Raw genomic sequence first — 57325 nt, 5'->3', positions numbered from 1 at the left:
AGCCGATCATCCGCCCGCCGAGCCACCGCACGAGGGGCAGATGGAAGGCGTAAAGCGCGAGGAAGGCGACGCCGGTGGCCTCGACGCCAATCAGCGGCAGGCCGATATAGATGCCCGCCAAGAAGACCGTCATAGCGAGCGTGTCCGTTACTAGGAAGGTCTTGCCCGCACCTGTCGCCAGAAACACGAAGCCCAGCGGCCAGCTCATCACCTTCAGAATATCGCCCAGAAGCTGCCAGCGCAGGATCGCGATGGCGGGCTCGAACTCGGCGGAATAGAGCAGCCGGATCACCCAGGGCGCCAGCCCCAGCATCGCCAGCAGCACCGGCGCGCACAGCAGGAGCGCGACCTCGGTCTGCTCGTTTACCAGCCGCGCCGCCTGTTCGCGGTCCCGGATGGCGGCGGTCAGGCGAGGATAATAGTCGGTGGCCATGGCGCTGAGCACAAAGCCCAGATAGGTCATGCCGATGGTCCAGGCTGCCTGAAAATAGCCCAGCGCGTCGAGCCCCAGCTCGCGCTGCACCAGGGCGCGCGCCGCCAGATGCGCCAGCAGACTGACGACGCCGGTCGTCATGAAGGGCAGGCCCAGCACGAGCATGGCGCGCCACTGGCCCGCCATTTCCGCCAGGGGCACGCGCGGACCCACCGGCGGGCCGAGACGCGCCACATAGACAAGGCCAAGCAGGTAGCTGGCCAGGGGAGCCGCCAGGATCATAGCGATCAACGCCTGCGCGCCCCAAAGCCAGAGTAGGAGCACGCCGAGCACGGCGCCAGTGATGGCGGCACCGATATTGATCCGGGCGAGGTCACCCACCCGCCGCAAGCCGACGAGCAGCGCCGCCTGCGAGCCGGCGGCCACCGTCAACGCCACGCCGAGCGTCAGCCACGCCACATCGTCGGCTTGGCTTTCATCGGCAAGGATGGACCGCGCGATCCAGCCGCTGGCCAGCCAGAACAACGCGGCGCCGAGGCAGGCCAGCCCCAGCGTCGCCCAGAATACCGCCCGGCGGATCTGCCCGACGGCAACCTCGCCCCCCTCGACCTGCGCCGTGGCGATCTGCCGGGTCGCCACAGTGCCCAAGCCCAGCGCCGCCACGGTGGCGGAGGCCTGGACCAGGTTCATGTAGAGCCCCGCCAGACCGACCCCGGCAGGGCCGAGCAGCAGCGCCACGGCCTTCATTTTAACCAAGCCGACCGCGATGGTGATGACCTGAGCGCCACCGACGATCAAGGACGATCGTAGAATGGTGCGATAGGAAGATCCCTGCGTCATAACATGCGGATCACAGCGGCGGGATTGCCGCCCACGATCGACCGGGCAGGGACGTCGCGGGTGACAACAGCGCCGGCAGCGATCACCGCGCCGTCGCCGACCGTGACGCCCTTGAGAATTGTCGCTCGTGCGCCGATGAAGACGTCGTCGCCGATGACGACATCGGCCCGGCGCACGGCGCCGGGATTATGGCGGTCTTCAACGCTCAGGCCGTGAAAATCACTGTCGAGGATGCACACTTCCGGGCCGATCAACGCTCGATCCCCAATGGTGATCCGGCACGCCTCCGCAATTATCGTCAAGTTGTTGTTGGTCAGTACATTCCTACCGAAGCGGATGACCGCATCCGGTCCACGCGGGTTGAGAAAGCTGTAGCCGGAGAGGAAGTACGGTGATTCGGAATAGCCGATGGTCACCGGTCCGTCGAAAATGACCATCCCCGCCCCCCGCATGAGCACTGGCTGGCGTCGGGACACCGCGCCCTTCGTGGCCGTACGGCATGACGCCGCTCTGTAGAGAGCGATCCGGAGGCTCTGCTGCGGCAGGAAGACTCTGCTCAATACCCTTCTAGCGAACAGGTTCAGATGCGATAGCAACGGCCACCTCCCGAGCTGAAGACATAGCGAGGTGCGGTCCCATCGGCAGGCTGATGACCTCGTCGGCGAGTTGCCGTGCGAGCGGCAGCGCCTCGGGCTGCAACGCCAGTCCGGCATAGGCGGCCTGCATGTGCGGCGGGATCGGATAGTGAATCAGGGTGCCCATGCCCGCCGCGGTCAGCCGCTGCTGCAGGCCGTCGCGGTCGGTCGAGCGCACGACATAAAGGTGCCAAGCCGGATCGATCCCCTCGGGCGTGACGGGGAGAATGAGGCCGCTGTCCCCGAGCCCCTCGCCATAGGCGGCGGCGATGGCGCGGCGGCGGTCGGTCCACGCATCGAGATGGCGCAGCTTTACCCGCAGGACAGCGGCCTGTATCGGGTCGAGCCGCGAATTCACGCCCTGTGTCTCGTTCACATATTTCACCCGGCTGCCATAGTTGCGCAGAACACGTATCCGGTCCGCCAGGTCTGCGCGGTCCGTCGTCACCGCCCCGGCGTCGCCGAGCGCACCGAGGTTCTTGCCGGGGTAGAAACTCCAGCAGACCACATCGCCATGCGCCCCGATCCGCCGGCCCCGGTAGCGGGCACCATGGGCCTGCGCGGCATCTTCGACGACCGCCAGCCCGCGCGCCCGCGCCACCGCGAGTATCGGGTCAAGGTCGACAGGCTGCCCATAGAGATGCACCGGCAGGATCGCCTTCGTGGCGGGGGTGATCGCCGCATCGATCCGGGCCGGATCGATATTGTGGGTGGCGGGATCAGGCTCCACCGGCACGGGGCGCGCGCCGACGGCCGTCACGGCGAGCCAGGTGGCGATATAGGTGTTCGAGGGGACGATGACCTCGTCGCCGGCGCCGACATCCAGCGCCCGAAGCGCCAGGATCAGCGCATCGAGACCATTCGCGAGCCCCACGGCGTGCGCGGCGCCGCAATAGTGCGCCCACTCAGCCTCGAACGCCTCGACTTCCGGGCCGAGAATGTACCATCCGCTGGCCAGCACGCGCTGGACCGCCGCGTCGATGTCGGACTTTAGCTCGCGATAGGCGGCACCGAGGTCGAGGAAGGGAATCATCATTCGGCTCCGGTCGATACGAGGTGAGGGCCATCGGTCGCGTTCGTGCCGGATGTGTCCGGCGGACCGGCATGTTTCTCGGCGGCGGCACGGATGGCACCCGCCAGATCGATGGTCGCGCCGAGCCGCTTCGACCCCTCGACCGAGAGATGCCCCATATCCCGATAGAGGAACACGCCATCCATGGTCACATGGCAGAGTTCCGCCGTGCAGAGATAGCGGTCGAGCCAGATCACAGGCGCGATGCCCTCGAGAGCCTGCACCAGCTCGATGGACAAGGCGCTGTTTTCCCGGTGCTCCCGGACCGGAAAATCGCAAGCGTTGTCGTTCGCCCCGCTGAACCCCATCCGGACATGGCACAAGCCGAGATCCATTCCCGTTGCCGGCGGCGGCGAGACAATGACCAGCCGCTTTCCTGCTGCCGCCAACTGGCGTTGAACAGTCCCGACACGTTCGACAAGCGCGGATTTACGCTCCTCCTCGGAGACGATCACCGCGCCGTTCGCGGCGAAAAGAGTGGGGACTGCGCTCTGATTGAACGTCGCGCTCATTACCACCGTCTTTACGGAATCCTGAGACAGAATCCACTTCAAGGCCGCATCGTTGAAGGTGAGATAGGTCTGCCAGCTTGTATACGACCCATTGATGGCAGGGCCGGGAAACGGGGCGCATTGGGACAGCGTCAACTGGACGAAGGGCATGAAGGAAGCGCTGCTCGCCAGAGCAGGTGCCAGATGCATGGCGTAGCTATCGCCCCACAAGGCCAGCACGGGCGCCTCGGAGGTGCGGCACTTCGCCGACAGGGTGAAGCCTTTCGCGTCGCAGTCGCCGTGCAGGCCGTAATTCGGCGCCAACATTGCCTCGCTGTCGGCGACAGCGTCAAAAGCTATGCCCGCCGGCGCGATTCGGCCGCCGAAGCCAGCGCCGCCGACCAGTGTCCCCCCGATGGCCACGGCCAGAACAAGGCTCGCCAGCGACGCCGCCCCCACCTGCCAGCGCCGGGGAAGCCAGCGCGCGGCGCCACGGAAGGGTTTTTCGACGAAACGCCAGGTGAGCCAGGCCAGCACGAAGGTTGCGATCAGCAGCCCCCAGAGCAACGGGCCTTCGGGGCTGGCGACATTGCGGATGCGCGCGAAGGCCAGGAGGGGCTGATGCCATAGATAGAGGCTGTAGCTGATAAGGCCGATGCCGACGAGGGGCTTCAGGGCCAGGAGCCGGCCCGCGCTGTTATCGGCCCGCGCGAAGGCAAGAACAAGCGCCGCCCCAAGCACCGGCAGAAGGGTCGCGAGGCCGGGGTTCGGCGTCTGCTCGTCGAAAGACGCGACCGCAGCGGCGATCATGGCCAGGCCAAGCAGGCCGAGCAGGTCCGCAGGCCAGCCCCGGACACGGGCCAACGCCGCGCCGCCGACAGCGGCGACGAGTGCCCCGATCAGCAATTCCCAGATTCGCGACGGCAGCAGATAGAAATTGGCGGCCGGATGATGCTGCGCGCCATAGGTGGCCATGGCCAGGCTGGCCAGCACGACCAAGAGCAGGCCAGGCAGGACAGCCGCCTTCCGCCAGCGCCAGAGCACTGCGAGCGCGACGGGGAAGAACAGGTAATACTGCTCTTCCACCGCAAGGCTCCATGTGTGCAGAAGCGGTTTCAGCTCGTTGGCGGCGGCGAAGTAGCCAGCCTCGCGCCAGAACAGGATGTTGGAGCTGAAAAGCGCCGTTGCGGCCACGCTCTTGCCGAAGGCGATAAGTTCCTGCGGCAGCATCCAGGCCCAGGCGAAGGGCAGGCAGCATGCCATCACCAGAAAAAGCGCGGGCAGGATGCGCCTGGCACGGCGCTCATAGAAACGCATCAGGGAAAAACGGCCGGTCTCGAGATCATCGAGCAGGACCGAGGTGATGAGATAGCCGCTGATGACGAAGAAGACGTCGACGCCGACGAAGCCGCCCGACACGCCGGGAGGGCCGGCGTGAAACAACACGACCGGCACCACGGCGACCGCACGCAGCCCGTCAACTTCGGGACGATACTTCATGGCCTGCCCTCTTTCTTCGCAACGGAAGAAAACGGACGAATGTCATTCGGCCCGGGGGAGTCGGCAGCCGTTGAAACCGGCGCTGCGGGACGGGTTTCCGGCGACATGCCCCTCACCCCGCAAGAGCCAGCTCGGCCAGGAACGCATCGTAGGTCCGCAGATAATCCTCGGCCTCATAGGTGCGCGAGGCAAATACCAGCAGAACGGCATCGGCACTGTAGCGGTACTGGGTGCCCCAGATCATCTGCGGCATGAAGACACCGAGATCAGGACGATCGAGCGTCACCTCGCAGCGTGCCCGGCCATCGTCGAGCAGGACGCGGCAGGATCCGTGCAGGCAGATCAGGAATTGCTGGCATTGGCGGTGCGCGTGCTCTCCCCTCAGCTCCATCGAGGGAACATCGAAGACCGCGAAATAGCGCGCTGGAGTGAAGGGGACCTCGGTGGGGACCTCGCCCACCGTCAGGCCTCCACGCGAATCCGCGATCCGGCGCATCAGGTACAGCGCGCTGTCGCCGACGCCGAGCGAAACCCGCGCGGGCCGCGGCAAGTGGCCGAAGCTCGCTGTGTCGACATGGCGGGGGTCGGGCCGCCGCCCGGCCTCGGCGACGTTGAGATAGCCCACGACCTGCGCCGGATTGCCTTCGACAATGGCATTCGGCGGCACGGAGCGCAGGACCACCGCGCCCGGCCGCACCCAGGCACCCTGCCCGATCGTCACACCCTCACCGATGACGCAAGCCGCATCCAGCCGGGCGCCGGAGCGCACGACGATTCCCTCTCCGGCGAGAACCACCCGCGGGCCGAGCGTCACGCCCGGGCCGATCTCGGCGCTCTCCGGAACGACGCAGTCGGCTGGAATCCCGTTCATTGCCCGTCCGCCTCTCGCAGCACCGCCAGATGACCCGGGCGATCCGCCAGGAACCGTGCCTTCGGATAGACAAAGAACAGGTCCTGAGCGGTGCCCCCCACCTCGGTCATGCCGAAGCGGCGATAGAAGGATGTCGCATGCCTGTTCGCCGCGCGCACCTCCAGATCGGCCTGGTCGAGCCCCAGCACGTCGAAGCCGATGCCGAACGACAGGACTGCGCTCTCGAGCGCGGCCCGGCGCGGCTTGTTGCGGTCGAGAATCCAACTGCCCCAGGTGAATCCTTCCGGCCGGATGTTATAGAGCCGGACAGTACCGCAGGGCGTGCCGTCGCGGCGCTCGGCGATATAGTAGAACTCGCGTCCCTCGGCCTCGCGGCTCGTGTAGGCCTCGATCCAGCGACGCTGGTCCTCGGCCGTGCCCTGCACCGGCGAGAGGTGCTCGTTATAGGCCGCATCGGTGCGCAGCGCGTGAAGATAAGCCGCATCCCCGGGCTGGATCAGCCGCAGGACGAGGTTCGGTCCTTCCGCGCGGGCAAGGGTAAGGGCAGCGCTCACAGTCTCAGATCGCTCTCATCGTGGCCAAAGACACTCTTCAGGTCGCAGAACACGTGCGTTTCGCCGCACAGCGCCCGCAATGCGGCGGCGCCCATGTCGCGGAAGGCGGTGTGGGCCACCGCGAGGATAACGCCGTCATACGTCCGCCCCTCCGGCGCGGTGATGAGGTCGAGCCCGTATTCGTGCCGCGCCTCCTGCGCATCGACCCAGGGGTCGTGCACGTCCACGCCGACACCGTACTCCCTCAGTTCGGCGACCACGTCGACGACGCGGGTGTTGCGCAGGTCCGGGCAGTTTTCCTTGAAGGTCAGTCCCAGCACCAGCACGCGGGCGCCGTCGATCTGGATGCGCTTCTTCAGCATCGCCTTGACCATCTGGCCGGCGACATAGGCGCCCATGCCGTCATTGATGCGGCGGCCCGCCAGGATCACCTGGGGATGATAGCCGAGCGTTTCGGCCTTGTGGGTTAGGTAGTAGGGATCGACGCCGATGCAGTGGCCGCCAACGAGGCCCGGTCGAAACGGCAGGAAGTTCCATTTCGTCGCCGCCGCCCTGAGCACGGCATCGGTGTCGATGCCCATCCGATTGAAGATGATGGCGAGTTCGTTGACGAGGGCGATGTTGAGGTCGCGCTGCGTGTTCTCGATCACCTTCGCTGCCTCGGCGACGCGAATGCTTCCCACCTTGTGAGTGCCGGCGGTCACGATGGATGCGTAGAGGGCGTCGACCCTGTCGGCCACCTCGGGTGTCGATCCGGAGGTCACCTTGCGGATCGTGGTCAGGCGGTGCGCCTTGTCGCCCGGGTTTAAGCGCTCGGGGCTGTAGCCGCAGAAGAAGTCGACATTGAATTGCAGGCCCGAAACCCGTTCGAGCACCGGGACGCAGTCTTCCTCCGTCGCGCCGGGATAGACCGTGCTCTCGTAGATGACGATGTCGCCACGCTTGAGCACGCTTCCCACCGTTTCGGAGGCACGCAGCAGCGGCGTCAGATCCGGCCGCTTATGGGCGTCGATGGGGGTCGGGACCGTGACGATGTAGATCCGTGCCGCGCGCAGGTCCTCCCGATCGGAGGAGCAGCGCAGCAGATGCGCCTCGGCAAGCTCCCCCGCCGTCACCTCCAGCGTGCGGTCATGGCCGGCGGCCAGTTCGGCGATGCGCCCCTGGTTGATGTCGAAGCCGACGACCGGCCGGACCTTGCCGAACTCCACCGCCAGCGGCAGGCCGACATAGCCGAGACCGATGACGGCGAGGATGTCTTGCGCGCCGTGCGTTGCCTGAATGGTCATTTGCCGTAATACTCTCTGAACCACTCCACGAAACGCGCAATGCCGTCGCGGAAGTCTGTCTGCGGACGGTAGCCTGTCAGGCTCTGCAGAAGCTCGGCATTCGCCCAGGTCGCCGGCACGTCGCCCATCTGCATCGGCATGTAGTTGCGGATCGCCTTGCGGCCGAGGCACTCCTCGATCGCGTCGACGAAATCCAGCAAACGCACCTTGTCGGAATTGCCGATATTCACGATCCGGAACGGCGCGACAGGGGAAAGGCTGTCGCCGGGCTCGATCGCCTCCCTTGTGGCGGGACGCACCGGCGGCGTGTCGATCAGCAGCCGGATGCCGCGCACCAGATCGTCGACATAGGTGAAGTCGCGATACATGTCGCCGTGATTGTAGATGTCGATCGGCCGCCCTTCGAGAATGGCATCGACGAATTTGTAGAGCGCGAGGTCGGGCCGCCCCCAGGGCCCGTAGACGGTGAAGAACCGGAACATGGTGGTGGGCAGGTCCCACAGATGGGCATAGGCGTGCCCCATGCTCTCATTGGCCTTCTTCGTCGCGGCGTAGATGGTGAGCTGGGTGTCGGCCTTCTCGGTCTCGATGAAGGGCATGTCCTCATTGGCGCCATAGACGGAGGAGGTCGAGGCCATCAACAGGTGCCCGACCTTCAACCGCCGCGCCGCCTCCATCACGTTGAAGGTGCCGATCACATTGGAATCGAGATAGGCGCGCGGGTTTTCGAGGCTGTAGCGCACTCCCGCCTGGGCGGCGAGGTGGACGATCACCTCGGGCTGGAAGTCGTCGGCAACGGCGTCGAACCGCACCTGGTCCTCCAGCATCCCCTCCACGGCCGAGAAATGCGGGTTCTGCAGCAGCATGGCGTGGCGACGCTGCTTGAGCCGGACGTCGTAATAATCCGTCATGCCGTCATAGCCCTGGACACGGAAACCTTCCGCCAGGAGCAGCCGTGCCAGGTGAAAGCCGATGAAGCCGGCTGTGCCGGTGATGAGTACCCGGCGGAGATTAGCAGTCACAATCTGTCCCGTTCCCGTCTCAAACCGTATCGCTGTCGAGGTAGCTGAGATACCACTGCCTGGCCTCGCCTGCACGGGACGCCACAGCCGTTCTGGACCGGCTGCCGAACCAGATCCGGATCGGCCGAAGACGTTTGGGAAGCGGCAGGAAGCCTGCCTTCCTCAACATGCGGTAGTTCGGCGACCAGGGAAAGGACCAGGCGAGGACGAGATCGACCCCGCGCCCCCGCAGCCGCCCCAGTTCCGAATTCAGCAGCCCGGACAGGGAGGGCCCGCCAAGGGCTTCCATGAGATAGCCGATCCGGCCACCATGCCTGGTGGCCTCGCGCGTCGCCACCAGCGCCGGGCGCACCGAATCGGTGTCGGCGACCAAACGGTACTCGCCCGCCTGCGGCGCCTGGATCAGCCTGTGCGAGAGAAACGCACGGTCGCGCACGCTCGCGCAGCCGATTCCGGCCGCCTCGCGTTCCCACAGCACATCCGCCCAGTCGCCTATTTCCGTCACCGCCGGCAGATGTTGATCGCGCGAGAAGGCAATAGGAAAATCGAGGCCGAGCCCGGCCTTGCGAAGCAGATAGCCCGCCCTCAGCGGCTTGATGAGAAAGGGCACCTGGCCGAGGTTCCCCCAGCCGAGCTTGCCGAACCACGCCGGAGCCGCATTGTCGTTCGGAAACCCCCAGACAAGATCGGCCCCGGTCTCCCCCGCATGCGCGTCATAGGCGCGGGCGAGCTGCGTAAAGACGCCTTTGCCCCGCATGGCGCTGGAGACGAACGAGTCCACCGCCTGCAGGCCCGTCCCCGTGGCCGCACCGAACTTCATGCGCGACAATATATAGGCCGAGACGCCGGTGATGACGCCGTCCTGGCGGGCCACCGCGAAGGGACGCGGGTTCGACGCGAACGCCCATGCGATCGCCCCTTCGCCCGCCTTGCCACGGTCCATGCCGGAAACCTCGTAGGCCTCCAGCAGCTCCGGTCCGATGCCCTCGATCGATATGGACACGTCGCTCATGCCGCCCCGGCCATGGTCAGAGAGGTCATTCCGTGGGCCTCCCGCAAGGAACGGAAATGCGCGATGATCTGCTGCAGTCCCGCAAGGTTCGCCTCGACATGCCGGCCGAAATTGTGCGGGTGCCACCACAGATGGTAGCCCGCCCCGGCCCTGGCCGCGGCCGTCATGCCGAGCTTGATCGTGGCGATGTGCAGCGGGTGCAGCCGCGCCAGACGGCCCGCGCAGGGGCGCAGGAAGCGACTGGCCGGCACGTTTGCCGGGCTGCCGCCGGCCGGGGCGAAGCTGTGGGCGCCAAGAACGCCGCTATAGGCATCGACGAGCCGCAGGGCGCGGCGCGGATAGGTCTGCTCCTCGCCCTTGGCGGCGTGATAGGCCCAGCCCGGCGGATTTCCGCGATAGGTCGAAATGCCCAGCCTTGCGCATACATCGAGATGCGCCGCCGCGAACTGGTTGCGTGGGAAGACGATCGAGCCGAGCGTGATGCCGCGGCGTGAGGCCAGGCGGAGCGCGCCCTTCAGATCCGCCTCGAAGGCCTCCGGGGTCGCGCCATCCTCGAGGCAATAAAAATGCGAAAGCGTATGCGTGCCGATCTCCTGGCCCGGCGTCTGCGCGATCTGATCGATCAGCGAAGGCGCGAAATAATACGGGTCGGTCCTCTCGTCGCGGCCGATTTCGTCGAAATAGCCATAATTGGAAAACCGGGCATTGGTGTAGGCGGGCAACACCTCGGGCACGCAGTCGAGCAGCTCTTCCTTGTTCTCGCAGAAGAGGAAGCCGACAATGGCCCAGGTCGCCCGGACATCGTTCGCGGCGAACTGGTCGAGAATCTGCGGGATGGCGGTGCGGGCCCCCAGAATATTCGCGCCATAGCTCCTCCGGTCCGCATGATCCCGCACGCCCCAGAGAAGTTCGAAATCGAGCGAAATGACAAATTGGCCGCTCATAAAAGGCCACCTTTCACGGGAGCTCGTGCGCGTTGTAGCGGTTCGCAACGGCAGGGGCCATCCGTAGGCTCATTCACCGCCGCGCCACCCCGTGCCCGCCCGGCGCCGGCTCCTCGCCAATCTCGTCACGCAATGCGTCGATTTCTGCCTTGAGCGCCTCATACTCGTCGATCTTCCTCCTGAGAACCCGCCGCGCGATCTTCGCCTTCGCGGCAATCCCCATCCGCGTCAGGATGTAGGCATAGCGTCGCTTGTCCTTGGCGGCGGTGAAATTGCCGAGCTTCACCAGGCCTTTCTCGATCAGCGCGCTCAGCACGTAATGGACGCCGCCGACGCTGATCCCGACCGCTTCGGCGAGTTCCCGCTGCGACATTTCCGCGTTTTCCTGAAGCAGGCGAAGCACGCGGAGCCTTGCATCTTCCTGCAGCCTGTCGCGCCTCCCCGCCATCCCCAACGCCTCAAGCTACCGCACGAAGGCCGCCTTCTCGGCGCCGTGGCGTGGGGAGAATGGAATCGAATCCGGTACATCGTTCAATTTCGAGCGATATCACACGAAACCGGCCGCGAGAAGGGCGTAGCCACCCCGGGAGTCACTCGCAACCGCGACACTCCGCCTACGGCTTGAATTCGTCCGGCACTCAACGCTAGATGCGCATCTGTGGCGGGGTACGCGGCTTGATGAGCATTGACGAGGCAAGGGCGCACGGATTTCTGGCGCTGGTGAAGCCGAACTGCGGCCGCATAGCCGAACGGAATCTGCATCGCCAGGATTCTGCAGCCTTCCTGCCGATGGAGATCGTCACGCGACGGTCGAAGGACGGGTTGCCGCTTTCATCGCGACCATCGAACCGATCTACCGCTGCGAAGGCCGCGCCTCCTTGCATTGGGGTCCGGCCATCCTCACCGTCGCCGCCGACAAGCAAGGCGCGTTTGCCTTACCTCCGGAACGCCGTTCATGAAATCCTCGTCCTATCGGCCCGACATAGACGGCCTGCGCGCGCTTGCGGTCATCCCGGTCATCCTGTTCCACGCGGGCGCGGACTGGCTTCCCGGCGGCTTCGTCGGGGTCGACATCTTTTTCGTCATCAGCGGCTATCTCATCACGTCAATCATTTTCCGGGAGATGCAGGCGGGCGAGTTTTCCGTGCTGCGCTTCTATGAACGCCGGGTGCGGCGCATCATGCCGGCCCTCCTCGTGATGCTGCTCGTCACCGTCGGCGCGTTCCAAGTCATCTCCCTGCCGGATCAGGCGAGAGGCGCGGCGGAATCCGGGCTGGCGGCGCTCTTGTCCCTCTCCAATGTCTATTTTTGGCTCAAGACAGGGTATTTCGCACCGGCTGCCGAGTTCATGCCCCTGCTGCATACGTGGTCGCTGGCGGTCGAAGAGCAGTTCTATTTATTGTTTCCGGTCTTTCTGATCGTCGTCCACCGGCTGCACCTTCCGATCAAATATATCCTTGCCCTCGGCACCATCGTGGCCTTCTGCATCGGCCTCTGGCTTTCGTACAACAAATTTTCGGTCGCCTATTTCCTTCTCCCCGGACGCGCCTGGGAACTCACACTGGGCGGCACGATTGCGGTGGCCGGGCTGCCTGTCATCCATAACAGGCATGTGCGCGAGGTTTTGCCCGCCATCGGCGTCGGGCTGATCCTGTTTTCGCTCTTCTATATCCGCAGCGATTCAGTCTTTCCGGGATGGGTGGCGCTGATGCCCTGCGGCGGCGCCGCGCTGATTATCCTGGCCGGCGGCCATTCCTGGGTCGCCCAGCGGGTCCTTGGCTCAGGCACGCTCGTGTTCATCGGACTCCTGTCGTATTCGGCCTATCTCTGGCACTGGCCGTTGCTTGCGGCGGTGCGGATTCACTTGGGTATCAACCTGAGCGCGGCTGCAGCGACAATCGTTGTCATCCTCACCTTCGCCGTCGCCTTCCTGTCCTGGCGCTATGTGGAGATGCCCTTCCGCAACCGGCGCGTAACGCCGAACCGGCGGGCTCTTGGACTTGTCGGGGCGGGCTCGGCGGCCTTCGTTGCGCTCGCGCTCGTTTCCATCGCGGCCGATGGCTTCCCTTCCCGGCTGAACGAGCGCGGCCGGGAGGCGCTCGCCGGCAAGGGGGACATTGATCCGCTCGACTCCATCTGTCCGGAGGGGGGCTTCCATGCCGAATGCCGGTTCGGGAATCCTGACGCGCCTGTCAGCTACGCCGTCATCGGCGACAGCCATGCGTCTGCAATCCGCGCGGCGGTCGAAACGTCCGACATCATGGGCGACACCGCCGGCACGCTGCTTTGGGATCCTGGGTGCCCATTGCTGGATGGTGCCGAGAGGTTGGGCTCTGAACCAGAGTGGACCGCTACCTGCAACGGCTTCAAGGCTCGGGTCTGGGAGTTCCTGCGCGACAACAAGAACCTCACCACTGTCGTCCTCGCGGGGCGCTGGGCCGGCCTTTGGACCGGCGTGAGCAATGAGGTGGGAGGCGCACTCAGAGCCCGATTGACCGATGGGGAAACCGTTTCCGCCTCTCCCGAAGAAACGAAGCGGGTTTTCGCCCGCAGCCTGACACGCACGCTCGAACGGCTGTCGAAACTTGGCCTCAAGACGATCATCATTGGCCAGGTGCCGGAGCAGGGATTCGACGTGCCTCGCGCAGCCGCCTTGGCCCGGCTCTTCGCGCTCAATGACCCTGGCGGCGTTGCCCGGCAGGAGGTCGAGGAACGGGCGGGCGAAGTCGATACGGTCCTTGCCGAGCTCTCCGCGGGACGAAACGGGGTGAAGTTGCTTTCCATCTGGCCGGTCTTCTGCGGCCCCAAATCGTGCGGAATCGAGCGGGACGGAAAGCCGCTCTATGTCGACGACGACCACCTCTCGCACTGGGGTGCCATAACAGTCGCGGCGCCGGCGCTGGCTGCGGCCATGACGCCACCTCGCTCCTTGGCGCTCCCGTGAAGAACCTGGCCCATAGCGTGTCCCTCTCCAATGGAGATAATGATACGCCATCACACTGTGGGACTAAACACCTAGGCCGTGTTGACAAAAGGGATTCCCAAATCGCTGTCTGACTGATTCAAGGCTTCCGTTCAGAGGGGGCAGATTTGGCTCGGGGCGATCTGACGGATGATTGAGTGGGCTGTGGTTGGGGCATTGTTGCCGGCCGAGCGTGGCCGGTGGTCCCGGCCGGCCCTGGACAATCGCCGTTTTCTGAACGGAATGCTCTACGTGCTTCGGGTCGGCTGCCCCTGGCGCGACATGCACGAACGCTATGGCAATTGTAACTCGGTCTATGTCCGGTTCCGTCGCTGCGCCGAGCAAGGGGTGTGGGACGCCTTGCTGGAAACGTTGGTCGAGCTTGGGCTCACCGACGACTGGCAGCATATGATCGACAGCACCACGGTGCGTGCGCGGCCACTCTCTGGCAGCGGGCGCAAAAGGGGGTCTCATAAGGAAGGTTCTGGTCGAAGCCGCGGCGGCCTTAAGAGCAAAATCCACGCCCGCGCAGATGGTCAGGGACGCCCTTTCGGCTTCGTGCTCACCGGCGGTGCCCGCAAGCGGTCGATGGTCGATCATGTGCGCGCAACCTGGCAGGTGAGCATCCGTCGCGCTTGCCGTGCTCTGCCAGTCGAGCGTTCGACCTATCACTACCGCTCCCGACGGACCCGGCAGGCCGGCCTCATCAAACGGATCAAGGAGATCGCCGAGACGCGCATGCGTTACGGCTATCGACGGATTCGACTTCTCCCGTCCGGGCAAGCCGACGGACAATGCGTTCATCGAGTCGTTCAACGGCAAGTTCCGGACCGAATGCCTCAATGCCCACTGGTTCATGAGCCTGGCCGATGCCCGGGAAAAAGTGGAGGCTTGGCGTAGAGACTACAACGAGCTACGACCTCAGAGTGCGATCGGGAATAAGCCCCCGATATCGCTCGTCGATCGGCCACCGGCATGCAGCCCTACGGTGACCCGGTTCCCCCCTGGAGGCGGCCAGCAGGCCGGTCCAACATCGGGGGTAGGCTCACCAGCCGCCAGAACGAACTCACCGCTGGATACAAGTTGGGGGCAACGTCAGCCGCCGGGCGCCGTACGAGACCGCCGGACGATCTGCGGCACGGCATCGGGACATTTCCGCCGCCTCGGCGGCCACCTCCCGCCGCCGGGTCGGCCAGGCGTCATGAAGGCGCAGCACAGCGCGAAATACGCCATCATCGCCGCCGTGCGCAGCGGATAATCGACGAAAGAATGGAGCAGAAGCGTGAGAACGGCGACCGACGCGCACTGCTGCAGCAGCCTCTTCTGCGGACCGCTGCCCGACGCAGGGGCCAGCCAGATGCGGTAGAGCCGCTCGCCGAACCAGACAAGGAAAAGCGCAATCAGGACAAGGCCCGGCAGGCCCGTTTCCAGAAAGAACTCGAGCCAGTCGTCATGGGCGCGGTTGACGTATTGCGCCGTCAGACCGTCGGTGGGCTCATAGACCGGGAAGACCGCGGTGAAGGTTGCGAGGCCCGTCCCGAAAGGCAAAGCCTCGATCGCCGCGCGCCACGTCACCTCGTTGAACATGGAGCGCAGCCGATCCGCCAGGCCCTGTTCGAAGCGGACCAGGAAGCGCTCGGCGCCGAGTTGGCCCACCAGCAGCAGCAGCCCGGCCAGCCCCAGCACGAGAAGCCCCCCCACCCGCCGCGAGCGCACCTCGCGGCCCCTGAGGCAGGCCGAAATGGTCGGCGCCATGGCGACAATACCGGCGAGAGCGACCAGCAGCAGCAGGATGCCCGCCCGCGAGCGAGCCAGCGCGAGACCGGCCATGACGAAAACAGCCATGGCACACGCGCCGGCCAGCCACAGGGCCCGGCTGGACATGGGGGCCCTGCCGAGAAAGATGTTTCCCGCCCGCCCCACATGCCAGGCGACGCCGATCAGGAAGGTCACGTAGAGCTGGGCGGCAAAGTGGTTGCGGTTGGCGAAGAAGCCGACCGCCTCGGTTCGGTTGCTGATCTCGAAGAAGCGCAGCGCGCTCGCCGGCCCCTGCGTCACCTGGGCAATGCCCAGAGCCAGGGAAATAAGGCCGAACAGCACGGCCCAGCCGGCAAGCTGCACGCGCCGTTCCACCTCCAGCAGCGCCACCAGCAGAAACAGCGCGAGCGGTGGAAGTACGGCCGGTAGCGCTGCGAGGCTTGCGGCGGGGTCGATGGAGGAACTTCCCGTCCATGCCGTTCCATCGAGAGGGAGGCCGCCACCCGCCACGATGCGGGCCGAGAGCCCCTCCCAGCCCGGCGCTCCGAACAAGGGCAGGAACTGCGCCACCGCGATGAGCAGCCCGACGATCGCCAGGCCCAGCGCGCACGCTGTGCCGAAGGTCAGCCGGGCACCAGCCGGGCGCGCCTGAAGGCGATCGGTCCAGAGCCAGGCCGCGAACGCAAGGAATGGAATGGCAGAGAACTGCAGAAGCACATCCGCGAAATAACCCGCGCGGGTGGCACCACCGAGAACGATGTTTGCCGCAAGCAGGAAAACCGACGCGAAAAACGTCGGCCCATCGTTGCCCTGTGGCTTCACGAACAGAGCCGTCCGCTCCGTCAAGGACTGACGGGGAAGAACGGAATCCTGTTGCTGCTGCTGTCGGAGACCGCAATCGCCGCCGCGATGCCCCCGCCGACGGCGACCGCCCCCACAATGACCGCACCTGTCTCGTCGAGAACGAAGCCGCAGCCGGGAGCGCGAAGCGTCTCGGTCGTCGAACCCGGCACGGTCACCATGCGCTCATTTCCGAAATCGACCACAGCGCTGCCAGACCCCTGAACCGCCACCTTGTCGCCGTTCTTGAGGGAGGCTCCGACGACGCCGGGCGTAAAACCCTGCCCCTTATCGACGAAAACCGTGCCGACGACCTCCGTTAGCGTACCGGCCGTCTGGCACTCATCCGCCACTGCTGATCCAAGGGCCACAATTGAGGCGAACCCAACAATGGCCACGACCCGTAATAAACGCTTCATAGCCCCCTCGAAAATTCGCCCACCAAACGCAATCACGAACGGTGTACGCTCGAGCATCTCCACCTTGTAACACAGGGAAATCAGCGTGCCCACAGGGCAATTTCAGCGCGCAGTGACAGGAAGGCGACAAATCCGGACAGACAAAACCCAAGTTCGGCAATCGAGCCAACGCATTATGGCATATACGCACTTGCCCGCCGCCATTGCCCGCGCAATCTGCCATCCTTGCACAGAATGCTTAACCTCTCTAATGTAAACAGAAGTCTGGATACCTCGCTTGTGTGTATGAGTTGCCGGCTGTCGTCAGCGTCTCGGAGCGAAATAACCACCACGTTCGACGATGATTGATCTGCATAATCATATTCTGCCTGGAATTGATGACGGCGCAGCAGATGTTTCCATCGCAATCGAGATGGCACGGATGCATGTCGATCAGGGAGTGGAGATCGTCGCCTGCACGCCCCACATCCTGCCGGGCCTATATCATAATGACGGGCCGCTGATCCGACGCGCAGTAGACGAGTTGCAGTCCATTCTCGATGAGGCGAGCATACCGCTCATCCTCATCCCCGGCGCGGACAACCATATCGCGCCCGACTTCGTCGCCGACCTGCGTAGCGGAAAACTGCTGACGCTCGGCGACACGCGCTATGTTTTAGTCGAGCCGCCGCACAACGTCGCACCCGCGCGGCTTGATGAACTGGTCTTCACCATTCTTTTGGCAGATTATGTGCCTATCGTGACACACCCTGAGCGATTGAAATGGATAGAAGAAAAGTACGACATCATTGAACGCATGGCGGCGCGCGGTGTCTGGATGCAGGTAACCTCGGGTTCCCTCACAGGGCGATTCGGACGACGGCCCAAATACTGGGCGGATAGAATGGTCGGCGAGGGCAAAGTAAACATCATTGCTAGCGATGCGCATGATACACAGCATCGCCCGCCGGACCTCGCCGCCGGCCGAAAGGCCGCGGAAGCTCTTGTGGGTGCGGCGGAAGCCGCGCGAATGACGTCGGGATGTCCGCGTGACATCGTGTTGGACAGGGCGCCGTCCGATTGTGCGTCCATAAGGGTGGAAGGTTTCGATGAAGCTGGGGGGGAAGACCGGGGCATGGACCGCCCGCCTCGCGTCGATGGCAGTGACCATCTTCTTGGCCGGTTGCGTCGCTTCTTCGGGGGATAATCCGTCACCGTCCGCTCAGGCCATCGCACCGGCGGCAAGTCGGGCAAATTCAGGCGATCTGGCTCCGGCCGCCACCGCTGCTTCCAGCACGGCGCGCCCCCTCGCCGCAACGGCGGCTGCAGGCCCGGCGCCGGTGGAGGCGCAGGCCGAAGTTCCCGCCAGTGAAGTGGCGGCGGTGACCGCAGCCGGCACGCCGGGATCGGCGGGTTATCGCGTCGGTCCGCTCGACATGCTCAACATCACCGTCTTCAAGGTCGCGGAATTGTCGCAGACGGTGCAGGTATCGGAGAGCGGAAAGTTCAGCTTTCCGCTGATCGGGGAGGTCCAGGCCGCGGGCCTTACGGTGAGCGAGATCGAAAGGGATGTTGCCGCCAAGCTCGGCGGGAATTATGTCCGCAATCCGCAGGTCACGGTGCTCGTCAAGGAATATAACAGCCATCGCATTACGGTCGACGGCGCCGTGGCCAAGCCCGGCGTCTTTCCCATGCAGGGACCGGTATCCCTGCTACAAGCAGTCGCGATGGCCGGCGGCGCACAGGAGGTCTCCGACGGCACCATCCTGGTTTTTCGCCGCGTCGATGGCAAGAGCAGCGTCGCCAAGTTCAATATGAGCGACCTTCGTTCGCAGAAGGTCAGCGATCCGGATCTTCAGGCGGGGGATATCGTGACGGTGCCATCCTCTGACGTGAAAGTCGGCCTCCAGTATATTTTGCGGGCGCTTCCGCTGTTCAATACCTTCATGCTGCTGTAGCCAGCCGATCGGTTAGCTCAGGATGACCCAGAGGACAGAGACAGGATGGTGAACGAAGGGGGAGACGGCGCTCGGGCCGGCGGAAGCGGGAAAAACCTGCCTGCCACCATCGACACGCGCGCATTGACCTCGACGCGGGACGGCTATGGATATGGGTATGGCGTGAGCGCCTATCCCGCCTACAACTCGGCCGAAGTTTCGGGCGACGACATCGATCTTGTGGCGCTTGCACGCCAGTTGATGGTGATCGCCTGGAAATGGCGGCACCTGATCCTGGGCACATCGGCCGTGTCTCTGGTCCTTGGGCTGGCCTATTGTTTCTTGGCGACACCGCTCTACACCTCGACGGTGCGCATCCAGATCGACCGCGAAGCCAGCAGGATCGTCGATGGCGGCTCGACCGCACCGGACGAATCCGGCGGCGGCGACTTCCAGAAGACGCATCTGGAGCTTTTGAAAACTCGCGCCATGGCAGAGCGCACCGTGGCCGCGCTCGGGCTCGACCGGGACGACGGCTTCACGGCCTCCTCGCCCGGTTTGATCGGCGCCATTTTTAACCTGTTCAGGGGCCCGCCGGAGGACGTGGATTTGGCCGCACAGGCGCAGAGGAAACTAGCCGTCGCCACCGGCCGGGTACAGGGGAGCGTTGATGTCGCTGCAGTGACCACCTCCCGACTGGTGGACATCCATTTTACTGACACGTCCCCCACGCGAGCAGCGACCATCGCAAACGCCTACGCGGACTCCTATGTCACCGCCAATCTCGACAAGCGTTTCGAGGCCAATTCCTACGCGAAGGTGTTCCTGGAGGACCAGATCAAACAGCTGAAGCTGCGGCTGGAAGAGTCCGAGCAGGCGTTGATCGCCTTTTCCGAACGCGAGGACATGATCCAGACCAATGACAAGGTCTCGATCGCCGAAAACAATCTCTCGGCGGCCAATTCCGCCCTCGGCCAGCTGATTTCAAGCCGCATCCGCGACGAGGAGACGTGGAAGCAGGTGGAGGCAAGTTCCGCTATTAACCTGCCCCAACTCCTGTCCAACGGCGTCATCGACGGGCTCCGCACGCAGCGCAACGCCCTGCGGCGCGACTATGAGGAGAAGCTGGAGACCTTCAAGCCGGGCTACCCAGCGATGGTGGAAATCTCCAACAAGATCGCCGAGATCGACCGCCAGCTGGCTACCGAGGTCTCGACGATCCGCAACGCCCTAAAAGCGACCTACGAATCTTCAGCCAGCCAGGAAGCCCAAATGCGCGAGCGCATCGAGGAACTGCGTGGTGAGGTTCTGGAACTTCAGAAGAAGAGCGTGCGCTACGGCATCCTCCAGCGCGAGGTCGATTCGAACCGGAACATCTATAACAGTCTGCTGCAGCGCTATAAGGAAGTGGACGTCGCCAGCGGCCTGGGCACCAACAACGTGTTCATCGTCGATCGAGCAATGCCCGGCTGGCGCTCGCACCCAAAGACGACTCTGATCCTGGCCGGCTCGCTGCTGTTCGGCCTTCTGGCAGGTTTTGGCGCAGGTCTCCTGATCGAACTCTTCGACGACCGCATCCACTCACCTGAGGACGCGGAGAAGGCCACTGGCCTGCCGCTCCTCGGCATCGTGCCGCGGGCTGAATTCCCAAACGGGATCGTCGCCGAACTTGCCGATCCCCGCTCCGCCGTCGCCGAGGCCTACCGATCCCTCGCGACCTCACTTCAGTTTTCGACCGAAACTGGCCTTCCGCGCACTCTTGTGGTTACCAGCGCGGGAGCCTCCGAGGGCAAGTCGAGCACGGCCATCGCGTTGGCCCGCCATTACGCCATCACGGGAAAGCGGGTTCTGCTTGTGGACGCCGACCTGCGACGTCCCTCGGTGCACAGCAAGCTCGGCTATGATAATGCTATCGGTCTGACCAACTGCTTGACGGGCATGTCTACCCTGCATGACGTGGTACAGGTAACCGACCTTGAGACGCTCGATTTCCTCGCTTCTGGCCCCCTTCCTCCCAATGCGGCCGAGATACTGGGCGGAACCCATGTGTTCTCGCTCATTTCGGTGGGGCTAGAAATCTACGACATCATCATTTTCGACAGTCCTCCAATGCTCAGCATCGCCGATGCCCAGCTTCTCGGCGCCGCAGCGCAGGCGACCATTTTCGTCACGGGCGCCGGCGACGGACGCAGGACAATCGCCCGCAACGCATTGCGGCGGCTTCAATTGGCCCGCGCCATCGTGATCGGTGTCGTTTTGACGAAGTTCGATATCCGCAGTGGGCATTACGGCTACGGGTACGGCTATGGCTACGAGTACTCCCAGGGCACCGACACCGGCAGCACCGGCACGAGCGCCAGCGGCCTCAGCGGAGGTCTCAGCGGGGTGAAGGCGCTGCTGCCGAAATTCGGCCGCCGCGACGCCAAGACCGACCACTCCGAAGCGGCGTGAACATGCCGGAGCCCGACGCGCTGGACGCCGCGCTCGCCTTGTTCAAAGACCCCGTCGCGGCGCGTGGCATGCCCCAACTAGCGCTGCCGTCCGGCATGGACCGGGTCCTCGCGGTCGCCGTCGGCGATCAGGAGGCGCTGGCTGCAGCCGAGCGGCGCAGCGGCATCGCGCGCGGTTCGCTCCAGCAGGCGGCCGGCTTCTTCATCGAGCAGGCCCTTCTCTTTCACGATGCAGACAGCTATCGCGTGCTGGGCGCCGGCCGCAGCGCAACGCATGAGGAACTGCGCCACAATATGGCGCTGCTCATGCGCTGGCTGCATCCCGATCTGCAATCGCTGCGCAGCGGCCCGCTGGACCGCGAAGTGTTCACCGCGCGCATCGCCCGCGCCTGGGAAGACCTGAAGACGGGGGAGCGGCGCAGCGCCTATGATCTGCGCCATCCCCCCGCCGCGCCGGCCCGCCCGGGCCCGGGACGCCGCGAGGCGCGAGCGTCGTCCGACCCGCGCGGCGGCTCCCGCAGCGGTGCAGGCAAGGGCGTTTCCGGAAAAAGCGGCGCAGGTCTTGGCAGCGTGGGTCTTCGCACTGCGGGTCTTGGCACTGCGGGTCTTGGCACCGCAGTAAAGCCCGGCGCCGGCAAGGGCGGCACGTCCCGGCCGGCGCCGGGCGGGGCCGCGAAAATCCGCCGCCCCGACGGGCCGGGCAGCGCGGCCCGACGCCGCCCCCCGCCGCTCAGCGTGAACCGGATCGAGGCCGCCTCCTTCTGGGTGCGCCTGTGGGGCTTCATCTGGGGGCGGCGATGAGCGAGGTGTCCGGCCCGCCGCCACGCGCGCGTCGACGGCCCCCGCGCACGCCTAGGCCGCGTCGGGTCTGGCTGCGCACTCTGCGCCTTGCCGCCGCTGTCCATCCCTGGCGCTGCGCCGCCATCGGCGCGGGCACGCTGGTTCTCTTCATCCTGATCGTGACCACCTCGCTGCCCATGGCGCTCGCCGAGCGCCATCCCGCGCTGGCGCTGGCGCTGCATCCCGAGCACCCCCGCGCCCTGCTGGCGCTGGCGCGCGAGGAACGGGCCCGGCTTACCACCGCCACGACCCAGAAAGAAGAAGAGGCCGCAGCGCGCGCCGAGGAAGCGGCGACGGCCGCTGCAGCCTCAGCCGCAGGCGGCGAGAACGCGGAGGACGCCGGCGCGTCGCCCGCGCCTGCCGACGATGCCGACACCCTCGCGCGGCAGGAGCGCGAGCACGCCGCCTCCCTCGCGCCGCCCGAAGCCGCCGAGCCGGATGCGCCCGACGCCGCCGTCGAGGAGGCCCAGCCTTCTCCGACGCCGCTGGACCTGCCGGCGATGCGCGCCGCCATCGGCGATCTTGCCACGCGCATCCTCGCCGGTGCCCCGCTGGAGGCCTCCGCCTGGCGGCTGAAAGGCGACACCTCGGACGATCTCGCCACCAGCCGGCAGGCGATGCTGGAGGCGGTGGCCCGCTCGCGCCGCGAAACTGTCGCCGCCTTCTGGCTCATGCACCAGGACTATGAGCAGCGCGATTATGCCGGCGTGGTGCGGATGGCCGACGTGCTGCTGCGCACCCGTCCGGCGCTGAACGAATACACGCTCACCTATCTCAGCTCCCTGTCGCTTACGCCCGAAGGCCGCGAGGCGCTGGTGGCGGCGCTCATCGAGAACCCGAGCTGGCGCGGGCTGTTCCTGCGGAGTATGGGCGGCAAGCTCGCCGCCTCGGACGCGCCACTGGCGCTGTTTCAGAGTCTCAAGGACGCCGGCAGCCCGCCCGGCGAGAGCGAGTTGGTTCCGCTGCTGCGGGCCCGCATGGCCGCCGAAAAGCGGGCCAGCGGCGCCTACAATATCTGGCTGCAGATGCTCCCCGAGGAAGAGGTGCTGAAGGTCCGGCCGGTCAACAATCTCGATTTCGCCGAGAACCCGAGCAGCCTACCCTTCAACTGGAACCTTCCGCGCTCGGTGAATGCCTTCATCGACCTTCAGCGCCGCAGCGACGACGCCGCAGGCCGGGTGCTGCGCATTCGCTTCGGCGTTGGCCGGGTGAGGCTGGGCTCCATGGAGCAGGTCACGTTCCTGCGGCCCGGCACCTACAGTTTCTCGGGCGAGCAGAAGGGCCTGATGTCCTCCAAGCGCGGCATAATCTGGCAGGTGCTCTGCTTTCCCAGCGGGCCCGTAGCCGGCCAGTCGAGCCAGCTCCTCGGCGCCCCGCGCACCTGGCGCCCCTTCTCCTTCGAGATCACCATCCCCGCCAATGGCCGCTGCGACGCTCAGCGGGTGCGGATGGTCCACGATTCGCGCTCCACCTCGGAGCAGTTCGCCTCGGGCGAAATCCAGTTCCAGTCGCTGCAGATCGCCCCGCTGGAGGCGGCGGCCTCCGGCGGCTGAACGGCGACGTCATTGCCCCTCGCGCTTCCCTAGGATCAGTGCCGCGCCGTGCGCGGCAGCGAAAGAATGCGCGCCTTGCTGCCCCCTTCCACCAGAGGCGCCGATGCGAGATGCTGGGCGCGCGAGGCGCCCCTTGCCGCGGCGTCGGCGAAACCTGTGCTGAAAGGGCAAGTCCCATGAAGAAGGCGACCCTCGACACGTCCGACACACTCTCCCGCAAGGATTATGAGAAGGAGCTCAAGCGCCTGCACGGCGAACTGGTAGCCCTCCAGGAATGGGCGAAGGCGACCGACGCCAAGATCTGCATCCTGTTCGAGGGGCGCGACGGCGCCGGCAAGGGCGGCGTCATCAAGGCCATCACCGAACGGGTGAGCCCGCGCGTTTTCCGCGTGGTCGCCCTTCCCGCCCCCACCGAGCGGGAACAATCGCAGATGTACGCCCAGCGCTACCTGCCGCATCTGCCGGCGGCGGGCGAGATCGTGATCTTCGACCGCTCCTGGTACAACCGCGCCGGGGTCGAGCGGGTGATGGGGTTCTGCACGGAGGCGCAGGCGGAGAAGTTTCTCGCCACCATCTCCGACGTCGAGCGGGCGATCATAGAATCCGGCGTCATTCTGCTCAAATACTGGCTCGACGTGAGCCCGGAGGAGCAGACCCGGCGGATCGAGCAGCGCATCCACGACCCGCGCAAGGTCTGGAAACTCTCGCCGATGGACCTCAGATCCTATGGTCGTTGGTATGATTATTCCCGCGCCCGCGACGCGATGTTCGCGGCGTCCGACAGCGCCTGGGCGCCCTGGTATGTCGCCGCCTCCGACGACAAGAAGCGGATGCGCCTGAACGTCATCAGCCATCTTCTGTCCAAGGTGCCCTATGAGGCGCAAAAGCGCGTCAAGATCACCTTGCCGAAGCGGCAGAAGCCCAAGGGCTATGTGGAGCCGGAAGATGTGCGCCACCACGTTCCTGCGATCTTCTGAAAACCATCCATCCGCCACCGGCGGCAAAGACCAGGGAGTGAAACAATGAGCGACGCCAAAAACCCGACCGACGGGCAGAACCAGCATCTCGGCGACGAGAGCTTCATGTCCGCCGCCGATCTGCGCGGCTATATGGACAAGATCGCGCTGGCGAAGATGAACGAGGCGGTCACGGCGATGGACCATGCCCGTCGCGCGAAGGAGGAACTCGCCAAGACTCTGTCCCAGCCGATCAATCTCACGCCGGCCAAGCTGGAGGAGATCACGCAGACACTCCTCATCAAGCTGCGCGCCGCCGCCGAGCGCGGCGAGAACGAAATCATGGTGATGCGCTTCCCAAACACGCTGTGCAGCGACCATGGCCGCGCGGTCAACAATGCCGAATCGAATTGGCCGGACACGCTGACCGGCCGGCCACGACAGGCCTACGAACTCTGGCGCGACCGTCTGCGCAGCAGCGGGTACGGACTTTCCGCCCTCATCGTGGAATGGCCCAACGGCATGCCCGGCGATGTGGGGATGTTCCTCACCTGGGGAAAGTAGTAAACTCGCACCATTCGGCTGGCCGGCCTATCCGACCGGCCGAACCATGAGCGCGCCCTTCCTGCCGCGCGCAGTGCCCTGGAGAACGGCATGTCGTCCCCGCCTCACGGCGCCGCCATCGAGCACCTGCCCTTCTTCATCACCGCGCCGGGCAGCACCGATATCCTGATGGTCGTCGCCGCCGTCACGCTGGTCGGCGCCGTGCTGCTAGCGGGCGTGGCGTTCCTGCACCTGCATTCGCTGCCCGAGCGCATGGCCCATCGCAGCCAGAAGCTGCAGTTCGAGATCGTGGCGGTCCTCTGCCTGCTGGCGCTGTTCACCCATAACCACGCGCTCTGGGTGATCGCGCTGCTCCTGGCCTTTATCGACCTGCCGGATTTCGGCACTCCGCTCAACCGCATCGCCCGCGCTGCCGAGGCCGTGGCCGGTCTGCCGCCGCCAGATCCCCGGAAAGACAGGGCGCACACGCCCTCAGCGCACGACGGCGCCACCGGAGCCGGGCCCCATGCTTGAGCTTCTTCTCTGCTCGCTGCTTACCGTCCTGCCGGACTATCTCTACCGCCGTTACGCGCAGGGCAAGCGCTTCGGGCGCGAGATCACGCTGTTCTCGGTGTGGTTCGAGCTGCGCTGGGGCATCACCGCTTGCCTCATGCTGACGGTGACGCTGATCACCATCATCTTCTACAATCACCCCTCCGCCACCAACGTCACCGCTTATTTCCGCACCGTGCCGATCGTGCCGGAGACGATCGGGCGCGTCGCCGAGATTGCGGTCGGCGTCAGCGACCGGATCGAGAAGGGCCAGCCGATCTTCCGGCTCGACGATGCCGCGCAGAAGGCAGCTGCCGAGACCGCCCGACGCCGCATCGCCGAGACCGACGCGGAAATCGTCGTCGCCCGGACCGATGTCGCCGCCGCGCAGGGACAGATCACCCAGGCGGAGAAGGCACTCCAGCAGGCGCGGGACGAGCTCGACACCAAGTCCCAGTTGAACACCCGAAATGCCGATGTCGTCTCCCGCCGCGAATTGGAGCGGCTTCAGGTCGTGGTCGAAGGACGCGAGGGGGCGGTCGCGGCGGTGGTGGCGGCGAAGGAGGGCGCGTTGATCCGGTTGGAGACGCTGCTGCCGGCGCAGAAGGCCAGCGCCGAGGCGGCGCTCGCCCAGGCCGAGGTGGAACTGGCCAAGACCGTCATCCGCGCCGGCGTCACCGGCCGGGTGGAGCAGTTCGGTCTGCGCGTGGGCGATCTGGTCAATCCGCTGATGCGGCCGGCCGGCGTGCTGATCCCCGACGATGCCGGCCGCCAGCGGCTGGTCGCCGGCTTCGGCCAGATCGAGGCACAGGTGCTGAAACCCGGCATGATCGCCGAGGCGACCTGCCTGTCCAAGCCGCTCACCATCATCCCGATGGTCGTTACCAGCGTGCAGGATGTCATCGCCGCCGGCCAGTTGCGCGCCAGTGAGCAACTGGTCGACGCTCAGCAGGTCGGCGCGCCGGGCACGCTCACCGTGTTTCTCGAACCGCTCTATGAGGGCGGCCTTGACGGCATCCCGCCGGGGTCGAGCTGCGTGGCCAACGCCTATTCCAACAATCACGACCTGATCGCCTCCGGCGAGGTCGGCACGCTGCGCGGGCTCTATCTCCACGTCGTCGACACGGTGGCGCTGGTACACGCCCTGCTGCTGCGCATCCAGGCGCTCATCCTGCCGGTGAAGACGCTGGTGTTCGGCGGGCACTGAGCGCCCTCGCGACCGGCAGCGGCCAGGGGCCGATGCTGCCGGCCGCGTCAGTCGCGTTCGGCGACGATCAGTTCGACACCCGCCTCCGCGAGGGCGCGCCGCATCGGCTCGGACGGGGGCAGGTCCGTCACCAGCCGGTGGATGCGCGCCAGCGGGGCAACCTCGAACACCGCCCCGCGCTCGAACTTGCCGTGATCCGCCAGCACGGTGACGCGGTCCGCGCGCTCGATCATCGCCTTGGCGACCTCGGCCTCCTGCAGGTCGAAATCCATTACGGCGTGGGCGTCGATCGCGCCGATGGTGAGCACGGCGTGGCGGGCACGGAACTTGCCGATCTGATCCAGCGCCAGCGGGCCGAGACTCTCGCCGGCATCGGCCCCATAGGCGCCGCCGAGAAGGAACACCTTGTGGCTGTGGTTGGTCGCCAGCGTTGCGGCGATGCGCGGCGAATTGGTGATGGCCATCAGCGAGGGACGCGCCGCCAGCGCCTCGGCAAAGGCGATGGTGGTGCTGCCGGTGTCGATGAACAGCGAATCCTCCGGCGCGAACAGCTCGCGCGCCGCAAGCGCGATGCGCTTTTTGCCGGCGGTGTTCTGCGCCATGCGCTGGGCGAAGGGCCACTCGGTCTCCGCTTCCGGGCCGCTGGCGAGCGGGCGGGCCCCCCCGTGATAGCGGCGCAGATGGCCGCCGGTCTCCAGCCGGGCAAGATCGCGCCGCACCGTCTCGCGCGACACGCCGAGCCGTCCGGCGAGGTCCTCGACCGTCACTTCGCCAGAGCCGGCGAGCACGGCGATGATAGCCTCATGGCGCGAGGAAAGTGCCACCCATGTCCCCTTACGATGCCGCACCGGAGCGGCCGGCTCATATCGTTCCCGCGCCGGTTCCCGGATCACGCTCCCGGACCCCTGCCCGTTCGGACAGATAGCGCGTGATATCGGTTATGCCAGCGGAAAGGATTCGGTCAACAGGACCAATTTTGCCCGAATACTCCGGCATGCAAAGACGCTTTATGGCGCTTTATGCCCATACGGGCAATTTATCTGACTTATTTGCATTCATTCGCCGGAGTATTATCCGCCAATGCCGACCGAATGGGCAATTAAGTCAATTTTCGGGCTTCCCTTCGTATCCCGATCCGGTACAGTGTTTGCAAGCGCGGAAAAAACAAGCAAGCACAACATTAGTGCAAGGCGGCGCGCGAGGGGAATGGATATGTCCGGCCTTCGGCCTTTCGGCGGCTCGCTCTCCGGGCGCCGCCAGCGGCGGTCTGGTCTCGCCCTCGGGCGGGCCGACCGTCCCGCTGCCGGCGCGGCAACCCTCGGGGGCCTGCGGCACAGCGGGTGCAGGCTGGACTCCGGCAGCAATGGAGCGACAGCGTGAATGTGGAAGGTGTGAAGCAGAGCGCCGGCGCCTGGCGGTTCATTAGCGCCTATGTGCGGCTGACGGACCGCGTGTCGGACTATGTCGGCTATCTCGCCGCGTCCCTCATCTTCGCCATGGGCGGCGTGCTGCTGTTCGATGCCGTGACCCGCAACCTGATCAAGATGCCGGTGCATTGGGCGGTGGAACTTACCCAGTTCATGCTCGTGGCCTATTACTTCATGGGCGGCCCGTTCACGCTGAAGAACCACGAGCATGTCCGCATGGACCTCTGGTACGCGACCCTGTCCGAGCGCGGCAAGGCCAAGGTCGACCTCGCCACCGTGTGGTGCCTGATCTTCTATCTCGGCGTTCTGCTCACCGGCTCGATATCAAGCCTGCAATACGCCATCGCCACCAATGAGAAGCGCTTCTCGATCTGGAATCCCTCGGTGATCCCGATCAAGGCGCTGCTCACGGTCTGCCTCGTGCTGATGCTGATGCAAGCCTTTGCGCTGGTCTTCAAGCATGTCGCCACCCTGCGTGGGGAGAAGCTCTGATGACCTATGAGATGATCGCGTTGCTGATGTTCGCGTCGATGGTGCTGGCGCTCATCAGCGGCCAGCTGGTCTTCGCCGGCATCGGCTTCGTCGCCTCCGCCGCCGCGCTGCTGCTCTATGGCCCCGGCGCGATGGACCTGCCGTTCAACCAGGTCTTCAAGCTGTTCAACTGGTACGCGATGCTGACCCTGCCCATGTTCATCTACATGGGCTATGTCCTGGCGGAATCCGGGATCGCGGAAGACCTCTATCGAGCCCTGCATGTCTGGTTCGGCCGCTTCACCGGCGGCCTCGCCATCGGCACCATCTTCCTGATGGTCATCATCTCGGCGATGAACGGTCTTTCCGTCGCTGGCATGGCGATCGGTGCCACCATCGCGCTGCCGGAGATGATCCGCCGCGGCTATGACAAGGTGCTGATTTCGGGCGTCATCCAGGGCGGTTCCTCGCTCGGCATCCTCATCCCCCCCTCGGTGGTGCTGGTGCTCTATGGCATGATCGCCCGCCAGCCGGTCTCCAAGCTGTGGTTCGCCGGCGTCGGCCCCGGCCTGCTGATGGCGGCGCTGTTCATCCTCTACATCTATGTCCGCGTGAAGCTGAACCCGAAGCTCGCGCCCAAGCTGACGGACGAAGAGCTGAACATGCCGCTGCGCGAGAAGCTGGCGCTGGCGCGGGCGGGCATCATTCCCTTCGCCATCTTCTTCTTCATGACCGGGCTGTTCGTCTTCGGCGTCACCAGCCTGGTGGAAAGCTCGGCGGTGGGCGCCACCACGGCGACGCTGGCGGCCCTCGCCAAGCGACGGCTGAACTGGCCGGTGGTGCGCGACACCGCGCTGAAGACGCTGAACGTGTCCTGCATGTTCATGTGGCTCATCCTCGCCGCCCTCGCCTTCGGCACGGTGTTCGACGGGCTCGGCGCGGTGAAGGCGGTGGAGTTCCTGTTCGTCCAGCAATGGGACCTCAATCCCTGGACCATCATCATCATGATGCAACTGAGCTTCATCGTGATGGGCATGTTCCTCGACGACACGGCCATGCTGGTCATCGTGGCGCCGCTCTACATCCCGCTGGTCAAGGCGCTCGATCTCGGCTTCGACAACCAGCTGATCTGGTACGGCATACTGTATACGATTACCTGCCAGATTGCCTACATCACCCCACCCTTCGGCTACAATCTGTTCCTGATGCGCTCGCTGGCGCCGAAGGAGATCACCCTGATCGACATCTACAAGTCGATCTGGCCGTTCGCCGCGATCATGCTGTTCACCATCATCATGCTGATGGTCTTCCCGCAGATCGCGCTCTGGCTTCCCGAACACATGAACGTCAAGGGCTGACCAACAGCCCCGCCCTTTCCCCCTTCCAGAGGAGAACAAGATGACCGACGAGATCAAGAAGCCCGTCCCGAAGAAGATCGACCCCGCCGCCGACGCCATCCTTGCCACCCGCCGCAGCTTCCTCGGCAAGGCGGCGCTCGGCACCGGCGCCGCGCTGGCGACCACGACGCTGGCGGCGCCCGCCGTCATCGCCCAGGCCGGCACCATCAAATGGCGCCTGCAGACCTATTCCGGCGCCCCTCTCGGCGCCCATGTCATCAAGCCGCAGATCGACGCCTTCAACGCCGCCGCCAATGGCGCGATGGAGATCGAGCTTTATTACGCCGATCAGCTGGTCCCCACCTCGGACCTGTTCCGCGCCCTGCAGTCCGGCACCCTCGACGCGGTGCAGTCGGACGAGGCCACCATGGCCTCGCCGGTCGATATCGCGGTGTTCGGCGGCTACTTCCCCTTCGCCACCCGCTACAGTCTCGATGTGCCGGCACTGTTCCGCTATTACGGCCTCAAGGAAATCTGGGCCGAGGCCTATGCCGAGGTGCCCAACGTCAGCTGGCTGTCTACCGGCGCCTGGGACCCGCTGCACATCTTCACCGTCGACAAGCCGATCAAGAGCCTCGCCGACATGGCGGGCCTGCGCGTGTTCGGCGTGCCCACCGCCGGCAAGTTCCTGTCGAAGTACGGTCTCGTGCCGGTAACGATCCCGTGGGACAACGTGGAAGTCGCGCTGCAGACCGGCGAGCTCGACGGCGTCGCCTGGTGCGGATTCACCGAGGCGTACGAAGTCGGCTGGGCCGATGTGTGCAACTACGCGCTGACAAACTCGGTCACCGGCGCATGGTTCGGCAGCTACTTCGCCAACACCCCGAGCTGGGAGAAGGTGCCGCCGCATCTGAAGGAGCTGTTCCTGATGAGCATCGACCAGTCGCATTATTACCGCGACGTCTGGTACTGGGGCGGCGAGGCCAAGCTGCGCGTCGAGGGCAAGAAGATGGAACTGACCTCGCTGCCGCCCGAGGATTGGGCGAAGGTCGTCGCCGATTCCAAGGGCTTCTGGGACGAGACCGCCTCCTCCAGCCCGCGCGCTGGCCGCGTCGTCGAAGCCTTCAAGAAATATGACGAGACCATGCAGAAGGCCGGCTACCCCTATCGCTGATCGTCCACCCGCAACCGACCTGCCGTCCACGGACGGTGGGTCCCGGCCGGCCGCCTCAGGGCGGCCGGAATGCCCCGAAGCCCGCGCCTCAGGGCGGCAGGAATGCCCTCAGGCCCGCCGCCATGGCCGCGCCATGCAGAGATCGACGTGCCGTGATGGAAAGGGGCCCCATGCTCCCCGAACACGCCCCCGCCTTTGACGAGAGCTTCGACATCGCCGTCATCGGCGCGGGAGTGGTCGGCTGCGCGGTGGTGCGCCGGCTCGCGCTGGCCGGCGCCAAGGTCGTGCTGATCGAGAAGGGCGGCGACCTCCTCTCCGGCGCCTCCAAGGCCAACAGCGCCATTCTCCACACCGGATTCGACGCCCCGCCAGGCAGCCTGGAACTCGACCTCATCAAAGCCGGGCGGGAGGAATATCTCTCCCTCGCCGGCAGCCTCGGCCTTGCCGTGGTGAATACCGGGGCGCTGGTCTGCGCCTGGAGCGACAAAGAGGCGGAAAAGCTGGAAGCGATTGCCGCGCAGGGGCGCGATAATGGCGTCTCCAACCTGGCGCTGCTCTCCGGCACCGACGCCCGCATCACCATGCCGGGGCTGTCCGAAAGACTGGTGGCCGCCATCGAGGTCGCGGACGAGCACATCATCGACCCCTGGACCGCGCCTCTGGCCTATCTCACGCAGGGCATCGCGCTGGGCGCACGTTTCCTGCGCAATGCTGAGCTTCTGGAAGGCCGCTTCGAGGATGGCTGGCACCTTTCCACCACCGCCGGCACGGTGAAGGCCCGCGCCGTGGTCAATGCCGCCGGGCTCTATGGCGACATCGTCGACGGGCGGCTCGGCTTCACCCCGGAATTCGAGATCCGCCCGCGCAAGGGCCAGTTCGTGGTGCTCGACAAGGCGGCCTATGCCCATGTCCCGCGCATCGTGCTTCCCGTTCCGACCGAAATCACCAAGGGCGTCGTCGTCTGCCCCACCGCCTTCGGCAATGTGCTCATCGGCCCTACCGCCGAGGAACAGACCGACCGCGTGCGCGCCACAGTGGAGAGCGACGCGCTGGAAAACCTGCTGGCGCGCGGGGCGCAGATCGTGCCGGCGCTGGAAGGCATTCCGGTGACGGCGGTCTATGCCGGGCTGCGGCCGGCGAGCGAAAGCAAGGCCTATCGCATCTTCTGCCGGCCGGAAAAGCGCGCGGTGACGCTCGGCGGCATCCGCTCCACCGGGCTTAGCGCCGCGCTTGGGCTGGCGCAGCATGCCCTGGGGCTGATCGAGCGCTTCGCGCTCTCGCTCTCCGCGCCTGCCGCCGTGCCGGAACTGTGCCTGCCGAACCTCATCGAGACCCAGCCGCGCGACTGGCAGCAGCCCGAGCATGGCGAGATCGTCTGCCATTGCGAAATGGTGACGAAACGCGAGATCGAGGCGGCGTTCGAGAGCCCCGTGCCGCCGGGCGATTTCGGTGGGCTGCGCCGCCGCACCCGCGCCGGCATGGGCCGCTGCCAGGGCTTCTACTGCAACGCCCGGCTGGCGCAGATGACCCGGGGCCGGCTCAGGGAGCCGCTGGCGGTCGGGGACGAACCGACATGAGCGACGCCGATGTGATCGTCATTGGCGGCGGACCGGCCGGGGTCGCGGCGGCGGTGGAACTGCGCCGGTGCGGCGTCGCCCGCGTGGTCCTGCTGGAGCGAGAGGCACAGCTTGGCGGTGCGACGCGCCATTGCAGCCATTCGCCCTTCGGCATGCTTGATTTTCGCCGGATCTATTTCGGCGCTGCCTATGGCAGGCGGCTGGAGGCGGAGTCCGCCCGCGCCGGGGTTGAGGTCCGCACCGGCCATTCCGTGGTGAGAATCGAGGCCGGGGGCCGGGTTGAGCTGGCCACCCCGCGCGGTGTCGAGACCCTTACCGCCCGGCGGCTGCTCATCGCCACCGGCGCCCGCGAAACGCCCCGCGCCGCCCGGCTCATCTCCGGCGACCGGCCGGTCGGGGTGGTGACGACGGGCACGCTGCAGGCCTATGCCGCGTTTCACGGCCTTATGCCGTTCAGGCGCCCGCTCATTGTCGGCTCGGAGTTGGTGAGCCTCTCCGCCGTACTCACCTGCCTCACCCACGGTGCCCGCCCCGTCGCCATGATCGAGCCCGGCCCGCATCCGCTCGCCCCGGCGCCGCTGATGTGGTTTCCACGCTTGATGGGCGTGCCGTTCCACTGCGGCACGGAACTGCTCGACATTCACGGCGATCGCCGTGTGGAGGACGTCACGCTGCGCATGAGCGACGGCTCCACGCTCAAGATCGCCTGCGACGGGGTGCTGTTTACCGGCCGCTTCATCCCGGAATCGGCGCTGCTGCGGCCGTCCTCCATTGGTGTGGAGCCGGGCAGCTCCGCGCCCGCCATCGACCCCTATGGCCGCACCGCCGACCCTCACCTCTTCGCCGCTGGCAACCTCCTGCGCGCGGTGGAGACCGCCGGCTGGTCGTTTCGCGAGGGCCGCCGCGTCGGCTGCGCCGTTGCGGAGGATTTGACGGAGGATCTGGCGCGCGAGCCTGCCCTCGGCGAACTCGTCCCCGTTACCTTCGACCCGCCCATCAAGCTGGTGGTGCCCGGCCTTATCCGGCGCGGCAACGCCGCCGCGCCCGCTTTCCGCGACTTCCAGCTGCGGTTCACCCGGCGGGCACGCGGGCGGCTGTCGCTGGTGCTGGACGGGCGTGTGGTCTGGACCCGCGAGAAGACATGGATGCCGGAACGCCGCATCCTGGTGCCGATCCCGCCCGCCGCCGTGATGGCAAATGCGGTGCATGTCGGTTTCGAGGAGCAGGCCTGATGCGCGTCGCCGCCATCGACCAGGGCACGACGTCGACCCGCTGCCTCGTCGTCGCGGCGGATGGCAGCGCGAAGGTCGCGGCCGCCCTGCCCCATGCACAGCGCCACCCCGCGCCGGGATGGGTGGAGCATGACCCGGAGGAACTGCTCGCCAATATCCGCGCCGTGCTGGCCGCCGCCGGGCCGGTCGATGCCATCGCCCTCGCCAATCAAGGGGAGAGTTGCCTTGCCTGGGACGCGCTGACGGGGCAAGCGCTGTCGCCGGTGATCGTCTGGCAGGACGCGCGCACAGCCGATGCTCTTGGCGCCCGATCATTGGCGGACGCGGCGCGCTCGCAGGCGATCTGCGGCCTGCCGCTCGATCCCTATTTTTCCGCCTCGAAGCTCGCCTGGCTCATCGGGAATATTCCCGCCGTCGCAGCGGCGCGGGCGAACGGGCGGCTGCGGCTCGGCACCACCGACGCCTATTTCCTCGACCGGCTCACCGGCACCTTCGCCACCGACCTCGCCACCGCCTCGCGCACCGGCCTGCTCGATCTTGCAAGTGGCGACTGGAGCACGGAGCTGTGCGACCTGCACGGCGTGCCGCGCGCGTGCTTGCCGGCGATCCGGCCCGCCGATGGCGGCTTCGGGACGATCGAGGGCGTGCCGGTGCTGGCCTCCACCGTCGACCAGCAGGCGGCACTTTACGGCCATGGCTGCCGGGTGCCGGGCGAGGCGAAGATCACTTTCGGCACCGGCGCCTTTCTCCTTGCGGTTGCCGGTCCGGCGCGCCCGGACATCGCCGGCCTGCTGCCGACCATCGCCTGGCAGCGCAAGGGCGAGGCGCCGGTCTTCGCCGTGGAAGGCGGCGTCTACGATGCCGGGGCCGCGCTGGAATGGTTGCGCCGGCTCGGCCTGTTCAGCGACACGCGGGAACTTGACGGGTTCGAGGGGCCCTCGGCCCTCAGCCGGGGCCTCGTCTTCGTGCCGGCGCTGTCGGGCCTCGCGGCACCCTATTGGGACCGCAAGGCGGCGCCGCTGTTCATCGGCATGGAGGCGGCGACCGACCGGCGCGACATGGTTCGGGCCGCACTGGAGGGCATCGCCCTGCTCACCGTCGGCTTGATCGACGCGGCGCAGCGCCCGGGCGCGCCGATCACAGAGATTTCCATCGATGGCGGCCTGTCGCAAAGCGCGTTCTTCGCACGCTTCCTCGCCGCCGCGAGCGGGCGCACGGTGAAGGTGCCCGCATTGCACGAGATGACGGCGCTCGGCCTCGCCGCGCTCTGCGGCCAGGATATCGCCTCCATTCGCGGCACCGTCCGTCGCTACATGCCGGACGGAACGGTGAGCCTGCAGGAGCGGGCCCGTTTCGACGCGGCGGTGGAGAAGAGCCGGGGCTGGCGGGCGTAGTACCCTTCAGAACACGAAGTCCACCGAGGTCAGCAGCCAGCAGCCGCGTGCCCATTCGATCCGGTTGCCGCTTGCATCGGTGTTGATCGAACTGGTGCGAAATACCGGCGTGCCCGGCGTCAGCGCGAGCAGGCTCGCCTCGTCAGGCGTGGCGAAGCCACCGCTGATGCGGGTCTCGGCGCGGCGGTATTTCTGGATGGAATGGGCAATGAACACGTCCGTTACCGACTGACGCCGGGAATAGACGGTGCGGAAGTCGGGCAGCACGCCGGCGGGAAAGACCTTGGTGCTGATATAGATCGGCTGGCCATTGGCCGAGCGCACGCGGCGCAGCCGCACCACCGGCGCGCCGACGGCGAGATGCAACTGCTCGGCAGCGGCGGCGTCGGCGAATTCCTCTTCCAGCACGGTGGTGGTGGTGGTGACGCTCTTGCCGTCGGCGCGCAGGCTCTCGGCGAAGCGGCTTCCGTCGCGCACCACCAGTGCCGAGGGCAGGCTGCGCACGAACACGCCCACCCCTTTGCGCGAGGTCAGGTGCCCCTCCTGCTGCAATTGCTGCAGCGCGCGGCGCAGGGTGATGCGGGTAACGCCCAGCTTTTCCGCCAGATGCACCTCGCCCGGCAGCTGGCCGCCGGGGGTAAGCCAGCCGCTGTCGATCAGCGACAGGATGTAGTCGTAGATCTGCTGCCAGATCGGGGCGTCGCGGCGCGGCCGAAAGATCAGCCCGTCAAAGCCGGAAACGCCATTGGCCGAACCGGGCTGCGCCCTCACGCTCCTGTTCACGTCCTCACTCCGCTGCCTGCGCCAGACCGGCCGACGGCTGGCGTTCAAGCGCCCGGCGAGCATAGACGATTCGCCCCGCCACCATCGTCGCCACCACCTCGGGATGCGCCATGTCCGAGGCGTCGACGAGCAGGAGATCGGCCCGCTTTCCGGCGTCCAGCCCGCCGCGATCGCTCAAGCGGGCGACGCGGGCGGGATTGGCCGAGACGAGCGGCCAAAACCGCGCCAGCGCATCGCGCTCGCCCGCCGCCAAGGTGAAGGCGGCGTAGAGCGGCGAGGGATAGTGGTAGTCGCTGGTCAGCACCGTGCAGCGCCCGGCCACAATCGCCTCAGCCGCGCTCAGCGCGCCATTATGGCTGCCGCCGCGCACCACATTGGGCGCGCCGAGAATGACATCCTCGCCGGCATCGCGGGCCGCCTGCGCGGTCTCCTGGTCCATCGGGAATTCGGACGCCACCGCGCCGAGCGCGCGGAAGCGGGCGCGCTCCGCGGGCGAATCCTCGTCATGGGCGAGCAGCACATTGCCGTTCGCCCGCGCGCTCGCCGCCAGGCTCTCGATGGCGGCGGGCACTGCGTCCCGGGCGGCCCACACCCGGTCGAGCAGCGCCATGTAGTCCTCGCGGCTGATGCCGGCGCGCTCCGCCATCTGGCCGATCTTGCGGGCGATGGTGCCCTTCAGCACCGAGCCAGTAGTGTGGTCGTTGAAGGCGAGGATCGGCGCGGGAGAAAGCGCCAGCCATTCCCGCACCTCTTCCAGCGCTTCCAGCGCGAAGGTCTCCCAGCGCAGATGCAGACGGGTGTCGCAGGCCAGCCCCTCCCGCAGGGCAAGCAGCGCGGCGACGAAGGCACGCGCGGCCTCCAGCGAGCGCAGGCCGGGCTCCCAGGAAATGGTGACGCCGTGAAAGGCAGTGGTGATGCCGTTCGCCACCAGCGCGCGGTCGGTGTCGCGCAGGGCGAGCTTCATGTCGAAGCGCACGCCCGGGCGCGGCATGATGTGGCGCTCGAAGGCGTCGCCATGAGTGTCGACGATACCGGGAAGCACCAGCAGTCCGCTTGCGTCGATAGTGCGCGCGGGGGCGGCGTCTGCCGCCGCCTCCCCGATGCGCGCGCCGCTTACCACCACTGGCCGCTCGCTCCACTGGCGGTCCACGAGCGCCAGCCCATTCTCGATCCGCACACTCATCATTTGCCTCGGCACCCGTTACGTCACTGTCACGTATGCGTCATACGCTGTCTATACAGATAACCGTACACCGCAGTTCCTGTCTATACAGCAATGGGCACAAAATGTTTCGCAAGCTTGTTTCCGCCCTCGCCATCACCCTGGCGACGGCCTTTGCGGCGACGGCCGAACCCGTTCGTTTCGCCGTCACCGACATTGAGGGCCTGGAGGCCCTGCAGCAGGAGTTCGGCGGCTTCCAGAAGGAGCTCTCCAAGCTTACCGGGCTCGACATCGAGCTGATCCCGGTCAGTTCCCGCACCGCCGCCGTCGAGGCGATGAATTCCGGCCATGTCGAGTTGGTGCTTACCGGCCCGGCCGAATATGTGGTGATGAAGCAGCTCAGCGACCCACGCATCGTCGTCGCCTGGCAGCGCCCGGACTATTTCGCCCAGATCGCCGTGCTGGCCAACGGCCCGATACGCACCATCGACGACCTCAAGGGCAAGAAGGTCTCCTTCGGCTCGGTCGGCTCGACCTCGCAGCATCTCGGCCCGGCGCAGGTGCTGGCCGATTTCGGCGTGATGTACAGCAAGGACTATGAGGGCGTCATCATCTCCCGCAACGTCGCGGCGGAAGCCCTGATCCGTGGCGACATCGCCGCCATCGGCCTGAACTACGGCCACCTCAATTCGATCCGCAAGGCGTTCCCCGACGCCGCCTTCGCCGTCGTCGCCCGTGGCCGCGACCTGCCGAACGACATCCTCGTCGCCCGCAAGGACATTCCCGAGGACGTGTTCGTGAAGGTGCGCGATGCCTTCCTCAAGCATGGCAACGAGCTGATGGGCGCGGTGCTGCAGGGCGACGACAACCAGAAGTTCAAGGGCGGCATCTTCATCACCGACGTGAAGGACAGCGACTACGACTATGTCCGCTCGATGTACCGCACCATCGGCATCGAGAGCTTCGGCTCCTTCATCGACTGAACCCACGCCACGGCGCCGGACGGGTCTTGCGCCCGTCCGGCGTCTCTTCTTTTTCGTGATGGAGGCCGCCATGGAGCACGTTCCCGTGCAGAACGTCGCCGGGCCAAACCTTGTCGGCGCGGGCACCGGCAACCCGCAGATCGGCCCGCTGGTCAAGCCGCCGGCGGTGACGCCCGCCCCGCAGATCATCGGCGCGCGCGGCCTCGCCAAGACCTATCCCAACGGGCAGGCGGTGTTCGCCGGGGTCGATCTCGACATCCGCGCCGACCAGCGCGTGGCGCTCATCGGCTCCAACGGCGCCGGCAAGTCGACCCTGCTGAAATGCCTGATCGGCCTGCTGCCCTCCTCGGGCGGGGAGATCACCACGCTGGGAGAGCGCTTCATGGCGGCTCCCAGCGCCGCGCAACTCACCCGGCTGCGCCGGCAGATCGGCTTCGTGTTCCAGAATCACGGGCTGGTCGGGCGCCAGTCGGTGCTCACCAATGTCATCCAGGGCAAGCTCGGCCTGCCCGGCAGCTGGCGCGCCTGGCACCAGTCCCTCGCCCGGCAGGAATGGCGCGAGGAGGCGATGGCGGTGCTGGCCGAGGTGCGCCTCGCCGACAAGGCGAACGCCCGCGCCGACCAGCTTTCCGGCGGGCAGGCCCAGCGCGTCGCCATCGCCCGCGCGCTGATCCGCCGTCCACGCCTGCTCATCGCCGACGAGCCGGCCGCCAGCCTCGACCCGGCGGTGGGGCGCGACATCATGCGGATCTTCTCCGAGCTTGCCCGCGATCACGGCATCACCCTCGTCTACACCACCCACGACATGCAGCACGCGCTCGACTATTCCGACCGCATCGTCGCCCTGAAGGACGGCCGGGTGCATTTCGACCGGCCCACAGTGCGGGTTTCCCTGCGCGATATGGATGGCGTCTTCCATGGTTAGCCTCACCTCGCCCCCCCCCTCCTCGCGCGTTCTTCCCCCGCCGCGCCTGCCCTCGATCTCGCCGCTGTCCTTCACCGTGCTGGTGGTGGTCGGGGCGCTGTTCATCGCCTCGATGGGGCAGGTCGCGCCCTCGCCGGAAAAGCTCGCCAACGGCCTGCCGCGCATGGCCGAACTGGTGGGGCGGATGCTGCCGCCCAACACCGACCCCGGCTTTCTCCAGCGCATGGGCTGGCGGATACTTGAGACGCTGCAGATCGCGCTGGTCGGCACCGTGTTCGGCGTCATCGTCAGCCAGCCCATGGGCTGGCTGGCGGCGCGGGGCATCTCGCCGCTCGGGGCGCTACGGCATTTTCCGCGCGCGCTGATCTCGCTGTTCCGCACCGTGCCCGATCTCGTCTGGGCCCTGCTGTTCGTCTCGACACTGGGCCTGGGCGCGGTGGCGGGAACGATGACCATCGTGGTCGACACCATCGGCTTCTGCGGCCGTTTCTTCGCCGAGGCGATGGAGGAGGCCGACAAGAAGCCGCAGGAGGCGCTCAACGCCATCGGCGCCAACCGCGTCACCGTGCTGTGTGGGGCGATCCTGCCGGACGTGATGCCGACGCTGATCAACTCCTCGCTGTTCGCGCTGGAAAAGGCGGTGCGGGCCTCCGTCGTGCTGGGCCTCGTCGGCGCCGGCGGCATCGGGCAGGAGCTGAAGGTGGCGTTCGACCTGTTCCAGTACCGCAACGCTTCGGCCATCATCCTCGCCATCTTCGCCATCGTGCTGGCGATGGAATTCCTCACCGACCGGCTGCGGGCAAAATTCCAGTAGCCCCCTTCGCAAGGACGGGTGCACTCCGCCACCGGCATGGGGTATGTGTCGCCGTTCAAGCGACTGGTGCCCCTCCCGTGACCTCACTCCTCCTCTCGATGCGCCCGATGTTCTTCGGCAGCGTGCTTGGCATTGGCGGCCTCGCCAATGGCTGGCGCATGGCGACAAGGCTGTGGGGCGCGCCGATGCTGATCGGCGAGGTGCTGGCGGTCATCGCCTTCGGGCTCTGGCTGCTCTGGAGCGTGCTCTACGCCTTGAAGTGGATGGCGCATCCCGGCGCGGCGCGCGAGGAGCTGAAGCACCCCGCGCAGGGGCTCGTCGCCGCGCTGGCGCCGGTTTCCACGCTCATCGCCGCCATCGCCATCGGCCCGCATATTCCCGTGCTCGGCTGGAGCCTGTTCATCGCCGGGACGGTGAGCGTCGCCCTCTATGCCGCCTGGAGCGTCGGCGGGCTGTGGCAGGGCGGGCGCGTGCCGCAGGAGATGACGCCCATACTCTATCTCCCCACTGTCGGCGGCGGGCTGGTCGGCGCCATCGCCTGCGCCACCTTTGGCCAGACCACGCTCGGCTGGATGTTCTTCGGCATGGGGGTGATGTCGTGGCTGTCGATGGAATCCGTATTCCTCACCCGCCTGTTCCAGCACGCGCTGCCGGCCGCGCAGCGCTCCAGCCTCGGCATGGAGCTGGCGCCGCCCGCCGTGGCCTGCGTCGCCTATCTCTCGCTGGCGCCGGGGCCGGCGGACAAGGTCGCCCTCGCGCTGTTCGGCTATGGCTGCTTTCTGGCGCTGGTGATGCTGCGGCTGGTGCCGTGGCTGCGCCAGCAGCCCTTCGGCCCGGGCGCCTGGGGCTACACCTTCGGCGTCGCCACCCTGCCACTCGCGGCACTGAAGCTGGTGGAGCAGGGCGCGGGCGAGCCCGTGACGCAGATGGCGCTGGCGCTGTTCGTGGCCGGAAACCTCATCATCGGCTGGATCGCCCTGCGCAGCCTGATCGGCGTGTTTGCCTTCTTCAGGACACCGGCCGGCTGAGCCTTACGCCGGTCCGCTTTCCGCCAGCAGGAACGGCCAGTCCGCGCCGATCGCGGGGCCATCGAGCAACCGCCAGCCCTCGCCCAGCCATTCGGTGAGCCCCTCCAGCGGCGCATCCGCCTCCGGGATGCGGGTCGGGACAATGACGCGCACGGCATGCTCGCCCTGCCGCCGCTCGAAGCCGAAACAGCCCCATACCGATGGCGTGATCTCCAGCGGGCGATAATCGCCGCTCGTCAGGGCGGGGTTGCGCGCGCGCAGCGCCAGCAGGTCCCGCGTCATCCGGAAAGTGACGGCGTCGTCGGCATCGGCCGGCCCTTCGCCACGCAGCGCCGCCTCGCGCGCCGCCCAGTCCACCGGCCGGCGGTTGTCGGGATCGACGAGCGAGAAATCACGGAACTCGGTGCCTTGATAGATGTCGGGCGTTCCCGGCAGCGTGTGCTGCAGAATGAGCTGGCCGAGCCCGACCAGCCGCCCGGCGGGGGCAAGCGCGGCGACAAAGGCGTCGAGCCGGGCGCGGAACTCCTCCGCCTCCGGCGCCTCGACAAGCGCTCGGGCGAAGGCGAGGCTCGCCGCTTCATAGGCCTCGTTCGGGGTTTCCCAATTGCTGTGGCGCTTGGCCTCGCGCAGCGCCTTGGTGAGATAGGTCTCCATCCGCTCCGGCGTTATCGGCCAGGCGGAAACCAGCGTCTGCAGGATCATGTGCGCGTCCAGCGGGTCGGGCATGGCGATGCCCGCCTCCTCGCGCACCAGCGGGGCAAGGAGCGCTTCCGCCTCTTCGACGAAGGTAAGCCACGCTTCGGGCCGGCCGCTCAACGCCGCGAGCCGGGCGCGCGGGCCGGGGCCGCGCTTAGTGTCGTGGGTCGCCAGCGGGATGAGGTCGTTGGCCCCCTGCGCGGCGCGCGCCTCCTGAAGCGCGTGCATCTCGGGGGCGCTGCGCGCGGGATGGTCGAGGCTGCCGCCGACCTCGTTGGCGCAGAGCAGCACCGGAAAGCGGTACAGCTCCGTATCCTCGAAACCCTTGGCCATGGCAGGCCCGCTGAGCTGCTGGAAGCGCGAGCGAAACTCGTGGTCGCTGGCCCGTTCGGGGGTCTCCAGCCGGTCGAGCAGCAGGGCGGCCGCCGCCGCGGTCAGCGGATTTTCCCGCGCCTCGACGCCCTCGCGGATCGTCGCCCAGATCGCCACGTCATCGGCGTCGTGGCCCTCGGGGGTCGCATAGGAGCGATAGACCGGGCAATAGGCGATGAGCGCCACCACGGCGTCGCGGATCGCCGCCTCGGTCAGGTCGCCGGCTTCCATGGCCTCGTCGAGACCCTCCCGTGCCAACGTCGCCAGAATGTCGACCTCGGCCTTCAGGCTGGCTTCCAGCACCTGCCGCTTGGCGCAGGCGAGGCGCTCGGGCAGCGCGCCGACAAGCAGATGGCGCGCGCGCAGCGCGGCCTCGAAGCGGCCATAGCCTTCGCCGTCGACAAACAGCGCGCTGATGTCGTTCAGCCGCTCATAGCCGGTGGTGCCTTCGATCGGCCACCGGCGCAACACCTCGCCCGGTTCCAGTATCTTCTCGACCAGCAGCGGCACATCGGGGCCCACCGCCGCCCGCAGCCGGTCACAATAGCCCGCGGGGTCGACCAGTCCGTCGATATGGTCGATGCGCAGCCCGTGGACGAGCCCACGCCCGATCAGGTCGAGCGGCAGCTTATGGATGAGGTCGAACACGTCGGGGTCCTCGACCCGCACCCCGGCGAGATCGGTGATGTTGAAGAAGCGGCGGTAATTGAGATCGTGCGCGGCGGTGCGCCACCAGGCGAGGCGCCAGTGCTGCGCCTCCAGCACGCTGGCGAGATCCGCCTGCGCCAGCGCCGCGTCCAGCGCCTGTCGCTCGCTCTCGGCGAGGCCGGTGAAAACGGCCCGCGCGGCACCCAGCCCGGCGTCGTTCGAGGCATCCTCCACCAGGGCGAAGCCCGCTGCAGCAGCGCTGAGACCCGCCGCGTGCAGCAGCGCGGTGACCGTTTCCGCGCGCAGCGGAAAGCGGTGATCGGCATAGGCGGCGTTGACGCGCCCCACCTCGTAATCGGCGCGCAGCGACAGCGCCCCCGCCTCCAGCGTCGCCTTGAGTGGATCGCCCAGCACCGGAAGCAGCAGCCTGCCGCTTTCCCATTTCACGTCGAACACGCGGGCGGCCGCCGAGCCCGGGCCGGCTTCCATCATGTCCAGCCAGAACGGGTTGTGGCTGGAGGCCGCCATATGGTTCGGCACGATGTCGAGCACCACGCCCATGCCCCGCGCGCCCAGCGCTCCGGCGAGACGCTCGAAGCCCTCTTCGCCGCCCAGTTCCGGGTTGATTCGGGTCGGGTCGGCGACGTCATAGCCATGGGTCGAGCCCGGCACCGCTAGGCTGATCGGCGAGGCATAGAGGTGGCTCACACCCAGTTCGGCGAGATAGGGCACCAGCGCCTGCGCATCGGCAAAGGTGAAGCCGCGATGGAACTGGAGGCGATAGGTCGCGCGGAGAGTGGGCTTCATGCGCGGGCAAGGCTCCAGAGGGCGGCAGCGAAGGGATCGAGCGTCAATTGCCCCTCGGCCTCGTGGATTACGCCGCCAATGCTGGCGCCGGCCGGCATGCCGGGAATGCTGGTCTGCGGGTCGATCAGCACCGGCTCCTTGCCGGCGTTCAGCACCATCACCAGCGTGCCGGCGTCATAATGCCAGGCAACGCGCAGCGCATCCCCGGTCCGGGTCAGTTCGCTTGCGCGATAGGGGCTGGCGGTGAGGGGCCAGACCAGCCGCTGGCGCTGCTCGGCCAGACGGTGGAAGGCATCGAGTTCCGCCCGCGCCTGCGGTGTCCGCATGTCCTCGGCCTTCAGCTTGGCGGAAAAGAAGGTCGCCTCGCTCAGGGGATCGGGGAAGCTCTCGCCATGGGCGTCGAAGAAGTCAGCGAATTCGCTGCGGCGGCCCTTGCGCACCGCCTCGGCCAGTTCGCCCTCGAAGTCGCAGAAGAACGGGAAGGGTGTCGGCAGCAGCGCCTCCTCGCCCTGGAACAGCAGCGGGATCGCCGGCGAGAGCATCAGCACAAAGCGCAGGAAGGCGAGTCGCTCCGGCGTCAGCGTAGCGGCGAGGCGGTCGCCGAGCGGGCGGTTGCCGATGTGATCGTGGTTTTGCACGAAGCTGACAAAGGCGTCGGGCGCGAGCGAGGTGCTCGAGGTGCCGCGCGGATGGCCGCCCGCTTCGGGATAGGGCTCGCCCTGAAAGACGAAGCCCTCGCTGAGCGCCCGCCCGGCGGACGCCACCGCATCCCTGGCATAGGGAGCGTAATAGCCGGTACGCTCGCCGCTGCCGATCACATGGAAAGCGTGGTGCCAGTCGTCGTTCCACTGCGCGGTGAACAGATGGTCCTCGCGCGTCATCCAGCCGGAGATGTTGTCGTGGTTCTCCAGCACCAGCCACGCCTCCGGCCGCACGGCGCGGCAGGCCGCCGCGATCTCGCGCAGGAAGGTTTCGGCGCCCTCGGTGGCAAGCGCATGCACGGCGTCGAAGCGCAGGCCGTCAAAGCCGAACTCTGCCAGCCAATAGGCGGCATTCTCGGTGAAGAAGGCGCGGACCGTCTCGTTCTCCAGATCGATCGCCGGCCCCCAGGGGGTGTGGATATCCTCGCGGAAGAAAGATTTGGCATAGAGCGGCAGGTAGTTTCCGCTCGGCCCGAAATGGTTGTAGACGACATCCAGCATCACCCCGAGCCCGTGCTCATGAGCAGCGTCGATGAGGGCGCGCAGATCGTCGGGCGTGCCATAAGCGGTATCGGGCGCATAGAGCAGCACCCCGTCATAGCCCCAGTTGCGGCGGCCGGGAAAATCGGCGACCGGCATCAGCTCGATGACGGTGAAGCCGGCGTCGCGGTAATGGTCCAGCCGGTCGATCAGCGCCTTGAATGTGCCCTCGGGCGTTGCCGTGCCCACATGCACTTCGGCGATGATCGCCTCGTGCCAAGGCCGCGAGAACCCGCAGGAAGGCGCTTTCGCGGGCGCCGGCACCAGGCTCCAGCCATCGGCGTCGTCCGCCTGCCCGCGCGAGGCCGGATCGGGGACGGCGACCGCCCCCTCTCCCTCGCCGATCCGGAAGCGATAGCGGGTGCCGGGGGCAAGGCCGGCCACCGAGGCGGCGAAGAACCCATCGGCGCCCTTGTCCATCGGCAGCGGCGCGGCGCCCTCGATTTCCAGCGCGACGCTTGCCGTGTCCGGGGCGTAGAGGCGGAAACGGGTGGCGGTGCCGTCGACGATCGGACCGAAGCGGGTGCTGTTCATTCGCGCCATTCCCAGACAATGAGCGTGCGGCCCGGCACGCCGAAGGTACCGCCACCCTCGACGCCGGAGCCTTCGAGGTCGTCGCCGGTGGCGAGGATCGCCTGCCAGCGGCCGGACTGCACCGGCGGGGCGACGAAATCGACGTCGACATGCGAGGCGTTAAGCATGATCACCAGCGAGGGCTCCTCCGGCAGCACCGGGGCGAGACGCAGGGTGATGCATTTGGAGTGCGGGTCGGACCAATTCTCCTCGCTCATCCGGGTGCCGCCATTGTTGAACCAGGCGACATCGGGCTGGCCCATCTCATTGCGCGAGCCGGTGAGGAATTCGGGGCGCGAGAGACAGGAATGGGTCTTGCGGAGTTCGGCGAGGCGGGCGACGAATTCCGGCAGTTCCGGGTCGTCATCCGACCAGTCGACCCAGCCGATCTCATTGTCCTGGCAATAGGCGTTGTTGTTGCCGCCCTGCGAGTTGGACCGCTCGTCGCCGGCCAGCAGCATCGGCACGCCCTGGCTGAGGAACAGCGTGGCGATTAGGTTGCGCTTCTGCCGGCGGCGCAGCGCGTTGATGGCGGGATCGTCGGTTTCGCCCTCGACGCCGCAGTTCCAGCTCTTGTTGTCGTCGTGGCCATCGCGGTTGTCCTCGCCATTGGCCTCGTTGTGCTTGTCGTTATAGGTGACGAGGTCGTGCAGGGTGAAGCCGTCATGGGCGGTGATGAAGTTGAGGCTCGACCACGGCCGGCGGCGCCCTTCCGAGAAGATGTCCTGCGAAGCGGCGAAGCGGGTAGCAAAACTCGGCAGCAGCCCCTCAGAGCCGCACCAGAACTCGCGCACCTTGTCCCGGTAATCGCCGTTCCACTCGGAGAAGCCGGGCGGGAACGCACCGAGCTGGTAGCCGCCGGGGCCGACATCCCAGGGCTCGGCGATCAACTTGAGGCCACCCAGCGTCGGGTCCTGCAGGATCGCGTTGAAGAAGGCGTGGCCGGAATCGAAGCCCTCCGGCCGGCGGCCCAGCGTCGTGGCGAGGTCGAAGCGGAACCCGTCAATGCCATAGACCGAGGCCCACATGCGCAGCGAATCCATCACCATCTGCAGCACGCGGGGATGGTCGGTGTTCACCGAATTTCCGCAGCCGGTGAGGTCGTCATAATAGCGGCCATTGCCGGGCAGCAGCCGGTAGTAGGAAGCGTTGTCGATGCCCCTGAACGACAGGGTGGGCCCGAGATGGTTGCCCTCGCAGGTGTGGTTGTAGACCACGTCGAGAATGACCTCGATCCCCGCCTGGTGCAGCCTATCCACCGCCTCGCCGATGGCGTCGAGCCCGTCCTCGCCGAGATAGCGCGGCTCGGGCGCGAAGAAGTTCAGCGTGTTGTAGCCCCAGTAATTGGCGAGGCCCCGGTCGAGCAGGTGACGGTCCTGGGTGAAGGCATGGACCGGCAGAAGCTCCACCGCAGTGACGCCGAGCTTGGCGATGTACTCGATGAATTCCGGCTGACCGAGCGCGGTGAAGGTGCCGCGAATGGATTCGGGCACCAGCGGGTGGCGCATGGTCAGCCCGCGCACATGGCCTTCATAAATAACCGTCTTGGCCCAGGAGATGCGCGGATGCTGGGTGGCGGCCATCGGCGTGCCCGCCACGACCCGTGCCTTGGGCATGAAGGGGGCGCTGTCGCGCTCGTCCATGATCAGGTCGGCATCGTCGCCGGCCCCGATCGTGTAGCCGTAAAGAGCGTCGTGCCACTGGATGTCGCCCACCAGCATGCGGGCATAGGGGTCGAGCAGCAGCTTGTTCGGGTTGAACCGATGGCCAACCTCCGGCGCCCACGGCCCGTGCACCCGCCAACCATAGACCTGCCCGCGCCCAACGCCCGGCAGATAGCAGTGCCAGACGCCGTTGGTGCATTCATGCAGGTCGATCCGCTCCATCTCGGTCTGGCCGTAACGGTCGAACAGGCACAGCGTCACGCCGACGGCATTGTCGGAGAACAGCGCAAAGTTGGTTCCTCTTCCGTCCACCGTCACGCCGAGCGGAAAGGCAGAGCCGGGCAAAATCTTGCGCATGTTGGGGTTCACCGTCACGAGTGAAGAAAGGCGTTGAGGGACGGCAAGCACGACGACACCGCGCCCGTGCACTTCGCCAGGGGCGGTGTCAGCTTCCGCCCCAGCGATTGATCCGCATCAGGCGGGCGGTACGGTCCTGCGCGAGGCGGGCATCGGGCGAGCCGCCGCTCTGCGCCGCGAGCCGCAACGCGCCAAGCGTCGCCCTCGCCAGCGGATGGCCGGGATAGGCGCAGCGTTCGCGGACGAACTCATAGGCATCGCGCAACGTGCGCAGATGGCGCCCTTCGCGCGTCGGCAAGGGGCGGTCAAAACGGGCGTCCCAAAAACTCTCGGACATTGATGCTCTCAGCTGCAGGGTCGCTCGCAAAACGCGCGCGCGCGAAAAAAGGTTCCGGCCTGCCTCCATCGGCGCGGTGGCGAGGAGGTGGCGAGAATGTGCGGTTGGCTGTTTGATGCGTTTCAGCGTGTCTGTGCTGGCACGGCGCTCGATCTTTTAAGGAAGCGCGCGCCGCCGCCCCATTGGCGACAAAGAGAAAAAATCCCCAACGCCGGCCGGCCAAGTTTCATCGCCCTGCCCGCGTATGGTATCCATTGCGGGAATCGGCGGGGTGCAGGAGGTCGGCTCGCCCGGCGTTTGCCGTCTTCCCGCCCTGTCATTTCCGTAATCGGCCATGTGCGGTACGATACTTTCCGTCGCCGTCCTGTTTGCCTGAGGCGGGGGTCCGCTCCAGTGTCCTTGGGGAAGGGTACCGCGCGGCGAGCAGGGCGTGCCGGGGTCGCAAGGGGGCAGCGTGACGTTGAGGGGAATAGTCGGGTTGCTCGCCGCAGCCGTCCCGAAAATCGCTTTGCCGAAGATCGCTTTGCCGGCGATTGCCTTGCTGGCGATTGCTCTGCCGGGAGCCGGTTTCGCCGGCAGTTTCCTGGAGCCGGCCGGGCCGATCGCGGCCGGCCAGCTCTCGCATTTTGGCGTCATCAGCATGCTGATGCTCATCGTCATCGTGCCGATGTTCGTCGCGTTGCCGATCGTGCTGTACCGCTACCGCCGCGGCGGAAAAGGGACATACCGGCCGGATTGGGAGTTCAACTGGGGCCTCGAACTGCTGATCTGGGGCGTCCCGGTCGCGCTCGTCGTCGCCCTCGGCACGGCGCTGTGGCGGCAGACGATCGTGGGCGATCCCTACCGCGCGCTCGGCCCCGACCCGCTGGTGGTGGAGGTGGTGGCGCTGGACTGGAAATTCCTGTTCCTCTACCCCGAGCAGGGCGTGGCGACGCTCGACCTGCTCGCTTTGCCCGAGGGACGGCCCATCACCTTGAAGCTGACCAGCGGCACGGTGATGCAGTCCTTCATCATTCCCCGCCTCGCCGGCCAGATCTACGCGATGGCGGGCATGCAGACCCAGCTCAACCTGCTGGCCGACGAGACCGGCGACTTCACCGGCCGCAACACCCAGTATAACGGCCTCGGCTTCGCCACCCAGTCCTTCACCACACGGGTGATGAGCGCGGACGACTTCGAGGGCTGGGTGGCCACCGCGAAGACGCAGCAGGCCGGGCTCGACGCCGCCGCCTACGCCAGGCTGCTGCCGCCTGCCGTTGTGAACGAGCCGGTGATCTATGCCCGGTTCACGCCCGGCCTGTTCGACCAGATCATCGCCAGCTTCGCGCCCGGCATGGCCGGGGGGCACGCGGGCCACGGGCCACAGGCCGGGGCGGACACGCCGGCCGCCATAACCGCGCCGGCGACCTCCCATCAGCAACACGACCACACGCCGGAGGCCGCGCAATGAACTGGGAGCTGATCTTCGGCCAGATCAAATGGACCTCCTTCGTCTTCGCGGGGATGATCGAGAATCCCTCGCTCAGCGAGGCCATCGCCTCGGGCGCGGGCTCCATCGCCGTACTCGGCGCGCTCGCCACCGTCATCCTGCTGACGGTCAAGGGCTGGTGGGTGCCGCTGTGGCGGGACTGGCTGACCAGCGTCGACCACAAGAAGGTCGGCATCATGTACATCGCCATCGCGCTGGTGATGTTCGCCCGCGCGGTCATCGAGGCGGCGCTGATGCGCGCGCAGCAGCTCTCCGCCACGGATGGCGGCGGCTTCCTCTCGGCCGACCATTTCGGGCAGTTGTTCAGCACCCACGGCACGATCATGATCTTCTTCGTGGCGATGCCGTTCATCACCGGGTTGATGAACTACGTCATGCCGCTGCAGATCGGCGCGCGCGACGTCTCGTTCCCGCTGCTCAACGCCATCTCGCTCATGCTGACCATGGCGGGGGCGATCGTCATCATGGTGTCGCTGGTGGTGGGGCAGTTCTCCACCGGCGGCTGGAGCGCCTATCCGCCCTTCACCGGCATCGAATTCAGCCCCGGCGAGGGGGTCGACTACTGGATCTGGGCGGTGTCGCTGGGCTCCATCGGCTCGACACTTACAGGCCTCAACTTCGCTGTGACGATCTACAAGAAGCGCTGCCCCGGCATGACGCTGTTCCGCATGCCGCTGTTCACCTGGACGACGCTGTGCACGTCGATCCTGATGATCTTCGCCATGGCGCCGCTGACCGCAGCCACCGTTATGCTCGCCCTCGACCGCTATGCCGGCTTCCATTTCTTCACGAATGGCGACGGCGGCAACATGATGAACTACGCCAATCTGTTCTGGCTGTTCGGCCACCCGGAGGTCTACATCCTCATCCTGCCGGCCTTCGGCGTCTGGTCCGAGGTGGTGGCCACCTTCTCCAGCAAGCGCATCTACGGCTACACCTCGCTGGTCTACGCCACCATGTGCATCGCCGTGCTCTCCTTCGCCGTGTGGCTGCACCACTTCTTCACCATGGGCCAGAGCGCCAATGTGAACGCCATCTTCGGCATCGCCACCATGATCATCGGCGTGCCGACGGGCGTGAAGGTCTATGACTGGCTGCTGACAATGGTGGGCGGGCGCATCCGCTTCTCCACGGCGATGCTGTACCACATCAACTTCCTGCTCACCTTCATCCTCGGCGGCATGACCGGCGTGCTGCTGGCCAATCCCGGCGTCGATTTCCAGGTCCACAACACGCTGTTCCTGGTGGCCCATTTCCACAACATGATCATTCCCGGCGTGCTGTTCGGCATGTTCGCGGCGGTGCAGTTCTGGTTCCCGAAGGTCTTCGGCTTCCGGCTGCACGAGGGTCTGGGACGGGCCTCCTTCTGGTGCTTCGCGCCGGGCTTCCTGCTGGCGTTCTTCCCGCTCTACTGGCTGGGCATGATGGGCGCGACACGCCGGACCTATATGTGGTCGAACCCCGACTATTTGCCCTGGCTCGCCCTCGCCATGCTCGGCGCCGTGCTCATCCTCGCCGGCTTCGCACTGATGGTGACGCAGATCGTCGTCTCGGTGCGCCAGCGCGCGCAGCTCGCCGCCCCGCTGGGCGATCCGTGGGATGGACGGGCGCTTGAGTGGTCGATCCCCTCCCCGCCCCCGGCCTGGAATTTCGCCGTGCTGCCGCAGGTGACCTCGCAGGACCCCTTCTATGAGGCCAAGAAAGCCGGCACAGCCTATCGCTCGCCCGCTTCCTATGAGGACATCGAGGTGCCGCGCAACACCGCGACCGCGCCGCTGATCGGCCTGTTCGCCTGCGCCTGGGCGTTCGGCCTTGTCTGGCACATCTGGTGGCTGGTGATCGTCTCCTTCGTGCTCATCTGGGCCGTGGTCATCGCCCGTTCCTTCGCCACCGACACGGAGGAAACCGTTCCCGCCGCGACGGTGAAGGCGGCGAACGAGGCCTTCCTCGCCGCCGCGCGCGCCGCGCCCGGCGTCACCCGTGACCAGGAGATGACGTCGGCGAACCGTGGCCGCGCTATCCCCGAAGCGCTGGAGGGCCGCTCCGGCACGATTGCTTCCGGCGCCCCCGTGGAGGCGCTGTCATGAGCCTGTCCGAACGCCTTCATCCCGGCATCAACCTCGCCGGTACCGATCCCGAAAGCCATGAGGCCGCCGAAGAGGTGCTCTTCGGCTTCTGGATCTTCCTGATGAGCGATCTGGTGCTGTTCGCAGTGCTGTTCGCGACCTATGCGGCCATGAGCGTGCAGGGCATCGCCGAAGGCCCCCGGCCGGCGGAGGTCTTCGACCTGACCGCCGCCTTCGTGGAGACGCTGCTGCTGCTGTTCTCCAGCTTCGCCTTCGGCTTCGCCATGCTGGAGATGAAGTACCGCGAGAACCGGCGCGGCGTGCTTTTATGGCTGCTGCTCACCGGGGTGCTCGGCGCGGCGTTCGTCGGCATGGAGCTACACGATTATTACGTGATGATCACCCAGCATGCGGCGCCGCCGCAGGCGAGCGGCTTCCTCTCGGCCTATTACCTGCTCACCGGCACCCATGCGCTGCATGTGTCCTCGGGGCTGGTGTGGATGGCAATCATGGCGGTGCAGGTCGCGGTCGTTGGCTTCAGCACGCCGGTGAAGCTGCGGCTGATGCGCCTCGCCCTGTTCTGGCACATGCTCGACGTGGTCTGGATCGGCATCTTCACCTTCGTCTACCTGTTCGGGGTCGCGTCATGAGCAACCGCATTCCCGCCGACATGCCGCCGAGCGAATATGAAGACGAGGGCCGCGAGCGGCGGAGCTATGTGGTCGGCCTTGTACTGGCGCTTGTGCTGACCACTGCCGCCTTCGCGACGGTGTGGCTGGATCTTCTCAGCGGCGGCGCCGCGCTCGCCGCCTTGGGCCTGCTCGCCCTGATCCAGGCGGTGGTGCATCTGCGTTATTTCCTGCACATCGACCTTCAGCGCTCGCACCGCGACGACCTGCTGCTGATCCTGTTCACCGTGCTGATCCTGCTGATCATGGTGTCCGGCACCATCTGGATTCTCTACGACCAGCATGTCCGCATGATGCCCTGACAGGCGGACCGGAGCGAGCGGCCGCAGGCTTGCGCGCCGGCGCCGCATCCTCGAGCGAGTGTCACTAGCGGAGAGACGCCAGAAATAACAAAGCCCGCAGCGAAGGCTGCGGGCTTTGTCGGTTCAGTGGTTGCGGGGGCAGGATTTGAACCTGCGGCCTTCAGGTTATGAGCCTGACGAGCTACCGGGCTGCTCCACCCCGCGTCAGAGCCGGGAAGTCGCGGTGCGCGCTTGCCGACGGCGGGTATCTAGCAATCCGCATGGCCAAATGAAAGGGGGCTGGGCTATCTTTTTGTCATCGGATCGTCGCGCCGAGGGTGAAGAACTCATCTAACCAATTGCGTCGGAAGGGTAATTCATGCCGGACAAGTTATCTGACAGCGCGGCCGAAGCAGTGGACAGTTCTCTCCCTCCCCTCCCGGTGCCGCCGCCACGGCTCACCGTGGCGTTGATTGAGGCGCACGGAGAGGCCTGCGAGGCACTCGCTTTGGCCGATCCGGTGAAGGCGGTGCACGGTGTGCGCAAGGGATTCAAGCGGCTGCGGGCACTGCTCCGGCTGGCCGGCACGGCCCGCGAGCGCGAGGTGGCCCATCTCGCCCGCGCCTCGCGGCGCGCGCTGGCGCACACCGCACGGCATCTGGCGCAGGCCCGCGACGCGGCGGCGCGCGAGGATGCGCTGGACGATCTCGTCGCCAAGGTCGGGCTTGCCCCGACCATCCGCCGCGCCGCCGGCCGCGCCTTCGCCAAACCGGGCATTGACGCGCCGGGCATCGACGCGCCGGGCGCCAGCGCGCCGGATGGAGGCGTGGGCGCTCACCGCGCTGCGCTCGACGCTCAGATGGACGCGCTCGGGAAGGCCTTGCCCCGCCTCGGCGCCGGGCTGGACGACAAGGCGCTCATAACCGCGCTGGTGGCCGGCTATGCGAAAGCGCGGCGCGCCGGCCGAGATGTCGACCCGCAGGATGACGAAAGCCTGCACGAATTGCGCAAGGAGGTCGTCGCCCAACGCTACCAGATGGAGTTGGTGGTTTTTGCCTGGCCGGCGCTGGGCCATATATGGGTGGACCAGTTGCAGCGGCTGCGCGACAAACTCGGCAAACATCACGATCTCTCGGTGCTGCGCGCCCTCGCCGAGGCCCATCCTGTGCGGGCCGACGGAAAGCCGCTCTGGCGCACCCAGTTGCTCGCCGCAATCGAGGCGCGGCAGGAGAAACTGGCACTTTCTGCCCTGCTCCTCTACGCGCGGCTGTTCGCGGAGAAGCCGATGGCCTTCCGCCGGCGGCTTTCCGCCTATATGTCTGCTGTATCCGAGAGGAAATAACGCCGTCGGCGTCCGCCCCGGCCGGCACCCCTGCAAGAGCCACGGAAAGCGCCCATGTTCGTGCGGCAGATGCACTATCTCGTCGCGCTGGCGCGCGAGAAGCACTTCGGCCGCGCTGCCGAAGCCTGCCACGTCACCCAGCCGACGCTTTCGGCCGGCATCCGCAAGCTGGAGCAGGAGCTTGGCGTGCCGATCGTGGTGCGCGGCCATCGCTTCCTCGGCTTCACCGCGGAAGGCGAGCGGGTGCTCGGCTGGGCCCGGCAGATCGCCGCCGACTATGAAAGTCTGCGGCAGGAAAAGGTTGAGACATCAGGCCAGATCACCGGCACGCTGCGCATCGGCGCCATTCCCGCCGCCACGGCCGCCGCGCCCGCCCTTCTCGCGCCGTTCCGTCTCCGCCACCCCGAGGTGAAGGTGCAGATGCTCACGCTGAATTCAGCAGCGATCCAGCGTGGCCTCGACGAGATGGAGCTCGATGCCGGCATCACCTATCTTGATAACGAGCCACTGAACCGCGTGCGCCGCCTGCCGCTGTATCGCGAGCATTATGTCTTCATCACCCGCCCGGACGAGCCCCTGGCGCGCCGGCGCAGCCTGCGCTGGGCGGAGGCCGCGGCGCAGCCCCTGTGCCTGCTCACCCCGGATATGCAGAACCGCCGCATCATCGACCAGGTGATGGGCGCGGCCGGCATCGCCTCGACCCCGGCGATCGAGACCAACTCCTTCATGGGCGTGTGGTCTTTCGTACGGCGCGGGCCGTGGAACAGCATTGTCCCGGAAGCTAGTTTTCGCGGGCTGGGCGACGCTGCCGACCTTGTCGGCGTGCCTTTGGTCGATCCGGTGCATGTCCAGCCGATCGGCCTCGTCCTGTCCGATCGTGACCCGCTGAGCCCGGTGGCTGGGGCGCTTCACAAGCTGGCACAAAAATTCGGGCGTGAAGGTTCGATTGAGAATATCTTTAAATAACAGTCGCTTCATTTGCGCCGTCTATCAATTGTTCGTCCCTTTCAATTTGAATCCCCTGTCCACCCCGTCCAATCTCGCATGGTCGGCCGCACGGAAAGCGATGGCTTACCTGACGGACCGGCATGAAGGACGCCCGTCGCCCCGCCCCTTCGCGGGGCCCCGGCTCACAGCAAGGCGGCGCGGTGCGTGCCGGCCATATTTGGTCTGCCGTGTCGCATGGCGGAAGCGTCCCTGCTCACCCTGACGAGAGGAATGCCCGATGGCCAAGATTCTCTGCGTGCTCTACGACGACCCGATCAACGGCTACCCCGCCACCTATGCCCGCGATGACCTGCCGAAGATCGAAAACTATCCCGGCGGCCAGACGCTGCCCACGCCGAAGGCGGTCGACTTTACACCCGGGCAGTTGCTCGGCTCGGTGTCCGGCGAGCTTGGCCTGCGCAACTATCTGGAATCCAACGGCCACACCTTGGTCGTGACCTCCGATAAGGACGGCCCGAACTCGGTCTTCGAGAAGGAGCTTGTCGACGCCGACATCGTCATCTCGCAACCCTTCTGGCCGGCCTATCTCACGCCTGAGCGCATTTCCAAGGCGAAGAACCTCAAGCTGGCGCTGACCGCCGGCATCGGCTCGGACCACGTCGATCTTCAGTCGGCTATCGACCGCAACATCACCGTGGCGGAAGTCACCTATTGCAACTCGATCAGCGTCGCCGAACATGTGGTGATGATGATCCTCGGCCTGGTGCGCAACTATCTGCCGTCGCATGACTGGGCGCGCCAGGGCGGCTGGAACATAGCCGACTGCGTGGCGCACTCCTATGATCTCGAGGCGATGAGCGTCGGCACCGTCGCCGCCGGCCGCATCGGCCTCGCCGTGCTGCGCCGCCTCGCCCCCTTCGACGTGAAGCTGCACTACACCGACCGGCATCGCCTGCCGGAAGCGGTGGAGAAGGAGCTGAACCTCACCTGGCACGCCTCGCGCGAGGAGATGTACCCGCATTGCGACGTGGTGACACTCAACTGCCCGCTGCACCCCGAAACCGAGCACATGATCAATGACGAGACGCTGAAGCTGTTCAAGCGCGGCGCCTATATCGTCAACACCGCACGCGGCAAGCTGTGCGACCGCGACGCGGTGGCGAGGGCGCTGGAGAACGGCCAGCTTGCCGGCTATGCAGGTGACGTGTGGTTCCCCCAGCCGGCCCCGGCCGATCATCCCTGGCGGACGATGAAGTGGAACGGCATGACGCCGCACATCTCCGGGACCTCGCTCTCGGCGCAGGCGCGCTACGCCGCAGGCACGCGCGAGATCCTCGAATGCTTCTTCGAGGGAAGGGCAATCCGCGACGAATATCTCATCGTGCAGGGCGGCGCGCTTGCCGGCACTGGCGCGCATTCCTACTCCAAGGGCAACGCCACGGGTGGCTCGGAAGAAGCCGCGAAGTTCAAGAAAGCCGTCTGAAATCCATCCCTGAAAGCCCGCTGCCCCTCCGCGAAAGGGACAACGGATTCCCTCCCGAAGACCTCTTCAAGCCGCCCCGCGCCTAGGCCGGGGCGGCTGCTTTCTTTGGACGGATCTGCTAGGCGCGCCGGCGGAGGCCGCGCCGATCGACCGATCGCCCTTGTGTTGCCAACCCCGTTGGACCCCAATCAGACCAGAAGCCCTGCCATCAGGGGCGAGCTGATACACCTCGCGAAACTGCGTGCTCAGGCGGTGCCGGAAACGACCGGGGAGGGCACAGTCTCGCCTACCAGAATCCGGATATCGTTGCCTTCGCAAAAATCGGCGACCTCCGGCTCGGCTAGCCCCAGTACCGTCACGCGATAACCCCTCGCCGCCAGAAGCTGCGCGCAGAGCGCGGAGGGGGCGCCATACATGCCGTGTGTTTCGACGAGAATAGTGCGCGGCACGAAGGCCAGATTCTGCAGGATATCGACTTCCGACCCCTCGCAGTCCAGTTCCAACACGTCGCAACTAGGCATCTGGGCGGCGGCGATTGGCTCGGCCTCGCCTGGCGCGCCGTAAATTCCGATCGCCGGCCCGATGATGGCATGGCGAAGGTTCACCCGGTCGGCAACTCCATTGAGCAGGAGCGTCTGGCGGATGATCTCGACCTGCCGTTCGCCGCCCTCGAAGCAGCTAACCGCCCCGTCCGGCCCGACCAGTCGGGCCGCGACGACAGCCGTCACTCCCGCCCCGCCACCGACAATGGTCACGGTATCGCCGGGTCGGACATGGGCTCTCAGCGCGGTCAGCAGAGTCTCCTCATAGCGGGGATTGTCCTGTACCTCGGCGAACGGTCCAAGGTGCCTGGCGACAGCCGAATCGCCGGCGTGGCGGTACACCGCGACGGGTACGCCGCCATAGATCGCGGGCCGCAGCGGGAAAAACGGGCGGACCGTCCGCGCATAGGCTTCCGCCAAAGCGCGCTTGGCGAGACTCACGGGCCCGCGCCTCTCGAGAGCGCCCTTGAGGCGGTCGATCGTCACCATGGCTTGAAACCTTTGTCGACTGTCGCACCCACGGACTCGCGCAATGCCTTCGCTCTTTGCGATGGGGCGCATTGTTGCGGTGTTGAGGCGAAGGGACAAGCGGTCGTTTGCCTGGGGCAGCGGTCGACGTGCCGCAGGCCTCGGGCCGGAGGGACTTGCCGTTGCTGTCGGCTTCCCGCCCCACCGTGCCCTGGCGTTCTGTGCGCAAGCAAAAACCCCGCCTGTGATGTTGTCACGGGCGGAGTTTTTGTTTGGATGTGAAGAAGCTTTTGTTTGCTGTGCTTTGCAGGCCTGGCAGCGACCTACTCTCCCAGGTCTTGAGACATAGTACCATCGGC

General features: G+C 66.5%; 47 protein-coding genes, 1 tRNA gene and 3 pseudogenes (1 of these 51 cut by a window edge). 29 read left to right on the top strand and 22 right to left on the bottom strand.

Annotation, left to right across the window (positions count from 1 at the left end; genetic code table 11):
* The 11 genes and pseudogenes from EV667_RS21490 to EV667_RS21440 all read right to left on the bottom strand — a co-directional run.
* A protein-coding gene (locus tag EV667_RS21490) for an O-antigen translocase (protein WP_131837375.1) crosses the window boundary here: on the bottom strand, positions 1 to 1273 show its 5' portion. 239 nt of this gene lie to the left of the window's left edge; 1273 of the gene's 1512 nt are visible here — the first part of the coding sequence; the start codon lies at positions 1271 to 1273; the stop codon falls past the left edge of the window.
* Positions 1270 to 1437: pseudogene (locus EV667_RS23290) on the bottom strand (DapH/DapD/GlmU-related protein); the annotation flags it as partial. The gene EV667_RS21490 and the pseudogene EV667_RS23290, both read right to left, overlap by 4 nt.
* Before the next feature lie 403 nt (positions 1438 to 1840).
* A complete protein-coding gene (locus tag EV667_RS21480) occupies positions 1841 to 2941 on the bottom strand; it encodes a DegT/DnrJ/EryC1/StrS family aminotransferase (RefSeq protein ID WP_207907839.1) in 1101 nt (366 codons plus the stop codon).
* Positions 2941 to 4971: an acyltransferase family protein gene (locus EV667_RS21475; protein ID WP_131837372.1), complete on the bottom strand. Its 2031-nt coding sequence runs from the start codon at positions 4969 to 4971 to the stop codon at positions 2941 to 2943. Before EV667_RS21475 ends, EV667_RS21480 begins: the two co-directional genes overlap by 1 nt.
* Before the next feature lie 112 nt (positions 4972 to 5083).
* Positions 5084 to 5842, bottom strand: a complete 759-nt coding sequence (locus tag EV667_RS22765; protein WP_131837371.1) for a WxcM-like domain-containing protein — start codon at positions 5840 to 5842, stop codon at positions 5084 to 5086.
* On the bottom strand, positions 5839 to 6396 hold the full coding sequence (locus EV667_RS21465; RefSeq protein ID WP_131837370.1) for a GNAT family N-acetyltransferase: 558 nt from the start codon (positions 6394 to 6396) through the stop codon (positions 5839 to 5841). Before EV667_RS21465 ends, EV667_RS22765 begins: the two co-directional genes overlap by 4 nt.
* Entirely contained in the window at positions 6393 to 7682 is a 1290-nt protein-coding gene (gene tviB, locus EV667_RS21460) for a Vi polysaccharide biosynthesis UDP-N-acetylglucosamine C-6 dehydrogenase TviB (protein ID WP_131837369.1), read from the bottom strand. The genes EV667_RS21465 and tviB overlap by 4 nt, the downstream gene beginning before the upstream one ends.
* Positions 7679 to 8704, bottom strand: a complete 1026-nt coding sequence (locus EV667_RS21455) for an NAD-dependent epimerase/dehydratase family protein (RefSeq protein ID WP_131837368.1) — start codon at positions 8702 to 8704, stop codon at positions 7679 to 7681. The genes tviB and EV667_RS21455 overlap by 4 nt, the downstream gene beginning before the upstream one ends.
* A gap of 19 nt (positions 8705 to 8723) precedes the next feature.
* Positions 8724 to 9716 (bottom strand): GNAT family N-acetyltransferase, encoded by a 993-nt coding sequence (locus tag EV667_RS21450; protein WP_131837367.1) that lies wholly within the window; start codon positions 9714 to 9716, stop codon positions 8724 to 8726.
* Entirely contained in the window at positions 9713 to 10660 is a 948-nt protein-coding gene (locus EV667_RS21445) for a polysaccharide deacetylase family protein (protein WP_131837366.1), read from the bottom strand. Before EV667_RS21445 ends, EV667_RS21450 begins: the two co-directional genes overlap by 4 nt.
* 73 nt (positions 10661 to 10733) lie before the next feature.
* Positions 10734 to 11108 (bottom strand): MarR family EPS-associated transcriptional regulator, encoded by a 375-nt coding sequence (locus tag EV667_RS21440; RefSeq protein ID WP_131837365.1) that lies wholly within the window; start codon positions 11106 to 11108, stop codon positions 10734 to 10736.
* Positions 11109 to 11615: 507 nt separating this feature from the next.
* Here EV667_RS21440 and EV667_RS21435 point away from each other — a divergent pair.
* The 3 genes and pseudogenes from EV667_RS21435 to EV667_RS22760 form a co-directional block, all read left to right on the top strand.
* Positions 11616 to 13604 carry an acyltransferase family protein gene (locus tag EV667_RS21435; protein WP_131837364.1) on the top strand — a complete coding sequence of 663 codons (1989 nt, stop codon included), beginning with the start codon at positions 11616 to 11618 and terminating at the stop codon, positions 13602 to 13604.
* 168 nt (positions 13605 to 13772) lie between these two features.
* Positions 13773 to 14144 (top strand): annotated as a pseudogene (locus EV667_RS22655) (IS5 family transposase); the annotation flags it as partial.
* Positions 14145 to 14385: 241 nt separating this feature from the next.
* A pseudogene (locus tag EV667_RS22760) lies at positions 14386 to 14571 on the top strand (integrase core domain-containing protein); the annotation flags it as partial.
* Positions 14572 to 14717: 146 nt separating this feature from the next.
* Here EV667_RS22760 and EV667_RS21425 read toward each other — a convergent pair.
* The gene (locus EV667_RS21425; RefSeq protein WP_245516316.1) at positions 14718 to 16202 is read right to left on the bottom strand and encodes an O-antigen ligase family protein; all 1485 of its coding nucleotides are present in this window, start codon (positions 16200 to 16202) and stop codon (positions 14718 to 14720) included.
* Between the two features lie 20 nt (positions 16203 to 16222).
* A complete protein-coding gene (locus EV667_RS21420) occupies positions 16223 to 16732 on the bottom strand; it encodes a hypothetical protein (protein ID WP_245516315.1) in 510 nt (169 codons plus the stop codon).
* A 247-nt stretch (positions 16733 to 16979) separates the two neighbouring features.
* On the opposite strand from EV667_RS21420, the gene EV667_RS21415 reads away from it, so the two are divergent.
* From EV667_RS21415 to EV667_RS21375, 9 genes are all read left to right on the top strand, one after another.
* Positions 16980 to 17825: a tyrosine-protein phosphatase gene (locus EV667_RS21415; RefSeq protein WP_131837362.1), complete on the top strand. Its 846-nt coding sequence runs from the start codon at positions 16980 to 16982 to the stop codon at positions 17823 to 17825.
* Complete coding sequence (locus EV667_RS21410) at positions 17728 to 18576, top strand: polysaccharide biosynthesis/export family protein (protein ID WP_245516314.1); 849 nt, start codon at positions 17728 to 17730, stop codon at positions 18574 to 18576. Before EV667_RS21415 ends, EV667_RS21410 begins: the two co-directional genes overlap by 98 nt.
* Positions 18577 to 18621: 45 nt before the next feature.
* Positions 18622 to 21006, top strand: coding sequence for a GumC family protein (locus EV667_RS21405; RefSeq protein ID WP_131837360.1), 2385 nt, complete (start codon positions 18622 to 18624; stop codon positions 21004 to 21006).
* Between the two features lie 2 nt (positions 21007 to 21008).
* Positions 21009 to 21806, top strand: coding sequence for a J domain-containing protein (locus EV667_RS21400; RefSeq protein WP_131837359.1), 798 nt, complete (start codon positions 21009 to 21011; stop codon positions 21804 to 21806).
* Positions 21803 to 23398 carry a hypothetical protein gene (locus EV667_RS21395; protein WP_131837358.1) on the top strand — a complete coding sequence of 532 codons (1596 nt, stop codon included), beginning with the start codon at positions 21803 to 21805 and terminating at the stop codon, positions 23396 to 23398. The genes EV667_RS21400 and EV667_RS21395 overlap by 4 nt, the downstream gene beginning before the upstream one ends.
* Before the next feature lie 176 nt (positions 23399 to 23574).
* Positions 23575 to 24375 carry a polyphosphate kinase 2 gene (gene ppk2 / locus EV667_RS21390; RefSeq protein ID WP_131837357.1) on the top strand — a complete coding sequence of 267 codons (801 nt, stop codon included), beginning with the start codon at positions 23575 to 23577 and terminating at the stop codon, positions 24373 to 24375.
* Between the two features lie 45 nt (positions 24376 to 24420).
* Positions 24421 to 24918, top strand: a complete 498-nt coding sequence (locus EV667_RS21385) for a hypothetical protein (protein WP_131837356.1) — start codon at positions 24421 to 24423, stop codon at positions 24916 to 24918.
* 90 nt (positions 24919 to 25008) lie between these two features.
* Positions 25009 to 25431, top strand: coding sequence for a hypothetical protein (locus tag EV667_RS21380; protein ID WP_131837355.1), 423 nt, complete (start codon positions 25009 to 25011; stop codon positions 25429 to 25431).
* Positions 25424 to 26656, top strand: a complete 1233-nt coding sequence (locus EV667_RS21375) for an HlyD family secretion protein (protein WP_131837354.1) — start codon at positions 25424 to 25426, stop codon at positions 26654 to 26656. The genes EV667_RS21380 and EV667_RS21375 overlap by 8 nt, the downstream gene beginning before the upstream one ends.
* A gap of 47 nt (positions 26657 to 26703) precedes the next feature.
* Here the strand turns inward: EV667_RS21375 and EV667_RS21370 are convergent, their stop codons facing one another.
* On the bottom strand, positions 26704 to 27480 hold the full coding sequence (locus EV667_RS21370) for a DeoR/GlpR family DNA-binding transcription regulator (RefSeq protein WP_131837353.1): 777 nt from the start codon (positions 27478 to 27480) through the stop codon (positions 26704 to 26706).
* A 552-nt stretch (positions 27481 to 28032) separates the two neighbouring features.
* On the opposite strand from EV667_RS21370, the gene EV667_RS21365 reads away from it, so the two are divergent.
* The 6 genes from EV667_RS21365 to EV667_RS21340 all read left to right on the top strand — a co-directional run bounded on the left by EV667_RS21365 (position 28033) and on the right by EV667_RS21340 (position 35268).
* Positions 28033 to 28575, top strand: coding sequence for a TRAP transporter small permease subunit (locus EV667_RS21365; RefSeq protein ID WP_131837352.1), 543 nt, complete (start codon positions 28033 to 28035; stop codon positions 28573 to 28575).
* Entirely contained in the window at positions 28575 to 29912 is a 1338-nt protein-coding gene (locus tag EV667_RS21360) for a TRAP transporter large permease (protein WP_131837351.1), read from the top strand. The genes EV667_RS21365 and EV667_RS21360 overlap by 1 nt, the downstream gene beginning before the upstream one ends.
* Positions 29913 to 29952: 40 nt before the next feature.
* Positions 29953 to 31065 carry a type 2 periplasmic-binding domain-containing protein gene (locus tag EV667_RS21355; protein ID WP_131837350.1) on the top strand — a complete coding sequence of 371 codons (1113 nt, stop codon included), beginning with the start codon at positions 29953 to 29955 and terminating at the stop codon, positions 31063 to 31065.
* A 170-nt stretch (positions 31066 to 31235) separates the two neighbouring features.
* Positions 31236 to 32642: an NAD(P)/FAD-dependent oxidoreductase gene (locus EV667_RS21350; protein WP_131837349.1), complete on the top strand. Its 1407-nt coding sequence runs from the start codon at positions 31236 to 31238 to the stop codon at positions 32640 to 32642.
* Complete coding sequence (locus EV667_RS21345) at positions 32639 to 33874, top strand: NAD(P)/FAD-dependent oxidoreductase (RefSeq protein ID WP_131837348.1); 1236 nt, start codon at positions 32639 to 32641, stop codon at positions 33872 to 33874. The genes EV667_RS21350 and EV667_RS21345 overlap by 4 nt, the downstream gene beginning before the upstream one ends.
* Entirely contained in the window at positions 33874 to 35268 is a 1395-nt protein-coding gene (locus tag EV667_RS21340; protein WP_131837347.1) for an FGGY family carbohydrate kinase, read from the top strand. Before EV667_RS21345 ends, EV667_RS21340 begins: the two co-directional genes overlap by 1 nt.
* 6 nt (positions 35269 to 35274) lie before the next feature.
* On the opposite strand, the gene phnF is transcribed toward EV667_RS21340, so the two are convergent.
* Positions 35275 to 36051, bottom strand: coding sequence for a phosphonate metabolism transcriptional regulator PhnF (gene phnF, locus EV667_RS21335; RefSeq protein ID WP_245516313.1), 777 nt, complete (start codon positions 36049 to 36051; stop codon positions 35275 to 35277).
* A gap of 4 nt (positions 36052 to 36055) precedes the next feature.
* Positions 36056 to 37234: an alpha-D-ribose 1-methylphosphonate 5-triphosphate diphosphatase gene (locus tag EV667_RS21330; RefSeq protein WP_245516312.1), complete on the bottom strand. Its 1179-nt coding sequence runs from the start codon at positions 37232 to 37234 to the stop codon at positions 36056 to 36058.
* Positions 37235 to 37338: 104 nt separating this feature from the next.
* Here EV667_RS21330 and EV667_RS21325 point away from each other — a divergent pair, with 104 nt between their 5' ends.
* The 4 genes from EV667_RS21325 to EV667_RS21310 all read left to right on the top strand — a co-directional run bounded on the left by EV667_RS21325 (position 37339) and on the right by EV667_RS21310 (position 40963).
* Entirely contained in the window at positions 37339 to 38196 is an 858-nt protein-coding gene (locus EV667_RS21325) for a PhnD/SsuA/transferrin family substrate-binding protein (protein WP_131837344.1), read from the top strand.
* Between the two features lie 70 nt (positions 38197 to 38266).
* Entirely contained in the window at positions 38267 to 39121 is an 855-nt protein-coding gene (locus tag EV667_RS21320) for a phosphonate ABC transporter ATP-binding protein (protein WP_131837343.1), read from the top strand.
* Positions 39114 to 39935 (top strand): phosphonate ABC transporter, permease protein PhnE, encoded by an 822-nt coding sequence (gene phnE / locus EV667_RS21315; RefSeq protein ID WP_131837342.1) that lies wholly within the window; start codon positions 39114 to 39116, stop codon positions 39933 to 39935. The genes EV667_RS21320 and phnE overlap by 8 nt, the downstream gene beginning before the upstream one ends.
* Positions 39936 to 40012: 77 nt before the next feature.
* Positions 40013 to 40963, top strand: a complete 951-nt coding sequence (locus EV667_RS21310) for an SLAC1 family transporter (protein ID WP_131837341.1) — start codon at positions 40013 to 40015, stop codon at positions 40961 to 40963.
* 3 nt (positions 40964 to 40966) lie between these two features.
* Here the strand turns inward: EV667_RS21310 and treY are convergent, their stop codons facing one another.
* From treY to EV667_RS21290, 4 genes are all read right to left on the bottom strand, one after another.
* Entirely contained in the window at positions 40967 to 43486 is a 2520-nt protein-coding gene (gene treY / locus EV667_RS21305) for a malto-oligosyltrehalose synthase (RefSeq protein WP_131837340.1), read from the bottom strand.
* Entirely contained in the window at positions 43483 to 45261 is a 1779-nt protein-coding gene (gene treZ / locus EV667_RS21300; RefSeq protein WP_131837339.1) for a malto-oligosyltrehalose trehalohydrolase, read from the bottom strand. Before treZ ends, treY begins: the two co-directional genes overlap by 4 nt.
* On the bottom strand, positions 45258 to 47321 hold the full coding sequence (glgX, locus tag EV667_RS21295) for a glycogen debranching protein GlgX (RefSeq protein WP_131837338.1): 2064 nt from the start codon (positions 47319 to 47321) through the stop codon (positions 45258 to 45260). Before glgX ends, treZ begins: the two co-directional genes overlap by 4 nt.
* A gap of 88 nt (positions 47322 to 47409) precedes the next feature.
* Entirely contained in the window at positions 47410 to 47658 is a 249-nt protein-coding gene (locus EV667_RS21290; RefSeq protein WP_131837337.1) for a hypothetical protein, read from the bottom strand.
* A 478-nt stretch (positions 47659 to 48136) separates the two neighbouring features.
* Here EV667_RS21290 and EV667_RS21285 point away from each other — a divergent pair, with 478 nt between their 5' ends.
* The 4 genes from EV667_RS21285 to cyoD are packed head-to-tail and all read left to right on the top strand — an operon-like array spanning position 48137 to position 52204.
* Positions 48137 to 49108, top strand: coding sequence for a ubiquinol oxidase subunit II (locus EV667_RS21285; RefSeq protein ID WP_245516311.1), 972 nt, complete (start codon positions 48137 to 48139; stop codon positions 49106 to 49108).
* Positions 49105 to 51234: a cbb3-type cytochrome c oxidase subunit I gene (locus EV667_RS21280; protein ID WP_131837336.1), complete on the top strand. Its 2130-nt coding sequence runs from the start codon at positions 49105 to 49107 to the stop codon at positions 51232 to 51234. The genes EV667_RS21285 and EV667_RS21280 overlap by 4 nt, the downstream gene beginning before the upstream one ends.
* Positions 51231 to 51863, top strand: coding sequence for a cytochrome c oxidase subunit 3 (locus EV667_RS21275; protein WP_131837335.1), 633 nt, complete (start codon positions 51231 to 51233; stop codon positions 51861 to 51863). The genes EV667_RS21280 and EV667_RS21275 overlap by 4 nt, the downstream gene beginning before the upstream one ends.
* A complete protein-coding gene (gene cyoD / locus EV667_RS21270; RefSeq protein ID WP_131837334.1) occupies positions 51860 to 52204 on the top strand; it encodes a cytochrome o ubiquinol oxidase subunit IV in 345 nt (114 codons plus the stop codon). Before EV667_RS21275 ends, cyoD begins: the two co-directional genes overlap by 4 nt.
* Before the next feature lie 127 nt (positions 52205 to 52331).
* Here the strand turns inward: cyoD and EV667_RS21265 are convergent.
* Positions 52332 to 52408, bottom strand: a tRNA-Met gene (locus tag EV667_RS21265).
* A gap of 154 nt (positions 52409 to 52562) precedes the next feature.
* On the opposite strand from EV667_RS21265, the gene EV667_RS21260 reads away from it, so the two are divergent.
* From EV667_RS21260 to EV667_RS21250, 3 genes are all read left to right on the top strand, one after another.
* A complete protein-coding gene (locus EV667_RS21260) occupies positions 52563 to 53525 on the top strand; it encodes a CHAD domain-containing protein (protein ID WP_131837333.1) in 963 nt (320 codons plus the stop codon).
* Positions 53526 to 53579: 54 nt separating this feature from the next.
* Positions 53580 to 54491, top strand: coding sequence for a LysR family transcriptional regulator (locus tag EV667_RS21255; RefSeq protein ID WP_131837332.1), 912 nt, complete (start codon positions 53580 to 53582; stop codon positions 54489 to 54491).
* Positions 54492 to 54750: 259 nt separating this feature from the next.
* Positions 54751 to 55956 carry an NAD-dependent formate dehydrogenase gene (locus tag EV667_RS21250; protein ID WP_131837331.1) on the top strand — a complete coding sequence of 402 codons (1206 nt, stop codon included), beginning with the start codon at positions 54751 to 54753 and terminating at the stop codon, positions 55954 to 55956.
* A gap of 245 nt (positions 55957 to 56201) precedes the next feature.
* Here EV667_RS21250 and EV667_RS21245 read toward each other — a convergent pair whose 3' ends face one another.
* Positions 56202 to 56939 carry an SAM-dependent methyltransferase gene (locus EV667_RS21245; protein WP_131837330.1) on the bottom strand — a complete coding sequence of 246 codons (738 nt, stop codon included), beginning with the start codon at positions 56937 to 56939 and terminating at the stop codon, positions 56202 to 56204.
* Positions 56940 to 57325: the final 386 nt, after the last annotated feature.

Origin of the sequence: Ancylobacter aquaticus, from assembly GCF_004339465.1 — a bacterium.
GTDB classification, from domain to species: Bacteria; Pseudomonadota; Alphaproteobacteria; order Rhizobiales; family Xanthobacteraceae; genus Ancylobacter; species Ancylobacter aquaticus.
The sequence above is the reverse complement of the archived record's forward strand: the minus strand, read 5'-3'. Positions and strand labels throughout refer to the sequence as shown.

Excerpts from the sequence above, each read along its gene's own strand:
- EV667_RS21480 (WP_207907839.1), bottom strand. The coding sequence starts at position 2,941 with ATGATTCCCTTCCTCGACCTCGGTGCCGCCTATCGCGAGCTAAAGTCC.
- EV667_RS21475 (WP_131837372.1), bottom strand. The coding sequence starts at position 4,971 with ATGAAGTATCGTCCCGAAGTTGACGGGCTGCGTGCGGTCGCCGTGGTG.
- EV667_RS22765 (WP_131837371.1), bottom strand. The coding sequence starts at position 5,842 with ATGAACGGGATTCCAGCCGACTGCGTCGTTCCGGAGAGCGCCGAGATC.
- tviB (WP_131837369.1), bottom strand. The coding sequence starts at position 7,682 with ATGACCATTCAGGCAACGCACGGCGCGCAAGACATCCTCGCCGTCATC.
- EV667_RS21450 (WP_131837367.1), bottom strand. The coding sequence starts at position 9,716 with ATGAGCGACGTGTCCATATCGATCGAGGGCATCGGACCGGAGCTGCTG.
- EV667_RS21445 (WP_131837366.1), bottom strand. The coding sequence starts at position 10,660 with ATGAGCGGCCAATTTGTCATTTCGCTCGATTTCGAACTTCTCTGGGGC.
- EV667_RS21440 (WP_131837365.1), bottom strand. The coding sequence starts at position 11,108 with ATGGCGGGGAGGCGCGACAGGCTGCAGGAAGATGCAAGGCTCCGCGTG.
- EV667_RS21435 (WP_131837364.1), top strand. The coding sequence starts at position 11,616 with ATGAAATCCTCGTCCTATCGGCCCGACATAGACGGCCTGCGCGCGCTT.
- EV667_RS21415 (WP_131837362.1), top strand. The coding sequence starts at position 16,980 with ATGATTGATCTGCATAATCATATTCTGCCTGGAATTGATGACGGCGCA.
- EV667_RS21410 (WP_245516314.1), top strand. The coding sequence starts at position 17,728 with ATGAAGCTGGGGGGGAAGACCGGGGCATGGACCGCCCGCCTCGCGTCG.
- EV667_RS21405 (WP_131837360.1), top strand. The coding sequence starts at position 18,622 with ATGGTGAACGAAGGGGGAGACGGCGCTCGGGCCGGCGGAAGCGGGAAA.
- EV667_RS21400 (WP_131837359.1), top strand. The coding sequence starts at position 21,009 with ATGCCGGAGCCCGACGCGCTGGACGCCGCGCTCGCCTTGTTCAAAGAC.
- EV667_RS21395 (WP_131837358.1), top strand. The coding sequence starts at position 21,803 with ATGAGCGAGGTGTCCGGCCCGCCGCCACGCGCGCGTCGACGGCCCCCG.
- ppk2 (WP_131837357.1), top strand. The coding sequence starts at position 23,575 with ATGAAGAAGGCGACCCTCGACACGTCCGACACACTCTCCCGCAAGGAT.
- EV667_RS21385 (WP_131837356.1), top strand. The coding sequence starts at position 24,421 with ATGAGCGACGCCAAAAACCCGACCGACGGGCAGAACCAGCATCTCGGC.
- EV667_RS21380 (WP_131837355.1), top strand. The coding sequence starts at position 25,009 with ATGTCGTCCCCGCCTCACGGCGCCGCCATCGAGCACCTGCCCTTCTTC.
- EV667_RS21375 (WP_131837354.1), top strand. The coding sequence starts at position 25,424 with ATGCTTGAGCTTCTTCTCTGCTCGCTGCTTACCGTCCTGCCGGACTAT.
- EV667_RS21360 (WP_131837351.1), top strand. The coding sequence starts at position 28,575 with ATGACCTATGAGATGATCGCGTTGCTGATGTTCGCGTCGATGGTGCTG.
- EV667_RS21355 (WP_131837350.1), top strand. The coding sequence starts at position 29,953 with ATGACCGACGAGATCAAGAAGCCCGTCCCGAAGAAGATCGACCCCGCC.
- EV667_RS21350 (WP_131837349.1), top strand. The coding sequence starts at position 31,236 with ATGCTCCCCGAACACGCCCCCGCCTTTGACGAGAGCTTCGACATCGCC.
- EV667_RS21345 (WP_131837348.1), top strand. The coding sequence starts at position 32,639 with ATGAGCGACGCCGATGTGATCGTCATTGGCGGCGGACCGGCCGGGGTC.
- EV667_RS21340 (WP_131837347.1), top strand. The coding sequence starts at position 33,874 with ATGCGCGTCGCCGCCATCGACCAGGGCACGACGTCGACCCGCTGCCTC.
- EV667_RS21330 (WP_245516312.1), bottom strand. The coding sequence starts at position 37,234 with ATGAGTGTGCGGATCGAGAATGGGCTGGCGCTCGTGGACCGCCAGTGG.
- EV667_RS21325 (WP_131837344.1), top strand. The coding sequence starts at position 37,339 with ATGTTTCGCAAGCTTGTTTCCGCCCTCGCCATCACCCTGGCGACGGCC.
- EV667_RS21320 (WP_131837343.1), top strand. The coding sequence starts at position 38,267 with ATGGAGCACGTTCCCGTGCAGAACGTCGCCGGGCCAAACCTTGTCGGC.
- phnE (WP_131837342.1), top strand. The coding sequence starts at position 39,114 with ATGGTTAGCCTCACCTCGCCCCCCCCCTCCTCGCGCGTTCTTCCCCCG.
- treY (WP_131837340.1), bottom strand. The coding sequence starts at position 43,486 with ATGAAGCCCACTCTCCGCGCGACCTATCGCCTCCAGTTCCATCGCGGC.
- treZ (WP_131837339.1), bottom strand. The coding sequence starts at position 45,261 with ATGAACAGCACCCGCTTCGGTCCGATCGTCGACGGCACCGCCACCCGT.
- glgX (WP_131837338.1), bottom strand. The coding sequence starts at position 47,321 with ATGCGCAAGATTTTGCCCGGCTCTGCCTTTCCGCTCGGCGTGACGGTG.
- EV667_RS21290 (WP_131837337.1), bottom strand. The coding sequence starts at position 47,658 with ATGTCCGAGAGTTTTTGGGACGCCCGTTTTGACCGCCCCTTGCCGACG.
- EV667_RS21280 (WP_131837336.1), top strand. The coding sequence starts at position 49,105 with ATGAACTGGGAGCTGATCTTCGGCCAGATCAAATGGACCTCCTTCGTC.
- EV667_RS21275 (WP_131837335.1), top strand. The coding sequence starts at position 51,231 with ATGAGCCTGTCCGAACGCCTTCATCCCGGCATCAACCTCGCCGGTACC.
- cyoD (WP_131837334.1), top strand. The coding sequence starts at position 51,860 with ATGAGCAACCGCATTCCCGCCGACATGCCGCCGAGCGAATATGAAGAC.
- EV667_RS21260 (WP_131837333.1), top strand. The coding sequence starts at position 52,563 with ATGCCGGACAAGTTATCTGACAGCGCGGCCGAAGCAGTGGACAGTTCT.
- EV667_RS21255 (WP_131837332.1), top strand. The coding sequence starts at position 53,580 with ATGTTCGTGCGGCAGATGCACTATCTCGTCGCGCTGGCGCGCGAGAAG.
- EV667_RS21250 (WP_131837331.1), top strand. The coding sequence starts at position 54,751 with ATGGCCAAGATTCTCTGCGTGCTCTACGACGACCCGATCAACGGCTAC.